The organism is Paenibacillus sp. J22P277 (genome assembly GCF_059383675.1).
In genome coordinates, this window is the sequence record NZ_JBXENS010000008.1 from 114,445 (window position 1) to 172,115 (window position 57,671).

A 57,671-nucleotide genomic window follows, 5' to 3' on the forward strand; every position below is an offset into this window, starting at 1 on the left:
CCGGGCCAGCCGCAAGAAACGTCTCGCGATATTCGTCTCGAAGGAAGATCACTGTCTGCTGGAGCTGCTCTGGCAATGGCAGGCCGGGGACTTGGACGCGGATATCGCCATGGTCGTGAGCAACCATCCCGACATGAGGGGGCTCGTGGAGTCGTTCGGCATTCCGTTCCATCACATTCCGGTGACTCCGGATACGAAAGCGGAAGCCGAGAAACAGCAGTTGGAGGCCGTGACCGGCAAAGCGGACATCATCGTGCTCGCGCGTTACATGCAGATCATTTCGCCGAAATTCATCGAGCAGTTCCCGAACCGGATTATTAACATCCATCATTCCTTCCTGCCGGCATTCGTCGGCGGCAAGCCGTATGCCCAAGCATACCAGCGGGGCGTCAAAATCATCGGCGCGACGGCGCACTATGTAACGGAAGAGCTCGACGGCGGTCCGATCATCGAGCAGGACGTGCAGCGCGTCAGCCATCGGGACGATGTCGACAATCTCAAACGGATCGGCCGTACCATCGAACGCGTCGTGCTCGCGCGCGCCGTGAAGTGGCATGTGGAAGACCGGATTCTGGTTCATCAGAACAAAACGGTCGTGTTCAATTAATCATCAACCTTAATCAAAAAAGCGGCGGCATTATCCGCTGAGCAACATAGGCGCGTCAGCCGGAATTTTCCGGAACTGGCGCGTCTTTTTCAGTATCCGCGCTTTCGTCCCGGGCAATGCGGTTAATAAGCGATAAGAATGCGTTTCGTGGGCTATAATTTTAGTGTCGATTTTTTCGCAGTGCCGCATTAAAGATGGAAATGGCAATGAGGTAATGGTACAATATTTCAAAGCCAGTGCGGGATTCCGCCACGATTAACACAGAGAAAATCATGCATGTACCACCCATTGCGATTTAGGAGGAGTTTACGTAATGACAGTTACTCAGAAATCCATCGATCAGCTTTCCATCGACACCATTCGCACGCTTGCGATTGATTCGATCGAGAAAGCGAATTCCGGCCACCCGGGCATGCCAATGGGATCCGCTCCGATGGGCTACCAATTATTCGCCAAAACGATGAACCACAATCCGTCGAATCCGACATGGATCAACCGCGACCGTTTCGTGCTCTCCGCCGGACACGGTTCCATGCTGCTGTACAGCCTGCTTCATCTGTCGGGCTACGGCCTGCCGATCGAAGAGCTGCAAAACTTCCGCCAATGGGGCTCCAAAACGCCCGGCCATCCGGAGTACGGTCACACGGCCGGCGTCGACGCGACGACGGGTCCGCTTGGACAAGGCGTGGCGATGGCGGTAGGCATGGCGATGGCCGAGGCGCATCTCGGCGCGACGTACAATAAACAAGACCTGAACATTGTCGACCACTTCACGTTCGCGATTTGCGGCGACGGCGATCTGATGGAAGGCGTTTCGAGCGAAGCGGCTTCGCTCGCGGCTCATTTGAAACTCGGCAAGCTCGTCGTGCTGTACGATTCCAACGACATCTCGCTCGACGGCGAGCTGAATCTCTCGTTCTCCGAGAACGTGCATGCCCGTTTCGAAGCGTACGGCTGGCAGGTGCTGCGCGTCGAAGACGGCAACGACCTGAACGCGCTAGCCAAAGCGGTTGCGGCGGCGCAAGCCGACATGAGCAAACCGACATTGATCGAAGTGAAAACGACGATCGGCTACGGCAGCCCGAACAAAGGAGGCAAAGGCGGCCACCTCGGTACGCACGGCAGCCCGCTCGGCGCCGAAGAAACCGTGCTGACGAAGCAATTTTACGGCTGGGAAAACGAAGCGTTCTTCGTGCCGGCTGAAGTGCGCGCGCACTTCGCGGACGTAAAGGCGAAAGGCGAGAAAGCGAACGCGGCATGGGATGCGCTTTTCGCTACCTACAAATCCGCTCATCCCGAGCTGGCGGCGCAATTCGAGACGGCGATCAGCGGCAAGCTGCCCGAGGGCTGGGACAGGGATCTGCCGGTGTACACGCCTGCGGACAAGGCTTTGTCGACGCGCGTGGCTTCGGGCAATGCCTTGAACGGCCTCGCGAAAAACGTTCCCAACCTCATCGGGGGCTCCGCCGACCTTGAGAGCTCGACGATGACGCATCTGAAGGGCCTGCCTGTGTTCAAGCCGGGCAGCTATGAAGGACGCAATGTGTACTTCGGCGTTCGCGAGTTCGCGATGGCGGCTGCCGTCAACGGCATGAGCCTGCACGGCGGCGTGAAGCCTTACGGCGCAACGTTCTTCGTCTTCACGGATTACCTGCGTCCGGCGGTTCGTCTGGCGGCGCTGATGAAACAACCGGTCGTTTATGTCTTGACCCACGACAGCATCGCGGTCGGCGAAGACGGTCCTACGCATGAGCCGATCGAGCAATTGGCTTCCCTGCGCATCATCCCGCAAGTCACGGTCATTCGTCCTGCGGACGCGAACGAAACGTCGGCGGCATGGGCATATGCATTGTCGAAGGCGGATCAGCCCGTAGCGCTCGTGCTGACGCGTCAAAACCTCCCTGTTCTGGAAGGCACGAACGTCAATTCGCGCGAAGGCATCGCTAAAGGCGCGTATGTCATTGCCGATGCCGCAAACGGCAAGCCGCAGGCTCAGCTGATTGCAACGGGCTCCGAGGTGCAGTTGGCGGTTGCGGCGCATAAAGCGCTCGCTGCCGAAGGCATCGACGTTCGCGTCATCAGCATGCCAAGCTTTGACCTGTTCGAGCGTCAACCGAAAGCCTACAAGGATTCCGTGCTGCTGCCGGACATCAAAGCGCGCCTTGCGATCGAAATGGCTTCGCCGTTCGGTTGGGAGCGTTACGTCGGCGATCAAGGCGCCGTGCTCGGCATCAACACGTTCGGCGCGTCCGCGAAGGGCGACCGCGTCATCGCGGAATACGGCTTCACGGTCGAGAACGTGGTCAGCAAAGTCAAAGCCTTGCTGTAACCGAACGTAGAAATTGAGAAGGTTTAGATCGCGGGGCTTACACCGCTTGCCGCACAAGCGGGCGTAAGCCCTGCTTTTCTATAGCAATTATCAGCAATCATTCCATAACGCAGAGGAGTCATCCCCTTATGTCCCAGTACGAAAACGTAACCGTCATCAAGAAAGCCAATCTGTATTTCGACGGCAAAGTATCCAGCCGCACCGTGTTGTTCGCGGACGGCACGAAGAAAACGCTCGGCATCATGCTCCCGGGCGAGTATGAATTCGGCACCGACGCCAAAGAAATCATGGAAATCCTCGCAGGCGACCTCAAAGTGCTGCTGCCGGGCGACTCCGAATGGATCAGCATCTCCGGCGAAGGCGAATTCACGGTTCCCGCCAACTCCAAATTCAAGCTGCAGGTCGCGTCCATCACGGATTACGCTTGCTCGTACATTCAAGAGTAGAAAGGCGATTGGTTTGCGTTTCCGTCGCAAGACGGAAATGCAGCATTCGCCAGCTTCTTCGAATCGATTGGTTTGCGTAAGGCGATTGGTTTGCGTTTCCGTCGCAAGACGGAAATGCAGCATTCGCCAGCTTCCTCGGAATAGGATTGGTTTCCGTCGCCCGACGAAATCGGGAAACGCAGCATTCGCGAGCTATCAAAAAGGCTGCTCCGCTCCCCGCGCATCAACGCGGAAAGCGGAGCAGCCTTTGCTGCTTCAAGCCGATTCGTTATGATTTGTCATGCTGCATGCCAGCTTAGTCGGCTTTAACGATCTGCTTGCTGATATACGCTTCCAGCCGCAGGCGCTGGTATGGCGCAAGGCCCGCAAGCATGCAGCCGTAACGGAACGAGCCGCCGTTGGCCTCGATCCGGATGATGCGTCCCGTCACCGGAGGGAGCGCGGCTTCCTGCGGGAAGTGAATGACGACGAACATATCGCGCTCCAGCGGAGCGCCGGACGTAATCTGAAGGCCATTGTCCGAGATATCGTGCAGCATGCCGTCGATCGTTTGGCCGGTGAACGACCCTTCCTGCTCCCATTGGTAGACGGACATCTTGAGCGGAATATTGAGCTGGAGGCGTTCGCTCCGCCTGCGTTCTTCGCTTGCGGCGGAAGAAGCCTGCGCACCGACTTCCGATGCCGGCGCTTCCGCGGCTGCCGCCGTGAAATCCGCCGCGTCGCTGTAATTGGTAATGCGTTTATTGATCCACTGCTCGTAGCTGTGCGCAAGCGCCGAAAGATCCGAGTCTCCGAAGCCCATGGCATCGCCCATTTGGTACAGGCTCTTGACCGTTTCCAGAATCGGCGTCGGCGTCTTCAGCTCGTCCGACAATACCGAAGCAAGGCGCAGATCCTTCAGCATCAGCCCGAGCGAGAATTGGACGCTGAAGTCGCGTTCCAAGAATTTGGGCGTTTTCAGCTCGGCCATCTTGCTCGCGGCCCCGCCGGACTGGACGAGCTCCAGGAACGATTTGGCGTCGATGCCGCCGCTTGCGGCGATCGCCATGCCTTCCACGAGACCGGCAACGTTGATGCCGACGATCGTGTTATGCGCCAGCTTGGCGGTGGAGCCGCTGCCGGCGGGTCCCATCGGGATTACTTTGCGTCCCATGGCGGTCAGCACGTCGTGGACTTTATGAAGGACTTGGACGTCTCCGCCGACCATGAACGTCAGCGTGCCGCTCTCTGCCGCGGGCTTGCTGCCGGTTACGGGCGCATCCAGGAAATCGACGGATTTGCCGGCCGCGTCTTGGTGGATTTGACGGGAGAGGGCAGGCGAGATCGTGCTGTTGTCGATGACGATGCTTCCGGGCAACAGCGAGCCGAGCAGCCCGTTCTCGCCGTAGTATACCTCGCGGATGGAATCGTCGTTGCTGATCATCGTGATGACGAGATCCGAGGATCGCGCGATATCCGCAGGCGTCCGCGCCTCGTCCGCGCCGAGCTCGATCAGATTGACCGCTTTGCCCGGGGTGCGGTTATAGACCGTGACCGGATAACCTTTTCGCAATAGATTGGCCGCCATAGGTTCTCCCATGACGCCCAGACCGATAAAACCGATTTTGAACATAACTGTCATCTCCTTGATTTCCGTGTGAATCTGCAACCATTTTACCATAATTGCCGGGCAAGCTGCATTCGGCCGCGGTTCCCTTGTATTTGGCTGGCAAATCCATTATCCTTATCGTGATATTGAATGGGACAGGCAAAATCCGGTTTCCAAGGCCGATTATTGCTCGCGTCGACGTATATCCCGCGCCGTTACGCAAACACTTACCCTGTGCGCGCAAAGCGGGGATTTTCCGGCAATGAACGTTATCCGAATCGTACCCAAAAAACTTTCTTTCAGGAGGTCTTCAACCAATGGATAAAGCAGTATCGTTTGATTACAGCAAAGCGCTCGGTTTCATCGGCCAGCACGAGATCGACAATTTGGCGCAGCAGGTGCGCACGGCGCATGACCAGCTTCGCGGCGGAACCGGCGCGGGCTCCGACTACCTGGGCTGGATCGATCTGCCGGTGAATTACGATAAAGAAGAGTTCGCCCGCATTCGCAAATCCGCGGAGAAAATCAAATCCGACTCCGAAGTGCTCGTCGTCATCGGCATCGGCGGTTCGTACCTCGGGGCGCGCGCCGCGATCGAGATGCTGTCGAATTCCTTCTACAACCTGCTCCCGCGCGAGCAGCGCAAGACGCCGCAAATCCTGTTCGCGGGCAACAACATCAGCTCTACATACGTGACGCATCTGCTGCAGCTGCTGGAAGGGCGCGACTGGTCGATCAACGTCATCTCCAAATCCGGCACGACGACAGAGCCGGCGATCGCGTTCCGCATCTTCCGCGAAGCGCTGGAAGCCAAGTACGGCAAAGCCGAAGCGCGCAAGCGGATCTACGCGACGACGGACCGCGAGAAAGGCGCCCTCAAGAAGCTGGCCAACGAGGAAGGCTACGAGTCCTTCGTCATTCCGGACGACGTGGGCGGACGCTATTCCGTGCTGACGGCCGTCGGGTTGCTGCCGATCGCGGCGGCGGGCATCAGCATCGACGACATGATGAAAGGCGCGGCGGATGCTTCCGCGGCGTACAACAACCCGGACTTGGCCGAGAACGAAGCATACCAATACGCCGCGGCCCGCAACGCGCTGTACCGCAAAGGCAAGGTGACCGAAATCCTCGTCAACTACGAACCGGCCCTGCATTTCGTGTCGGAGTGGTGGAAACAGCTGTACGGCGAGAGCGAAGGCAAGGACTACAAAGGCATCTTCCCGGCTGCCGTCGACTTCTCGACCGACTTGCACTCCATGGGGCAATTCATCCAAGAGGGCAACCGCAATATTTTCGAAACGGTGATCCAAGTCCGGAACGTGGCCGAACAAATCACGATCGCGCACGACGAAAACGATCTTGACGGATTGAACTTCCTCACCGGCAAGACGATGGATTTCGTCAATAAGAAGGCGTTCGAAGGCACGCTGCTGGCGCATACGGACGGCCAGGTGCCGAATTTCGTGGTCAACATCAAGGACATGACGCCGTACACGTTCGGCTACCTGGTGTACTTCTTCGAGATCGCCTGCGGCATCAGCGGCTACCTGTCGGGCGTGAATCCGTTCGACCAACCCGGCGTCGAGGCGTACAAGAAGAACATGTTCGCGCTGCTCGGCAAGCCGGGCTACGAGAAGGAAAAGGCCGAGCTCGAAGCTCGCCTGTAGGCGGAGACCATGCTGGACAGCTACCGAACGCTGCGGCAGCCGGGCAGCAAAGAAATCGTCATCAAGAAATCGCGGTTCATCGGCTATGGCAAGCCCGTCGCTTCGGAAGAGGAAGCGGTCGCGTACATCGAGGAGCTCAAGAAGCTCCATTGGAACGCGTCGCATAACTGCTCCGCTTACGTCATCGGCGAACGGGACGAATGCCAGAAGCAGTCGGATGACGGGGAGCCGAGCGGGACTGCCGGCAAACCGATCCTCGAAGTGATCAAGCATCAAGGCCTGAAGAACGTCGTCATCGTCGTGACCCGTTATTTCGGCGGCATCATGCTCGGCGCGGGCGGACTAATCCGGGCATACGCCGACGGCGCCGTCGCGGCGATCGAAGCGGCGGAAGCCATCACGCGCGTGCTGCACCGCGAAGTCATCGTCGACGTCGATTACACGTGGTACGGCAAGCTGGAGAACGAGTTTCACGCGCGCGGGGTCCGCATCGGCGGAACCGACTTCACGGATCGCGTCGTCATCACCTGCCTGCCCGCGGCACCCGAGGCGGAGAAGTTCGCGGCTTGGATCACCGATGTGACCCAAGGCCAAGCGGTGCTTGCGACCGGCGGGGAGAAATATTATATCGACGGAGAGTGATACGCCGCCGAACGCATAGGAAGCTCTTCGGAGGCTCGGCCCTCCGGAGAGCTTTTTTCGCTAGGGAGTCGCGGAATTGCACTGGATAAAGGATTGACTAGACATCCTGTCGTCTGCTACATTGTTAATACCAAGTATTTTAATGGGAATTATAAAATTCCAACCGCGATTCCTCAAGGAAAGCGTCAGGGGGTTATTCAGCTTGAATTTCATAATGCGCGGCCGCATGTGGAGCTTCGGGTTCAGAAGCACGATCATGCTTTATTTTATCGTGCTGATCGTACTGCCGATCATCGGCATTTATTCCCAGTCCTTCAAGCTGGGCTGGCTGCCTTTTTGGGAAAGCGTAACGGATCAGCTCGCATGGGAAGCCGTGCTGCTGACGATCAAATTATCGGTCATTTCTACGATCATCAACGTGCTGCTCGGAACGATGATCGGCTGGGTGCTTATACGCTACCGTTTTCCGGGGCGCAGAATTTTGAACAGTCTCGTGGATTTGCCTTTTGCGCTGCCGACCGCGGTCGGCGGCTTGATGATATTGCTGCTGCTCGGCCCGAACAGTCTCGCAGGCGGGTTAGCGAACAAACTCGGATTTGAAATCGTTTTCCACGAACCGGCGATCATCATCGCGATGGTGTTCGTGACGTTTCCGTTCGTCATTCGCGGCGTACAGCCCCTGCTGGAGGAGCTGGACAAATCCGAAGAGGAAGCCTCCTACACGCTCGGGGCATCCAGGACGAGGACGTTTCTGCAGGTGATCTTTCCCTCCATGCTGCCCGGGATTATCAGCGGCGCGATGCTGGCGTTCTCCCGCGCGTTGGCGGAATTCGGCGCCGTCGTCCTCGTGGCGGGCAACATTCCCGGCAAAACGCTGATCGCGTCGGTGTACATTTTCGGCGAAATCGAGAGCGATAACGCGCAGGGAGCCGCCGCGGTATCCGTACTGCTGCTGACGCTGTCCTTTCTGATCCTGGGTGCCGTCAACCTCGTTCAAGCGAGGAGGCAGGGCAAATGAAGAAGCTATGGATCTCGCTGACCTATCTGGTATTTCTGATCTTGATCGTCGCGCCGCTGGCGAAGATATTCGTCGGGTCATGGGGCGACGGCTGGAGCGGCTTCACGGAGTCGCTGACGCGGGAGCAATCGGTGCACGCGCTCATGATGACGGGAATTCTCGTCGTGATCGTAACGCTGCTGAATACGATATTCGGGGTCATGCTCGCGCTTTATCTCGTGCGGGCAACGTGGATGTCCCGCCGGATCAAGGGGCTGCTCAACAGCATCGTCGATCTTCCGTTCGCGGTCTCGCCGGTCATCGGCGGCTTGATGATCGTGCTCGTGCTCGGCCCGAACTCGGCGCTAGGCGCTTTCTTCGAAGATATCGGCTTTAAAGTCGTGTACGCGCTGCCGGGCATGATTCTCGCGACCTTGTTCGTGACGTTCCCGCTGATGGTGAGGGAGGTCATGCCGGTGCTGCAGGAAATCGGCGCGCAGCAGGAAGAAGCGGCCTCGACGCTCGGCGCGTATTCGTGGTACACCTTTTGGAAAGTCACTTGGCCGTCGATTCGCTGGGGCGTGATCTACGGCGTCGTGCTGACGGTCGCGAGGGCGCTCGGCGAATTCGGGGCCGTGCTCGTCGTTTCCGGCAACATTATGAACAAGACGCAGACGGCGACGACGCTCGTCTATCAGGATGTCGAGAATTTCAGCGTGACGGAGGCCAGCAGCGTGGCACTGGTGCTCGCCGCGTTCTCCGTCGGACTGCTGCTGCTCATGGAATGGGCGAAGAAGAGAAAGGAAGTGCATTGAACGATGCATATCGAGGTGCGCGGGTTAAATAAGCAATTCGGCGATTTCCATGCCGTTCAGGATGTCAGCTTCGACATTGCCAAAGGGCAGCTGATCGGTCTTCTCGGGCCTAGCGGCGGCGGCAAAACGTCGATTCTCCGCATGCTGGCGGGACTGGAGTCCCCGACGTCGGGCGACATCGTCTTCCACGGCAAACGGGTGAACGACCTGCCCCCGCAGGAACGCGGCATCGGGTTCGTGTTTCAAAACTATGCGTTGTTCAAGCATATGACCGTCTATGACAACGTGGCGTTCGGGCTGAAGGTGAAGAAAGAGAAGAAGGACGCCATCCGCGAGCGCGTCATGTCGCTGATCGAGCTGACCGGCCTGAAGGGCTTCGAGCACCGCTATCCGCATCAGCTCTCCGGCGGCCAGCGGCAACGCGTGGCATTCGCCCGCGCGCTCGCGCCGCAGCCGCAGCTGCTGCTGCTCGACGAACCGTTCGCGGCCATCGACGCGAAGATCCGTACCGAGCTCCGAACATGGCTGAAGGACATGATCGAACGCCTCGGCATCACGTCGATCTTCGTCACGCACGACCAGGACGAAGCGATCGAGGTCGCCGACGAGATCATGATCATCAACAAAGGGCGCCTGGAGCAGAAGGGCACGCCTTGGGATATCTACAAAAGCCCGCAGACGCAGTTCGTGGCGAGCTTCATCGGCGAATCGACGATCGTCGAGAACGTCGAGCGGCTGAGGGGCTTCGAGGAAGCGGCCGACTGGCCCGCGACGAAGGCGCTCATACGCCCGGAATACATCGAGATCGGCAAAAGAAGCGATTTCCGGATTCCGTCCGCGACCGTGGAAGGCATCGTGAAGCATTTGCATTTCCGCGGCAGCGAGTGGATGGTGGAGGTCCAGATCGGCGACATCAAGCTGATCACGTACCGTTCTTTGGAGAAAGAGGTGTTGACGCCGGGCGAACCGATCAGCGTGCTGATCCACCGCGCGTACCTGTTCAACGACAACGACACCTGGATCATGGAGAACAAGTTGAAGGAAGATCCGATGCCGATTTACATTTAGCGGCTCGCATCGCCATTTACAGACGGCTCCGGCCGTTTCATCCTGATTTACAGGAAATCATAAGGGGCGAGTCTTCTCTGTAAATCGAAGGAGTGAAACTCGCATCGCCATTTACAGACGGCTCCGGCCGTTTCATCCTGCCTTAGAAAGTGTTGTGTGCACAATGAAACCTACCCTACTAAAAGGATGGCGGATTGCAGGCGCGGCGCTCCTCTCGCTCGCGCTGCTGGCGACGGCGGCATGCGGGAAGGACGGCGCCGAAGGGACCGCGGACGGCACGCAGCCGGCGCCGCCGCCCAAGGGCAGCGTGACGCTCGTCATCGGCGCGTATTCGGTCGTGAAGGACGCGTTCGGCAAGCTGCTCCCCGAGTTCGCGAAGCAGTGGAAGGCGAAGACGGGGCAGACCGTGACGTTTCAGGAATCGTACGAAGCTTCCGGAACGCAGGCGAGGGCCATTGCCGGCGGCTTCGAGGCGGACATCGCCGTGCTCGCGATGGAGAGCGACATCGACAAGATTCAGAAAGCCGGCTTTATCAACGCCGATTGGCGCAAGCAGTTCGGGGATAACGGCATGATCACGCGCTCCATCGCCGTGATGGGCACCCGCGCGGGCAATCCCAAGGGCATCAAGGACTGGGAAGACCTGACCCGCAAAGGCGTCAAGGTGCTCTACCCCAATCCGAAAACGTCCGGCGGCGCGCAATGGGACATCAACGCGATGTACGGCGCGGGCTTGAAGGAATCCGAAGCGAAAACCGGCAAGAAAAACCCCGCTTATGCGAAGGCGTTCCTCGAGCGCATTCACAAGAACGTGGAATCGCTCGACAAGAGCGGTCGGGCTTCCATGGCGGCGTTCGAATACGGCTTCGGCGACGTGATCGTCACGTACGAGAATGAGTTAAAGGGGCGCATCATGCAGGGCGTCCCTTACGAGGAAGTCATCCCGGCATCGACGATCCTCATCGAGAATCCCGCGGCGGTCGTCGACAAGAACGTCGACAAGCACGGCACGCGCAAGGTGGCGGAAGCGTTTCTGGCCTACCTGCACGGCGAGGAGGCCCAGCATATCCTCGCGGATTACGGCTTCCGTCCCGTGAATGCTTCCGTGATGGAAGCGGTCAAAGGCGATTTCGTGACGCCGCCGAATCTGTTCGATATCGGTTACTTGGGCGGATGGGACGAAGTGCGCAGCACGCTTTACTCGCCCAAAGGCGTCTGGTACCAGGTGCTGGCGGGCATTTAAGCAACAGGCAAGACCGATAAGGATGCAGATAACAAACGGCCCTGACCGCGGGAAGCGGGCAGGGCCGTTTGTCATTTTAGCGAGCTGGCGACGATCGCGATGATCGGCATGAGCAGCAGGACGATGCGAAGTCCGTATCCGATCGCCCGGAGCGGCCGCGGCATGTCGTGCAGCGCGATGGGCTTCGGCGGACCGCCGCCTTCGATTCTTTGCATGGGAGCGAGCTGATCATCGGCAAATGCCTGTACGGGGAGACTCTCGCGATCCGGTTTTGTTTCGTGAAGAAGACATTTAGTCTTCCAAAGACATCCCCTTTCAGCGTGATCATGCGGCCTGCGTTCATGACCGCCATGCTCTTTTCGCTGTCAACTGTCACGCGAGAAGCCGCCTTCGATTATTTCGTCGCGGCCGAGGTCAGCACGATAGCCTGATTCGTGAAAGCCAAGTCGGCGTGCAGCACCTTGGCAAAGTAGGCGAGCGGGACGTACAGGGCACCGCCTTTGGTAGCCGGGGCCGCGCCAAGCGTGAAGGAAGCCATATCGGTAAACGCATAACGGTCCTTGCCGACCGTTACTTTGGCCCAGTCGTTGCCTTTGGTCGCCTTGGTCTGGTGCGTACGCGCATCGTAGCTGATCGTATAGCCGAGCGCCTGGGCGATCGGGCGAAGCGGAGCCATGACGATTCCGCCCGGACCCGCGTACAAGCTGATCGCGCTGACGTTCTCGCGATCCGCGACGACGGGCAATTTCACCGCGCCGGCGGGCACGGCCGCGCCGCTACCGGGAATAACGAGCGCGATCTCGGGCATGCCCGCGGCATAAGGCGCGATATCGTATTGTTGGAAGACGATGTACGCGATGCCGTCTTGGATATAGAACGCCTGGTTGTCGGAGATCGATTGGAATTGATCCGCGAAGAAATCGTCCGGGCGAGTGGCGATCTCGGTCTTGACCGCGCGATTGACGATGCTTTTGTAATTCGAACCGAACAGGTCTTTCAGCTTGACGGGAGACGCCTTCGCCGCATTGCGGACATTGTAGGTATCGGCGACCGTGCCGCCGTGCGCGCCGCCCGTGAAGGTATAGGTGAGCACCTTGAAGGACAGGATGCCGTCCTCGGCCGCGCTGCCGTCCGAGATTAATTCGAACTTGATGGTCACGCCGTACGGCCGGAACTCAGCGGAGGCGTCTCTGGATGCGTAAGCGTCCGCAGCCTGCTTCGCGATCGCGTCGACGGCCGCTTTGGCGCGCGCCGCGATGTTGGCGTTGAGCGCATTCTGATAGGCGGTGTCCTTCATGCCGCCGATGACCGGCACGTTCAGATCGGTCTCCAGTTGAGCGGTCGATTTGGCGGTGTTCTTGCTCGTCAATTGAACGCGATCGGATGCTTGCTTGACGACAATCGGGGCCATGCTTGGGTCTTGAGCCGATGCGGCCGTATCCGCGGCAAAAGCGAATTGCGCCGAAGCCGTCAGGATGAGCGCGGTGCTCAGAACGGCGGCGGAGATGGTTTTGACGGGACGTTTGCTTGTGCGGTTGTTCATTGGAATCCCTCCAGCATTGGTATACGTATACTATAAACGCTAAAGCCCCAAGTGATTGTAACAAAACGGTAACGAGATTAAGGAGAGCCTCGCTCGCATAACGAATCATGATCGGATTCATCATAAGGATTGATTTCTCTTATCGGAAGGGCGGCGGTATAATGGGAACCAACTTGACGATGAACCGGAGGCTCCGAGAATGACGATTCCTTACACTGTGAAGCCGCTTGGCTTTCCCATATGGCTGTTTCGCGCCTGCAAGCTGCGAATCGGCGGCATAGCGTTTACGTTCCTAATCGCCGCGGCCGGCTGCGGACTGTCGTATCTGCCCGGCTTTCATTACGCCGGGCAGATGGCCTGCGCGATCCTGCTCGCCGTCGCTTATCGGCAGCTGTGGGGTTATCCGCTTCCGCTGCAGGCCGGCATACGGTTCGTCAGCAAAAACCTGCTGCGGCTGGCGATTATTCTATACGGGCTGAAGCTGAACGTATTGGCGATCTATCAGGAAGGGCTCGGGCTTCTGGCCCGTGACGCGGCCGTCGTGCTGTTCGCCGTCGGCGGCACGATGCTGATCGCCAGATGGCTGCGGGCGGATCTCAAACTGTCGCTGCTGCTCGGCATCGGCACCGGCATATGCGGGGCGGCGGCGATCGCGGCGGTATCCCCGATTTTGCGGTCGAAGGAAGAAGACACGGCGGTCGGCGCGGGCTTGATTGCGCTGACGGGCACCTTGTTCGCGGTCGCGTACACGCTGCTTCGTCCGCTGCTTCCCCTGTCGGATGCGCAGTACGGGATCTGGTCCGGCACCAGCCTGCATGAAATCGCGCATGCCGCCTTGGCCGCCTCGCCGGCAGGCCAGGATGCGCTGGCGTTGGCGCTGCTTGCCAAGCTGGGGCGGGTGTTCCTGCTCGTGCCGGTTTGCCTGGCGATCGTGTTCATTCAGCGCCGCGTCGGCCGCAAGACAGCCGGACGCGCAAGCCTGCCGAAGACGTCCCTGCCGTTCCCGTGGTTTCTGCTCGGCTTCGCGGCGATGAGCCTGCTGGGGAGCAGCGCGATCGGACAGCAGGTTATGCATTCCGCGCCGGAGGCGATGAACGGCTTAACCGTATTGACCACTTTCCTGCTCACGATGGCGATGGTGGGGCTCGGGCTCAACGTCGACCTTCGGAATCTCGGAGGCGGCGTGCTGAAATCGCTGGCCGCGATGCTGGCGACGTCGGCGCTCTTGTCGCTCTGGACGTACTTCGCGATCTAAGCGCGCCGACTCGACAAAAAGAGCTGCGGTTCCGTCCATGAGGACGGAGCCGCAGCTCTTCGCGGTTTACACCGTTTGGAGAATGAATTTGTCGATGACGTGCTTGACGCCTTCTTCGTTGTTCGATTTCGTGACGTACTGCGCGATTTCCTTCAGCCTTGGCAGGGCATTGCCCATGGCGACGCCGAGTCCGGCGGCTTCGATCATCTCGTGATCGTTCCAGGAATCGCCGATGGCGATGACTTCGTCCAGCGTGCAGCCGATATGCTCCGCCATGAAGGCGATCGCATGGCCTTTCGTGCCTTCCTTGTGCGTCACTTCCAAGTAATGCGGCTTGGATTTCGTGATATGCACGCGGTCGCCGATGAGCGGCGCGAGCTCCAGCGCCACTTCGTCGAGACGGGCGGGATCGTCGATCATGAGCATTTTGGTCGAAGGCTGCGCGATGAGCTTCTCGAAGTCGGGCTCAACGACGTACGGAATATTGGAGAGGGCCGCATAATCGCGCGCTTTCTGGCTGTCTTCCCGCACGTACAGGTTATCGTTGACGTACAGCTGCAGATGAAGCCCGTTCGCTTGGCAGTACGCCATCAGTTCTCTGGCCGCGTCCTGCGGCACGCTGCGCTCGTAAAGCACCTGCTCGTCGAGCAGCGTCTTCACCAGCGAGCCTTGGTAAGTGATGATCGGCACGTTCAGTTCGATTTGCTTCGCGATCTTCTTGGCCGAAGGAAACATGCGCCCCGTGGCCAGCGTAACGAATACGCCTTGCTCGATCGCGGCCGCGAGCGCCGCTTTGGTGCCCGGCGTGACGATGATATCGTCCGTCAGCAGCGTGTCGTCGATGTCGATGGCAATCAATTTGTAAGTCATTCTCTTCCGCTCCTTCTCTCTATAGCTTGCATTTCCATTGATTGTAGCGGAAAACGAAATCGGGAACAAGCGTTATATTCGTAAAGCGCGCATCCCCGCGAACTGCTGCCTGTAGGCGGTCGGCGTCATGTTTTCGCTTTCCTGGAACCGTTTATTGAAATAACTGGCGGTTTCGTAGCCGGACATGCGGGCGATCTCGCCGACGCTCAGCTCCTGCCGCTCCACGAGCAGCGCCTTCGCCCGCTGAATGCGGCACATGGTCAGAAATTCCAGCGGCGTCTGGCCGACGGCGCGCCGGAACCACCGGCAGAACGAATAGCGGTTCGTCGACGCGCGGTAGGCCCAGGCGTTCAAATCGAACGGCTCGGCGGCGGAGGCTTGCAGCTCGGGCAGCAGCGCCAGCACGCGCTCGACCGCCGTCGCGCCGGAACCGGCTTCCGTTCCGATCAATGGTTCGGCCTGCTCGATGAATTCCGCGAGAATGCCGTACATGAGCATGGCAATCCGGCTGGGGTGAAGCAGTTTGTGGCGTTCGATCTCGGCGATCAGCTCGTCGAAGCGCGCTTCGAGCTCCGCCGACGTTCGCAGCCGCCAGGGAACGGTGCGGTGGAAGCCGCGTTCCGTCAAGTCCGCCGCGATTCCGCTGCCGTAGAAATGCGTCCATTTGATCTCCCATGGATGCTCCGGATGAGCCCGGTAGGCCTGCGCGTCGCCGGGGAAATAAAGAAAGCCGTCCCCGGCCTTCAGCTCGTGAAGCTGGCCGTCGATTTCGACGAATCCGCTTCCCGCGGTGACGAGATGCAGGTTGAATTCCTGCATGGCGCCGGGCGAGCGGCGGGCTTCGTGCTCGCGGTCCGGATGATAATGGCCGGCGGATTCCGGGAAGCAGTAGAAGCGGTCCCGGCTCAGCAGCGGGAGCGTGAGATGATTTCGGAACATGGCGTTGTCTCCTATACGGGGAATGATCGTCAATATCGTTCTAAGCTTATCAATATATTTCGATATGGGCACGCACAAACCTTGTATATAATGATCAATATAGATCAATGTTTGCCTAAAGGAGAGCTGAACAATGAAACGGATCGAGGTTGCGGGAATCGCGCAGGGCATTACGCAGTTGATTCAAGGCTCCATGATGTTGAAAGCGGAAGACATGGATTATTCCGGGCAGCTCCTGGATGCCTATGCCGCGGCAGGAGGCAACACCATCGACAGCGGTCATATTTACGGCGTCAGCTCGGCGCAGGCCATCGGCAAATGGATGGCGTCGCGCGGCAACCGCGGCGATATCGTCATCATCGGCAAAGGCGCGCATCCGTACGAACAGTCGCGCATGACGAAGACGTGCATCCAGAGCGACCTGACGGAATCCCTCGAACGGCTGGACACGGACTACGTCGACCTGTACATGCTGCATCGCGATGATCCCAACGTCCATGTGGGCTATATTCTCGAAGGCTTGAACGATCAGCTCGCCGCCGGACGCTGCCGGGCGGTCGGCGCTTCCAACTGGAGCGTGGCGCGCATCCGCGAAGCCAATGCTTACGCCGCCAAACATGGCATGACCGGCTTCGGCTGCAGCAGCCCGAACCTGGGCCTGGCGAGACCGAACGAGCCGCGCTGGGCGGGCTGCGTGTCGACGACGGCGGAGGACGAGGCTTGGCACGAGGAGTCCCGGCTGCCGATTCTGTCGTGGTCGTCGCAATCCGGCGGCTTCTTCACGGACCGGTGCGCGCCGGAGAAGCGGGACGACGCCGAGATGGTGCGCGTGTACTACGGCGATGAGAACTGGGAGCGCAAGCGCAGAGCCGGCGTGCTCGGGGAGAAATACGGCGTGACCGCGAACCAGATCGCGCTTGCGTACGTGCTGAACCAGCCGTTCCCGGTGGCGGCCATCATCGGACCGCAGACGCCTGCGGAGCTGCGGGACAGCGTCGAAGCGCTGCCGGTCTCGCTCAGCGCGGAAGAACGCGCGTGGTTGAATTTATCGACGGCATCCGTACCGTTATAAACGGATGGCCGGAAGCAGCGATCGACTATCGCTAATCCGGCCGCGAACGATCGCGAAGACCCCTGCCCGGCACGCGCGGAACGACGGTTGAACCGTCCTCCGCCGCGCGGCCGCAAGGGGTCTTTTTCGTCCTCGTCCGCGCGAACTTGCGACGGCACTCCGAATGCGATAGAGTGAGGAAACAGGTTCATTGTGGAAGAGGTGTCGAAATGAATAGATTCGGTGAAAAAGCGGGGAAACAGCGGCGGCAGGCGACGCTCGTCGCGATCGTGGCTATTTTGGTCGTGGCCGGATTTGCCGGGGGCCGGCTCAGCATGCTGCTGCAGTATCCCATCATTAAAGATAAGGCGTTCGGCAATTTGGCGTACGCGTACAACGAAATCATGCATGACTATCTGGACGGCGCCAAGTCCAAGGCGCTGGTCGACGGCGCCGCCGAGGGGATGGTCGGTTCGCTCCAGGATCCGTATTCGGTCTATTTGTCGGAGGATAAAGGCGAGGCCTACATGCAGTCCTACGAGGACCATTTCGTCGGGATCGGCGTGGAGATCCGCCAGGAGGACGGCGCCTTCATCATCGACAGCATCATTAAAGGCGCGCCTTCCGAGAAGTCGGGGCTCAAGAAGGAAGACGTCATCGAGAACATCGACGGCGCTGCCGTGAAGGGACTGACCTTCGACGAGCTGAAGAGCAAGCTGCAGGGGAAAGCCGGCTCGACGGTCAAGCTGCAGGTGCAAAGACAAGGGCAAGCGGGGCTGCAGACGGTGTCCGTCGTCCGAGGCGACGTGCCGGTGCTGACCGTATCCTCGGAAATGAAAGCGAACGGAATCGGCGAGATCACGATCAGCCGGTTCGCCGAGAAGACGGCGCAGGAATTCGACGCGGCGATCGCAAGCTTGCAGAAGCAAGGCATGAAGGCGCTGCTGCTCGATTTGCGCGGCAATCCCGGAGGCTTGCTCGATCCGACGATCCAGATCGCGAACCGTTTCGTGCCGAAAGGCAAGACGATCGTGCAGGTCGTGTACAAAGACGAGAAGCGGGTGCTGACGCATAAGTCCAGCCAGAAGGAGCCGTGGACGCTGCCGATCGCCATCCTGGTGGACGCCCATACGGCAAGCTCCTCCGAGGTGCTGACCGCGGCGCTCAAGGATACCGCCGGCGCGCAGGTCGTGGGCGAGAAGACGTTCGGGAAGGGCATCGTGCAGAACTTCAACCAATTGAAGGACGGCTCCGTGCTGAAGCTGACCGAGGCGCAGTGGCGGTCGCCGGACGGCCAATGGATTCATAAGAAAGGCATCGAGCCGAACGTGTCCGTCGCGGCGCCGGATTACGCGCTGCTGCCGAGGCTCGATGCGGGACTCAAGCTGACGATCGGGAATTACGGGGATACCGTCGTGACGGTGCAGAAGATGCTGCAGGCGATCGGCTACGACACCGGAACGGGATCGGGCGTCTACGACGAGGCGACGGCGGCGGCCGTGCGCGCGTTCCAGCAGCATGAATCGCTGCCCGTCAGCGGCGATATGAACGATAAGACGGCTTACCGGATTTTGGCGCGGCTGTCGGACAAATTCCAGACGGAGGATCCGCAGCGCAACAAGGCGATGGATCTGCTGCGGACGGCGGAATCCGTCGCTTCCTCCGGCAAATAACCAAAATCCGAGCTTCCATTGCTTGTTTTTGGGCTCTGTGATATGCTTGTAAAAATTTATCCGGAATCCATCCTGCAGGAGGCGACATTTTTTGGCTCATTTTTACATGGAACCGTCCCGCACCTTCAGCGAATTTCTGCTGGTGCCGAATCTGACGACCAAGAACTGCAATCCGTCCAACGTATCGCTCAAGACCCCGATCGTGAAGTTCAAGAAAGGCGAGACCCCGGCGTATTCGCTCAATATTCCGTTCGCCTCCGCCGTCATGCAGGCCGTATCGGACGACCGCATGGCCGTGGCGCTCGCGCGCAGCGGCGGCATTTCGTTCATCTTCGGCTCGCAAACCGTGGAGGGGCAGGCGGAAATGGTTCGCAAGGCGAAGAGCTACAAGGCGGGCTTTGTCGTCAGCCGCTCGAACCTGATGCCAAGCCATACGCTGAAGGACGTGCTGGAGCTGAAGGAACGGACGGGTCACTCCACCGTCGCCATCACGAGCGACGGCTCGCCGAAAGGCAAGCTGCTCGGGATCGTAACGGGCCGCGATTATCGGATCAGCCGGGATTCGCTGTCCAAATCCGTCGGCGATTTCATGACGCCGTTCGCGAAGCTGATCTACGGCAAATCCGGCATTACGCTGTCGGAAGCGAACGATCTCATCTGGGATCATAAGCTGAATTGCCTGCCGGTCGTGAGCGACGAAGGCAACCTGGAATACCTGGTCTTCCGCAAAGACTACGACGAACATAAAGAAAACCCGACCGAGCTGCTCGACGCGAACAAAAGCTATATCGTCGGCGCGGGCATCAACACGAAGGATTACACGGAACGCGTGCCGGCGCTCGTCGCGGCAGGCGTGGACGTACTGGTCATCGATTCCTCCGACGGGTACTCGGAATGGCAGAAGGACACGATCGAATACGTCAAGTCGAACTTCGACGACGTCAAGATCGGCGCGGGCAACGTGGTCGACCGCGAAGGCTTCCTGTACCTCGTCGAAGCGGGCGCCGACTTCATCAAGATCGGCATCGGCGGCGGCTCCATCTGCATCACGCGCGAACAGAAAGGCATCGGCCGCGGGCAAGCTTCCGCGCTGATCGAAGTGGCCGCGGCGCGCGACGAGTACTACGAGCAAACCGGCATCTACGTGCCGATCTGCTCCGACGGCGGCATCGTGCACGACTACCACATCACGCTGGCGCTGGCCATGGGCGCGGACTTCGTCATGATGGGCCGCTACTTCGCCCGTTTCGACGAAAGCCCGACGCGCAAGCTGAAGGTCGGCAACAATTTCGTGAAGGAATTCTGGGGCGAAGGCTCCAACCGCGCCCGCAACTGGGAGCGGTACGACACCGGCGGCAAGGCGGGCCTCATGTTCGAGGAGGGCGTCGATTCCTACGTGCCGTACGCGGGCAGCCTGCATGAAAATCTCGGCAAGACGATTCACAAAATCAAATCGACCATGTGCAACTGCGGATCCGTCTCCATTCCGGAGCTGCAGCGCAACGCGCGCATTACGCTCGTCTCCGCGACCAGCATCGTCGAAGGCGGCGCGCATGACGTCATCCTCAAGGAAAATAACATTACCGGCGAATAGCGCCGGTCGATCGAGAAGGCTGCACGGAACCCAGTTGGGGTTTCGGCAGCTTTTTTTCGTGCGCGTTGGCGTTTTGCGCGAGGCTTTACCGGCGACTCCTCTTTTTTCCTGCCCGGCGGCGGCGGGGGCGAAAATAGCAAAGCGCGCCAGGAAGGAAAAAGGTGAACGGATTGAAAAAATCCCGTTGAGCGTCTCCGATGCTGCGTTTATCCTAATTCCAAGTCCGCACGGGACGATGGAAGACGATGGCGGCTTTGCATTTTTCTAAGCGCGGCGACCGGTTGTCCGTGACTGAATCATGCATATCGCGGCCATGCGCGCGCAGAAACATTTGGCTCGATGCCGGATGGGTGAGAGCGGGGGGCCGGGTCAGCCAGGATATTCGCCTCGGCGAAGTCATCGCCCGCGCGCGCAAGCTGCAGCCATGGCTGCTCGTGGCCGACCGGACCGTGGGCAGACCCGACGAGAACTACGTCACGCCGGAGCAGACGATTCCGGAACGGCCGCTGCATGTGCCTTGGGAGAGCTGCATCACGATCGGAACGTCGTTCTCGTCGGGTACGAGGACCGGTATAAATCGGGGCGTCAATTGGTGCATATCCTGATGGAGGTCGTCGCCAAGGGCGGGAATCTGGCCTTGAACGTCGGACCGCAGCCCGACGGCAGACTGCCCAAAGGGGCGGTCCGAAGCATGAAGGAGCTTGGCGCGTGGCTGAAGGTATACGGAGAAGCGGTATACGGTACGCGGATCTGCGCGCCTTACTTCGCGGACGCCTATGCGTTCACGCGCAAAGCGGAGACGATTTACTGCACCTATTTGTACATTGCGGCCGCCGGCGGGGAAGTCGAACGGGAAAGCGCCGATCGCGCACGTCTTCCGCATCACGTCCTAAGCGGGAATCAGCCCAAAGAGCATCCTGTTGCGCCATAGAATTGCTGGAGGAGATCATGTAAAATAATACAATATCTTTACAAATATCCATTGCCGGACACCTAAACGAACGAGATAGGGGGGATAGCATGAATAGCAGCTGGTTTCGAAAATTGCTACTTTCTTATCTTCCCGTGTTCGTCGTGGTGGTTACGATCTTGTTCGTGGTCTTCTTCTTGTCGCTGAGCGAGCAAAATCGCAAGGAAGCGCTGAAAGCAAACGGATTCCTCGACGAGCAAGCCGTCCGTATCGCGGACAATTCCTTGAAGACGCTCGATTACCAAGTGCTGCGCGATACGCTTTCATCGGCAGAGCTGAAACGGTTCTTTAATACGGACAGCAACGACGTCTACGGCAATATTCAAGCCAACAAGCTGATTGATGACTGGAAGCTCAACTACGCGATCGTCGACTCGGTTTATTTCATCCGGATGAAGGATCGGTTCGTCTTGGGAGACGGTTCGGGGCTGCAGTCGGACTTTCTGGACAATCCCTTCATACGGCCTTATATGGAGCAGCGCACGGCAGCCGGCAAATGGTCGGGCAAGCGAAGCTATCAACCGTATCGGGCATCCGCGCAGACGGACGTCATTTCCTTGGTGCAGGGCTACCCGCATTTTACCTCGCAGAAAAAAGGCTTCGTGGTCATTAACGTCAGCTTGTCGAAGCTGAAGCAGACCATTGCGCCGCTGTACAATCCATCGCTTACGTTTATTCGCATCAGCGACGGACAAGGCAATGGCCTGATGGACGATGAAGCCGTGGCTCCGGGGGAACGAAGCATCCAGTCCCGGTACGTCTCTCCCTATACCGGATGGGTGTTCGAAAGCGGTCCGGCGAACGGAAGCCTGTCTAGGTTTGCGCTCGATTTCTACAGCATTTGGGTCGTCATGGCCGTTGCGGCGGTGGTGCTGGGCATCTTCTGGGTCGTTCACGTGTCGCGCCGCAATTATAAGCCGATCAACCAGCTGGTGTCGTTGATCCGGACAAGCGCTTTGATCAAACCGGATATCGGGCGCTCCGAGGGCAATGAATTCGGGTTTATTCGCGGGGCGCTGGAGCAGATGATGGAGGAAACCACGCGAACGAGGGAGAAGGACAAGGAAACGATCATCCTGCGGAGGAAGCATCGGTTCCAAGAAGCGATCGAAGGCACGGTCCCGATTCGCGAGACGGAATGGCAAACGGATTTGCTTGCGTTCCACGTGAATCCGGCCGGAGCCCGGGCTTTCCTGCTCGAGCTGGAAATCGACCGCTTCGCCCGGTTTACCGCCGAATACCACCATCAAGACCAATCGATGCTGAAATTCGTTCTCGCGCGCGTGACCCAAGAGACGGCCGGTCTCAGCCGCGCTTCCGCCTGGGCGGAATGGGTGTCGGACCGGAGGCTGTCCGCGATCGTGTGGGTGCCCGACGAAGCGGACGGCGCGGAGCTGAGCAAGGCGATCGGCGAGCAGATCGCGGAATGGGTAAACGGCAATTTGAAATTCACCGTCACGCTTGCCGTTCACGGGATGGCCGACAATCTCGAGGAAATCCGGCGCGCGCACGAAATCGCCCGCAATCTGCTGCAATATAAAGCCGTGCTCGGCACGGGAAGGATGCTCGATTCGGCGGAGCTGGACGGAGCCGCCTATCGCGTCCATGATTTTTTCGGGACGATCCATGCCCTGTCGCAGGCGATCCGGCTGGCCGAGAGCGGATGGAAGAGGCATTTGGACGAGCTGTTCGGGCAAATCGCGAATGCCGTCTCGTCCCGGATGGAGATCGAGAGCTTCCTGCAGTTTCTGCAACAACAGCTGAACCGCGCGTTCCTTGAGCTTTCCAAGGATTATCGCAACGTGTGGAAGGAGACGGGCTCCGAGCTGCTGGCGTTGTGGGGGGATTGGGAAACGCTGCCCGAATTGAAGCAGGGCTGCGAGCGCATCTTCGAGGCGGCGACGGGCAAATTGCAGGTTTTGAAAGATTCGCAGCGAACGCGAGCCGTTATTAGCGATATTCGCGCTTACATCGAAACCAATTATCCGAATCCGGAATTGTCGCTCGATCATCTTAGCGAAAAATTCACGATCCATGCCAAGAGCATCAGCAAGCTGTTCAAGGAGGAATGCGGCTGTAATTTCGTCGATTTCCTGATCGGACTTCGGATGGACAAGGCGAAGCAGCTGCTGCTCGCGACGGGCCAATCGCTTCAGGAGATCAGCACGCAGGTCGGGTATTTCAACTATAATTCCTTCAACCGGGCATTCAAGAACGTGGCGGGATTCTCGCCGAGCGATTACCGCAAGCAACAGGCTGCTCGATGATCCTTTTTCCATCAAGCCTTGGATCTGCCGATATACGGCGGACCAAGGTTTTTTTAGGTTTCGGCAAACGCAGCCTTCCTCCTTGCGGATTCACCGCCGCATGAGCTCTTCCGACGGGCGGCGAAAAGCGCGCAACGCGGAAAAACGGGAACTCCGCGAAATTCCCGCCGGCCCGGCGAAGGAAAACGCATCGGAGAAAAATGCGTGATCAAGGAATCTTACGCATTGATACCCGGATTCCATTCGGGCTAGAATCGTTTTATCGAACCAAGCATGGCAAGAAAGCTGACATGGCGGTTTGTCCCTTGGGCGGTCGACGATTCCGAAACGAAGGAGAGATGCGGATGGTACAAACTTGGATCAAACTGAGGCGAAGCTGGGAACTGTATCTCCTTGTGCTTCTTCCGGTGCTTTATCTGCTTGTCTTTCAATACATCCCCATGTTCGGCGTGATCATCGCATTCAAGGATTTCAATGTCATTAAAGGAATTTTGGGCAGCCCGTGGGTAGGCTTCAAGCATTTCGAGGAATTGTTCCGCTCGCCGAACTTCTCGCTGCTCATCCGCAACACCCTCCTGATCAGCTTGTATTCGCTGCTCGCGGGCTTCCCGGTTCCGATCCTGCTGGCGCTGGCGCTGAACGAAATTCGAACCGGCTTCTTCAAACGTTCCGTGCAAATGATCACGTACGCGCCTCATTTTATTTCGACCGTCGTCATGGTGTCCATTATCATCCTGATGCTTTCGCCGCATGTCGGCGTCGTCGATCGGCTGTTCGCGTTCTTCGGATGGTCGGGGACGAACTTCATGGGCGAGCCGAAATTATTCAAGTCCATTTACGTGTGGTCCGGGGTCTGGCAGGAAATGGGGTACGCCTCCATCATCTACATCGCCGCTTTGGCCGGCGTCGATCCTTCCCTCTATGAAGCGGCGCGCATGGACGGCGCGTCCCGCCTGAAGAAAATCATTCATATCGATCTCCCGTCCCTGATTCCGATCGCGGTGACGATGCTGATTCTTAGTTTGGGCAGCGCCATGGCGGTCGGCTTCGAGAAAATCTACCTGATGCAAAATTCGCTTAACCTCAGTACCTCCGAGGTCATCTCGACCTACGTATACAAAGTCGGTCTTCTTGGGGCCAACTTCAGCTTCTCTTCCGCCGTCGGGTTGTTCAATTCCGTCATTAATCTGATGCTGCTCGTCATCGTGAATGCCATCGCGAGAAGAGTTTCGGAAAACAGCTTATGGTAGAAAGGCGGCCGTCCATGCAGACCAACCAAAAAATCAGGGAACCGTTCAGCGACCGCATGCTGCTCCTCGTCATTTATGTCCTGCTCGGCGCGCTCACGCTGACCGTCCTTTATCCGCTGCTTTACATCCTAAGCTCGTCCTTCAGCTCGCCGAACGCCGTCGTGTCCGGCCGCGTGTGGCTGCTTCCCGTCGAGTTCTCGCTTCGAGCCTACAGGTCGATATTTCAAAGCTCCCAGCTGATGCTCGGCTACTATAACAGCATCGTTTATACCGTCGTCGGCACCTTCATTAACGTGGCCTTTACCGTGCTGATGGCGTTTCCGCTGTCGCAGCGGACGATGGCCGGCCGCAAGTACATCATGATTCTCATGATGATCACGCTGTTTTTCAACGGCGGCCTGATTCCCACGTACCTGCTGGTCAAAAACCTGCACATGCTGGACACGCGGTGGGCGCTGTGGCTCCCGGGCGCATTCTCGGTTTTTCAGGTGATCATCGCCAGGACTTTTTTTCAAACCTCGATCCCGATGGAGCTGCAGGAAGCTTCCCAGATTGACGGGTGCCGGGATACGCGTTATCTATGGAGCATCGTATTGCCGCTGTCCAAACCGATTCTCGCCGTCATGACGCTGATGTACGCGGTAGGGCATTGGAACGCTTATTTCGATGCGCTGATTTATCTGAGATCCGAGCATCTGTTTCCCCTGCAATACGTCCTCCGGAATATGCTGATCCTGAACTCGGCCGACCCGGAGATGCTGGCGAATACGGCGCAGAAGCTGCGCGATCAAGGCTTGGAGCAGGTGCTGAAGTACGCGCTCATCGTGGTGGCCTGCGTGCCGGTGCTCGTGATGTATCCGTTCGTGCAGAAGCATTTCGTCAAAGGGGTCATGATCGGTTCCCTGAAGGGCTAGTCGAGAAGCTTGCGGATCGCATGCTGGCTGCGACATTAGCGGTGGAGGTGAGGGGAAGCCGGTTCGAAGCGTATGTCAGGCCAATCAAGCCGGGGGCCGCCCGGGTCTTCATCGAAGCACGGGCAGGCGCCAACCTATCCGATTCAAGGAGGAGTCAGTGCATTGAAAAAATCCGTTTGGGTTTTACTCATGATGGCAGTGATCGGCAGCATGGTCCTTTCCGGTTGCGGCAGCAGCGACGATCAGGAAAATGCCGGCAGCGGGAATCCGCCGGATAAAGCGGCGGAATCGCCGTCCAAGCCGGTCGAGATCGGATTCTTCGCTCCGCAAGGGAAGGCACCGCTCGAAGACAACGACTACACCAAGTACGTGGAACAGAAATTCGGGATCAAGATCAAATGGGACTTGGCGCCGACCGACGCGCTCGTGGACCGCAGGCAGCTGCTGCTCGCGAGCGGCGACTACCCGGAGGTATTCCTGGAAGGCAAATTCACGAATTCGGACCTGATGACCTACGGCAAACAAGGCGTGCTCATCCCGTTGAACGGTCTGATCGACCAATACGCCCCCAATCTGAAAGCGATGATGGACAAGAAGCCGTACTTGAAAGAAGCCATGACGGCTCCGGACGGGAATATCTACGGCATTCCGCGCTTCAACGAATGCTACCACTGCACGTTTTCCCAGAAGTATTGGATCAACGAGGAATGGCTCGACAAGCTTGGCCTCGCCGTCCCGACGACGACGGACGAGCTGTATGACGCGTTGAAGGCGTTCAAAACAAAAGACCCGAACGGCAACGGAAAAGCGGACGAGATCCCGCTCACCGGCGCGCCGAACAAATACGTCTGGAACGGCAACATGGACGCGTTCCTGATGAATGCCTTTATTTACAACGATAACGACAAGTACCTGACCGTCGCGGACGGCAAGGTCGATTTTGCCGCGGACAAGCCGCAGTGGAAGGAAGGCCTGGCTTACATGCACAAGCTGTACAGCGAAGGCTTGATCGACAAAGCGTCCTTCACGCAGAACGACCAGGCCGTCGGGCAACTCGGCAATCGCGAAGGCGACGAGATCGTAGGCTCCGTTACCACGGCGCTCCTGAGCTACTTGGTCAACACGTACGACGACGCGGTCACGCGCCACAAGCATTGGGTCATCGTGCCGCCGCTGAAGGGGCCGGAGGGCGTGCAGCTGGCGGGCATGTCGCAGGGCTTCGGCGAATTCGCCATGGCCGTCACGAATAAAGCGAGCGAGGCACAGCAGATCGCGGCCGTCGAAATCGCCGACTACGCCTATAGCGAAGAAGGCGCGCTGTATAGCGAATACGGCGTCGAAGAGGGCATCGGCTGGAAGAAAGCGGAGGCGGACGAGAAGAACATCGACGGGAAGCCGGCCAAATACAGCTTTGCGAACCTGCAGCCGATCGATCCCAACGTCGTTCGCAACGACAGCTGGTCGCTGCTCGGACCGAAGGATCTGTCGAAGGACTTCCGCGACTTGTTCGCGACGGCGCAGGATCCGCTGACCGGCGCGGGGTACGAGAAACGCCTCGCGGACGCCACGAGCGCGTACGCTCCGTATGCGCCGAAGGAATTTTACCCGTCCAGCGCGTTCGTTCATCCCGAAGACACGGACACGATGGCCCAGCTCGCCACCTCCATTAAAGACTACGTGCAATCCAACATGTCGCAGTTCATAATCGGGGACAAGAGCATCGACAAGGATTGGGATGCCTACGTGAAAGGGTTTGACGGGTTGAATCTGCAGCAGTACGTCCAGATCTATCAGCTCGCGCTCGAGAAAAAATAAATCGGACGAACCGGCCGGCTTGCGCATGAATGGGGGAAGAGGGCTTGCTGCGGGTGAACGAGGCGTCGTATCATGATCTTGATCCCCATTAATTGGGGGAGGGACAACCGGGCCGACATTCAACGTCGAAGGATTCGATCCGGTTGCGAAGCCGGTTAACGGCACATGCGCGGGCAATACCCAATTCAGGTTAGCGGAAAGGCGGATGCCGCAATGAAAGTCGGATTAAGCACGTATAGTTTATTGAATGCGCTCAAGTCGGGGGAAATGACGGTGCTCGACGCCATTGCATGGATTGCCGAGAACGGCGGGGAGCATATGGAGATCGTGCCGTACGGTTTCACGCTCGTCGATAACCCGGAACTGGCCGAGGCCGTGAAGCAAAAGGCGAAGGAAGCCGGCATCCAGCTATCCAACTACTCCATGCCGGCGAATTTCGTGCAGCCGGACGAAGCCGCCTTCGAAGCGGAGATCGTCCGCGTCAAATCGCATGTCGATCTCGTTCGCAGGCTTGGCATGACGCATATGCGCCATGACGTCACGGCGTTTACGATCGAGAAGGAGCAGATGACGATCGCGTGGTTCGAGGAAAGCTTGCCGCTTATCGTCAAGGGAAGCCGCATCATAGCCGATTATGCGGCGGAATACGGCATCACGACGACGATCGAGAATCACGGCTTCAGCGTCCAGGCAAGCGATCGCGTGCAGCGGGTCCTGCAGGCGGTGGACCGCCCGAATTTCCGGACGACGCTCGACATCGGCAATTTCATGTGCGTGGACGAGAATCCAGTCATCGGCGTCATGAAGAACCTGCCTTATGCCTCGTTGGTGCATGTCAAGGATTTCTACTTCCGGCCGTTCGACGAGCCGCCGGGCGGAGGCGACTGGTTCCGCACCAGCAACGGCAACTACCTGCGCGGAGCGATCTTCGGGCACGGCGACATTCCGATTCGCCGCATCGTCAAGCTGATCAAGGATTCGGGGTATGACGGCAACATGACCGTCGAATTCGAAGGGATGGAAGAATGCAAGGCTGCTTCAAGGATCGCCATGGATAATCTCCGTCGCTTGTGGCAGGAGGCCTAATCCCATCGTGTGCCGGGCTGCGGGTCTCCGCACCCGGCACTTCTCGCATTCCATGGAGAAGCGCGCGCCGAGGCGCTGCAGCGCAAGACGATTGCAGGACCTCTGCGACAAATCATCCGGTCATGCGCTTAAGCGCTGCCAGCGGTGCGTCCCGGAGCGGGGACCGCTCGCGGAGACGTCGATCGGCTGTTACGCCAGCGTCTCCCAGCGCTCCCACATTTCGCGCGGGTTGCGTTCGTACACTTCCTGCTCCCGGTATAGGTACGCATGCATGATGAATTCCCGCCGGATCGTCGCGAAGTCGGGATGATACTGCTTGATGAATGCGTTCAATTCCTTCTCCGAATAGCTGCGGCCTTCCTGCAGCTGCTCCGCAAGCGACTCCAGCACGATGCGTTTCTTTTTCAATTGGGCGGGGATATGCTTCAGCTTGCCTTCCGCGGTAAAGAAATTGCGCAGCACGGACGCTCTCAGCCGTTCGTTCTTCTCGTCCATCGGTTCCACCTCCTTTGCAACGGCGTTCGCGGGCTTGGCAAGGAGCGCCTGCAGGGAGCCCTCGTATTGCTTCAGAAAGTACGGGTCCAGCGAAAAATAAATGGCGTTCTTGTCGCGCCGCTCATGAATAAGGCTCACGGCGCGGAGCTTGCCGGCATGGTGCGTGATCGTGGCGGGGGAGAGGTACAGCTTCTCGGCCAGCTCCTGACCGGTCATCTCGCGTTCCGACAGCAGGATCAGCATGCGGATGCGGGTGGGGTCGGCCAGCGCTTTGTGATAATTGACGATCTTGTCGAGCTGCATCATGCGACATTCGTCTCCTTCAACTGATTTAATGAATATCTAATTAGATGATATTCTAATTAGATGCGTAGGTCAAGGGGCATTACCCCAGCAGATGAAAGAGACGCCGATTGCAGCATTCGCGCCGAAACGTTAATAGGGATCCCGCTTGTCTGATGACAACCGGAATCCCTATTCGTTCGACATGCGCCTATTCAATTATTTACCGCTCTCCATTCTAAATGCATCAAACCACATTTTCAGATTTTCGTTTTCGATTGATCGCTTGCGCCTTACGGTCCCCGCGTGTTCCTTGTTTCACGAATCCGCTTGGCTCCTTTCACGGATTAGATTGGAACAGGCTTCGCTGACATTCTCCAATGGACTATCCCCTCTCCGCTAGAAAGTGGACTGCCGATCAACAGTGTCGAAGGCGTCTCCCGAAGGCGAAGCGTTCGTCTTGGAAGCGTTCGTCTTGTTTGATCTGACTTCAGTGTACAGGCGTATTTAAATTTTGTAAATATTCAGAATATTATAAAATCGACCGAATATCCCCGAAATCTTGCCATATCCGCCTGGATGCTCGCCCATATTTACAATTCCTCAATTTGGCGAATGCCGTCGTCTGCTTGCCCTGACCGACAGCCGCGCCGCAACGCGCGGGACGGTACCGGTCACGGCTGCCGCGGCAAGAGGAAGACTTGTGCAGCATGCTCGCGGTGCTCATTTCCAAATTGGTTATTGACAGCGCCATAGTTATAAATTATATTATAACCAACGGTTAGTAACCAGTGGTTATATCAAAAAGGAGCGGATGAATAATGAAGATCGAACGGATTTCCGAGCATGTATGGAGCCTGAGCACCTGGATGATCATTCCGATTCATATCTGGGCGGTCGAGGAAGAGGACGGCATTACGTTGGTGGACGCGGGGATATCGATGATGACGAAGGGAATCGCGGCATTCGTCGAGAAGCAGCTCGGCCGTCCGCTGCGCCGCATCGTGCTGACGCACGGCCATTCCGACCATGTCGGCGCCGTGAAGGGCTTGCTCGAGAAATACCCGGACGTGACCGTGTATGCCCATGCCATTGAAATTCCTTATATGGAAGGCCGCACGGCCTACCCGCGCCGCAAGAAAGCCGCGCAATCCGTGCAGCCCGGATTGGCCAGACCGCTCCCGTTCGCGAACGACGGCAAGCTTGCCCCTATCGGAGGATTGACCGCCCATCTGACGCCTGGTCATTCGCCGGGCCACGTCGTGTATTATCATGAGCAGGACGGCGTCCTGCTGGCAGGAGATTTGTTCACTTCGAAGAAGGGCCGGCTCCGCAAGCCGATGCCGATGTTTACGGCCGACATGGCGGAAGCGCTCAGAAGCAGCGAGATCGTGCGCAAGCTGCGTCCGAAGCGGCTGGAGGTCTGCCACGGGAATGCCGTCTTGAATCCGGCGGATCAGCTCGACGCTTATCAGAAGAGCCAAGGCGGCATCGGCGCGGGCAGCGGCATTTCGTTACAGCGGTAATTGATAGTGACGGTGAAGCTCCAAGGCGAGGTCGGCCATGCGCGTCCGTAATTCAGGGGGAGAGAGAACGTCGAGCTTCGTTCCGAAGCCGATCAGGTAGTAGGGCACGTAGGTGAGGAGCATATCCTCCTCCAGCAGAAAATGCGCCTGCTCCTTCGTCCGTTCGACGAGCGCGTCGCCGAACGGACCCGTCTCGCACAGGGCATTCAGCGTCCCCGGCTGGCCCCGGACGATTACCGTAACGGGCTTATCGCCGTCCGAACCGGTCCACGGCTTCAGGAATCGAAGCAAATAGGCGCGCGCGGAGAAATCCGCCGGCCGGCTGAAGACGCCTTCCGTCGGAGCGGCGGAGAGGATGCGGTCCACGCGAAAGCTGCGGATCTCCAGGCGAAGATGGCAGTGGGCGACGATATACCATTTGCCCTTCCAATGCACGAGACCGTACGGATCGATCTGCCGCCGCTGCGGTTCAAGCCCGACGCCCTTCAGATGCTCGATCAGCATCGTCGCGTTCGCGGCCACGGCATGCTCGAGCTGCTGCAGCAGCGGTTCCATGCCGGCATCGGCGCCGGAGCTGATGACGTCGAAGCCGACCAGATGCCTGTCGATCGCGCTGCGCTGATCCTCGTTCGTATACAGCTTCAGCTTCGCGAGCGCCTGCCGGAGCACGTCGCCGTAGGGATAGCCCGCTTCCCGGGCGAAGACGGCCGCTTGGATAAGCGCCTTTTGTTCCTCCATGTCGAAGAACAGCGGCGATTCTTTGAATTGCGGAAGCAGGCTGTAGCCGCCGTTATGCCCGGAATCCGCCACGATCGGCACGCCGCTGGCGCACAGCGCGTCGATGTAGCGGTATACCGTGCGAATATGCATCTCCAGCGCATCGGCCAGCTGTCTGGCCGTCATGCGCTTGTTTGCTTTGAGCAGCCAGAGGATGGCGAGCATGTTGTCTGCTTTGGACATGGGGCGTACCTCTTTCTTAGGGCGTCGGCATCCTTATTTGGCCGTGAACCCTTCTTTGAACGGATTCAGGAACGATTTCGGAATATCGGTATCGAATCGCGCTAGCTTGCCCGTTGCGGGATGCTTGAACGCCAATACGCGGGCGTGCAGGCCTAACCGGCCGATGGCTCTGGATCTCGAGCCGTATTTCTTGTCGCCGACGATGGGATGGCCGATGTCTTCCATGTGGACGCGGATCTGGTTCTTGCGTCCGGTCTCGAGCGACACTTCCAGCAAGGAGAAATTCGCGTTGCTTTGCAGCACCTTGTAGTGGGTAACGGCATGCTGCGCGTCGGTCGGGTTGTTCGTGGAGTACATTTTCAGCGTCTTGCTCTCCTTGAGGTACGACGAAATCGTGCCCTCCGTTTTCTTTACTTTGCCCTCGACGAGCGCGATGTAGGTGCGTTCCTCGACGCTGTCCTGCCAGGTCGTCTGCAGCTCCTGCTGGGCTTGCTCGTTCTTCGCGAACATCATGACTCCCGAGGTGTCGCGGTCGAGCCGGTGCAGGACGAAGATCCGGCTGCGCGGGTCGGATGCGCGCACATGCGCCGTCAATTGCCGGTAAGCGGTCAGCTCGCTCTCTTGCTCGGAGGCGATGGAGAGGAGACCCGCGTCTTTCACCACGACGATAATGTCGTCGTCCTCGTGAAGAATGGTCAGGCCGATCAGCGGCGGCTTCTCCGCGATGCGTTCCTTGGAGACGGCGACCGTCTGGCCGGGCCGCAGCGCGTAATTGTAGAGCTTGACCGGCTTGCCGTCGACGGCGATCTGCCCGCGGCTCAGCATGGACTTGATGGCATTGCGGCCTTCTCCCGAGACATGCTGAAGCAGGAAGGCAAGCAGCTCGGCCGGTTCTTTCACTTCGTAGGTGCGGGCGGCCGTCTTGGCGGGCACGCGCGATGCGGCAGCGGGTTTGCCGGCGGTCGCTCGGCCGGCGGAGTTGAGCTGCGCGCGGGGACCGCCTTGCGCCGCGGATTTGCCGCGGGCCGCCGGTTTGCCGTTCGGGCCGCCGTTCGCGGGGGCGGGTTTATACGGACGTTTCTTTTCCATGACTCTTATACGCTCCTAAACAATCAATCTGACTCCTACTATACCGAAAGTAGCGATGCCTTACAAACGTTGGCCGCAGCGCGGCCGGTGCCCGTTGCGGGGCTTGGCGCGATTCTCGAGTCCAGCGGCTACGGTTATCGCTATTATGCTTCCAAGCGCCTCATTTTGCTTCATTTCAGTCGTATAACGGCCTTCGTGTCCTCGTACTTCCACGAAAAAAGAAAAACCCCCATCCCGCCGAAAAAGCGGAGATGAAGGTTCTGCAGCCGACGGCCGATTAGATTTGCACGCCTTGCTTCTTGTACACCTCGGGGAAATGGTCGCCGACGAGCAGTTCGCCCGGCTGCACGTTCACGTACGAGAGCATGGCATGCTCGCCGATCGGCTCGTAGCGCGTATGACCCGGCATGTAATGAACGGCGATGGCGCGGCGCTTCATGTCGGAACGGTTATGCGGGCTGCCGTGCCAGGTAAGGCAGTGATGGTAGCCGACCTGCCCTTTCTTGATTTCGAACGGCACCGCCTCGACGTTGGCGTTGTTCGGCAGCATTTCCGGCTGCTTGTGGAACGGCTTGAAGTCTTTCGTGCTCGATAGGTAGCGCTGGTGGTTGCCCCACTTGTGGCTGCCCGGCACCATCCACATGCAGCCGTTCTCGATGACGGCATCGTCGAGCGCGACCCATGCGCTGACGAGATCGGCCGGCTGGATGATCGGCCAGAGCGGATGGTCCTGATGCCAGGCCGTCGGTCCGCCCGTCACCGGCGGTTTGTATTGGATCTGGTCATGCCAGATGCGCAGCGAATTCGTATGCGAGAGCTGCGCGACTTCCTCGCAGATCCGCGCGTTGCCCGCATGCTGCAGGTAGAGGTCGCTCGCCATCCAAATATTGACGATTTGCACGACCCGCTCGCTCGCGATCATTTTCATGTTGTCGTACGGGGAATCCGACTCCAGCATATTGCGGTTCAGCACCGGCTTATTTACCGTTTCGCCGTTCATGACCTTGTCGAGCTCCTCGCGCAGCGCCTCCACTTCCGCGTCGTTCAGAACGACGTCGCCTTTCAAAAAACCGTTGTTTTCAAATTCGGCCAATTGTGCTTGACTTAACATAGCAGCATTCCTCCCTGAGCGTTCGTTATCGCTGATTTCGCTTTGCCATGAACTAAGCATAACGCAGGATGAAAGCGGTGTATTTACACAGACGAAACAGGGCTTTGCACTTTTCTAATATCCTCGAAGCGGCGGCGGGCAGCCGGCGCATAAGCGAAAGGAGCCGTGCCGCCATGTCGCAGCGCGAAGGCGAAATCCTCATCGGGGCGCTCGAAGAGCTGCAGCCGACGGTTAATTTTGCGAGTCATGCCCTGACCGGGACCGGGTCCGTGTTCGGTCCGCGGATCATTCCGGACTACCAGCTCTTCTATTTATTGTCCGGTCGGGCGAAGATCGCCATCGGCGGGGATGTCCGTCTGCTCGCGCCCGGCGAATTCGCGCTGTACGGGCCGGATTGTCCGCACTGCATCACGATTCTGGAGGAGGCCGTTTTCATCGGCATCCATTTTCATTTTCGCCATGCTTCTCCGGCCCCGGTGCATCCCGCGTTCTCGATCGCGGTCTCCGACGAGGAAACGATGGGCGGGAGCCGCCGTCTGCGCCACCTGCTGGCACTTGACGGCGGGGAGGAGCTGGAGCTCCCTCCGTTCTTGGCGGTCCCGGGGCTGGAACCGACCTTGATGCGGATCGTCAAGGAATACATGAACGAGCAACCCGGGTATTCGATGCTGCTCCGCTCGCTGATGACGGAGCTGCTGCTGCTTGTCGTCCGCAACCGCCTGGCCGACCGGCCGCAATCGGCGGAGCAGAGCAAGATCGAGCCCGCGCTGCAGGCGATTCACCGGGAGCCGGAGAAGAATTGGACCGTGGCCGAGCTTGCCGCGCTCTGCGGTTACCATGCCATCTACTTCTCGTCGCTGTTCCGGAAGTGCACGGGCGACAACCCGAAGCAGTACCTGATCTCGCAGCGGATCCGCAAGGCGAAATTCCACCTGCTGAGCGGCGAGAAGATGGAAGCGATCGCGGAGCGGCTCGGGTATGCCAGCGTGCACTATTTCTCGCGGAATTTCAAAGAAGAGACCGGCTTGACGCCGACGGAATTCAAGCAGCAGTAAGCGGCAAGGGAGCCCCGTATCGATCGCGTCGGTTTTTTCCAGGATTCACTAATTCTTCTATTTTCCTTCACGCCGATTTCATAGACAAACTAGACTCGCAATGATACCATAATATGACGCAGGATTTAGGAGATTATGGAGGAAACAACCGTGAATTTGAAAGTGACCATGAAGCGCAAAATGCTCTCATCCGTGCTTGCCGCCGGACTCGTTCTTACCCCGCTGTCCTTTCTGGGAACACCGGATTCCGTCTCTGCGGCAACGGCGCAGACCGCTGCGATCTCCGTGACCGTCGACGGCGCGAAGCTTGCGCTCAGCCCGTCCCCGGTGACGCGGAAAGGCAACGTGCTCGTCCCGATGCGCGCGATCTTCAAGGCGCTGCATTCCAGCGTGACCTGGGAAGGCGGCACGAAGACGATATTGGCCGTCAAAGGCGGCACGACGATCTCGCTGCAGATCGGCTCCAAGCGGGCCGTCAGGAACGGCAAAACGTTGACGCTCGCGGAAGCGCCGCAGCAAGTGAACGGCGCGACGATGGTGCCGCTTCGTTTCGTGGCCGAAGCGCTGGGCGCCGACGTGCAGTACGATACGGCGAAGCATGCGATCCGGATTACCTCCGCCGAAGCGCTTCTGCTCAAGGAGCAGGAAGCTTGGGAGAAGGAACAGGAAGCGAATAAGCCCAAATCGCTGACGACCAAGCAAATCGTGGATCAGAACGACGGCAAGATCGTGATGATCACGACGGAGATCGGGCAAGGCAGCGGCGTCGTCGTCGGCAAGGACGAGATTTTGACCAATTACCACGTCATCGTCGATACGTCCAAAGGCAGCGCGACGCTGCTGAACGGCAAGGAAGTGGAGCTCGAAGGCATCGTCGGCTATGACGAGGAGAGCGATTTGGCGGTCGTGAAGACCAAGACGCCGCTCAATATCGAGCCGGTCGCGATCGGCCTCGAGGCGTCCAAAGGCGATCACGTCGTCGCTATCGGCAGCCCGCTCGGCATCCAAAACACCGTATCGGACGGCGTTATCAGCAACATCACGTACGAGGGCAGCACGGAGTATTACCAGACGAGCGCCCCGATCGACCACGGCAGCTCCGGCGGCGGCTTGTTCAACGACTTCGGCCAGCTGATCGGCATCACGGCCGCGGGCATCGACGATACGCAGGCGGATTTGAATTTCGCCGTCGCTTCGGACAACATCCTGATGCTGCTGTACGACATCGAAGAGAACCCGCCGGCCAAAATCGCCTTCTTGCCGAAGCAGCTCCCGGATTCGCTCAAAGACGCGACGACGGATCAGATCCGCGAGGTAGTGGAGGATAATTTTTCCGAGATTCAGTCGTCGCAGGGCACGACCGAGCTGAAGAAATTCGAAGTGACGCGCGACGCGGACGGCTGGCTCGTCATTACGGCGGTCATCGATCCGACGTTCTACATGGTCTACGGGCATGCGGCCAGCGAAGACATGCGGTTCTGGGCGATCGACGCCGGCTCGCAGCTTCGCGACATGCTGCCGGACGAGAATATCCAGCTGACGGTCTACTATGATCAGACGTTCAGCTTCGAACCGAGAGGTTTCGAGGACGGCCAAGTAACGGCGATCGGCGACGGCACGTGGCGCGTGCGCTTCCCGGTCATCGACTATCAAGGCAAAGAAAAAGCGATCGTTCGGGTGAACGCGTAAGCGCGCAACCGTCCGAACGCGCGAAGAGCGGTACCTTTCGGAATTCCGGCCGGCGGCATGCGGCAGGGGCTTCGAGGGAGCCGCTCTTCTTTTTTGCGGTCGAGTTCGGTACAATAGAGACTAGTCCAATTCGCGAAAAAGGCAGGAATCACGAACATGAAAGTCGTACTGGCGACCTTGAACGCCAAATATATACACACCTCGCTGGCGCTTCGCTGCTTGAAGGCCTACAGCGAGAAGGATTTCGATATCGATATCGCGGAATACACCATCAAGGATCCGGCCATGAACATCGTGGCGGATCTGTTCGCGCACGATCCCGACGTCGTGGGCTTCTCCTGCTATATTTGGAACATCGAAGAGACGATCACGGTCATTGATATGCTGCGCAAAATCAAGCCGGAGCTGCATATCGTGCTCGGCGGTCCCGAGGTGAGTTACGATTCGGCCCAGTGGCTGGACCGGCTTGGACAGGTCGACTATATCGTCGTCGGCGAAGGCGAGGAGACGTTTCACCATCTGCTTACGGAGCTGTCGGGCACCCGCAAGTTTCATATGGTATTCGGGCTTGCCTACCGCAAGGAGCACGAGGACGGGCGGATCGAGGTCATCGTCAACCCGCCGCGTCCGAAGCTGGACCTGGCGACGCTGCCCTCTCCGCACCGGTTTCCGGAGGACGTCTCGCGTCTCGCGAGCCGCGTCGTTTATTTCGAGACGAGCCGCGGCTGCCCGTTCAGCTGCCAGTTCTGCCTGTCGAGCATCGAGGTCGGCGTCCGCTACTTCGACATGGAACGGACGAAGTCCGATATCCTGTATCTGATCGATTCCGGCGCGAAGCTGATCAAGTTCGTGGACCGGACGTTCAACATCAAGCGGGATTACGCGCTCGAAATCTTCAAGTTTCTGATCGAGAACCACCGCGGCTGCGTATTTCAATTCGAGATCACGGCGGACATCATGCGACCGGAGGTGCTCGATTATTTGTCGGAGCACGCGCCGCCGGGCATCTTCCGCTTCGAGATCGGCGTGCAGTCGACGAACGACCTGACGAACGAGGCGGTGCAGCGGCGCCAGAACTTCATGAAGCTGTCGCGCACGGTCATGAAGGTGAAGGAGAGCGGCAAGATCGACCAGCATCTCGACTTGATCGCCGGCCTGCCGCACGAGAATTACGACTCTTTCCGCAAAACGTTCAACGACGTCTTCGAGCTTCGACCGGAGGAGCTGCAGCTCGGCTTCCTCAAGATGCTGCGCGGGACGGGCATGCGCATCGACGCGAAGAAGCACGGCTACATCTATATGGACCGGGCGCCGTACGAGATTCTCGGCAACGATATTTTGCCGTTCTCGGACATCGTGCGGATCAAGCGCGTCGAGGACGTGCTCGAGAAGTATTGGAACGCGCATCGGATGGACCATGCGCTCCTCTACCTGATCGAGCGGGCGTTCCCGTCGGCATTCGATTTCTTCCAGCTGTTCGGCGATTTCTGGGAAGGCCGGGGCTGGCAGAAGATCGGCCATCAGCTGGAGGATCTGTTCTCGCGCCTGTGGACGTTCCTGTCGGAGGACTATGTCGGGCGCGCGGAGCAGGCGGACCGGCAATGGTCGCTTGAGGTCGCGCTAGGCCTGATGAAGCTGGATTATTTCCTCGGGCACAACTACAAGCCGCGCAAGGTCTGGTGGGACTTCAGCATGGAGAAGGGAGATTGGAGCGGCTGGATGAAACGGCTGGCGGAGCGTCCGTCGGACGTCTCGGAGGCGTTCGCTGCGCTCGGCCTGAGCGAGAAGGAGCTGCAGAAGCATGCCGTCATCGAGCGGCTGCCGTTCGATCTGCGGCGCTATCTGGCGGAGGGCACGGTCTCGGCGGACGAGGAGACGCTGCTGATCGTCGTGTACGGAGGCGGCGGCAAAGGCGAACAACGGAGCGCCGGATTCTTCACGCTGCCGGTTGCAGCAGCTGCGGTCCAAGCTTGAGCCGACACCTCGGCTGAGGTAAGATGAGAGAGGCTTTATAATACGGCTCGCAGAAGGAGAGATATTCGTGGTATACGCAGCACATCCAGAACGGTACGCATCCATGATCTACAACCGCGTCGGGAAGTCGGGACTGAAGCTCCCCGCGATCTCGCTCGGACTTTGGCATAATTTCGGAGGCGTGGACACGTACGAGAACGGTCGCGCCATGCTTCGCCGGGCGTTCGACCTCGGCATTACGCATCTCGACCTGGCGAATAATTACGGACCGCCGGCTGGCTCCGCGGAAGAGATGTTCGGGCGGATGATGACGACGGACTTCGCGCCGTACCGCGACGAGATGATCATCTCGTCCAAGGCCGGGTATTACATGTGGCCGGGCCCGTACGGCGAATGGGGTTCGCGCAAATATTTGACGGCGAGCCTGGATCAAAGCTTGAAGCGGATGAACGTGGATTACGTCGATATTTTCTACTCTCACCGCTTCGATCCGGAGACGCCGCTCGAAGAAACGATGGGCGCGCTCGACCAGATCGTCCGTTCCGGCAAGGCGCTCTACGTCGGCATCTCCAGCTACAGCGCGGAGCAATCGGCGGAAGCGATCGGCATCATGAAGAAGCTCGGCACGCCGCTGCTCATTCACCAGCCGAGCTACAACATGTTCGACCGCTGGATCGAGAACGGCCTGCAGGACGTGCTGGACGAGCATGGCGTCGGCAGCATCGCCTTCGTCCCGCTCGCGCAAGGGCTGCTGACGAACAAGTACTTGGGCGGCATCCCGGCCGATTCCCGCGCGGCAAGCAAGACCGGCGCGCTGCAGGAAGGCGCGGTCACGCCGGAAGTCGTGGCGAAGCTGCAGAAGCTGAACGCGCTCGCGCAGGAGCGCGGCCAATCGCTGGCGCAAATGTCGCTCGCTTGGGTATTGCGCGGCGGACGCGTCACCTCGGCGCTGATCGGCGCAAGCCGCGTCAGCCAGATCGAAGACAACGTCGCGGCGCTGAACAACTTGTCGTTCACGGACGGCGAGCTGGCGAGCATCGAATCGATCCTGCGCGGCTAGCCGGATCCTCCGGTGCGGGCCGCGGCCCGCACCCCTGCCTGCCATTCATTGCCGACACGGCTTGATCCAAGACCGCTTACCCGTTCGCCGAACGGGTAAGCGGTCTTTTGCGTGCCGCGCGTAAAATAGCTTGAAAATAAAACGCTTTCACTATATTTTAATTATGACGCGAAGAGCGGGACTTGTTCAGAGGTCAAAGGGGGCTGTCAGGGCAATGTACAGAATGTTCATCGTCGATGATAACAAATACGAGCGGAACGGGTTGCAGGCGTCGATCGACTGGGCGTCGCTCGGCATCGAAGTCGCGGGGACGTTCCCGAACGGCGCGGAGGCGCTGGCGCGAATCGACGAGCTTCGGCCGCATATCGTCATTACGGACATTGCGATGCCGGTGATGAACGGCGTCGAACTGTCGGAGCGGATCAATAAGCAATATCCCGACATCAAGGTGATCTTCATCAGCTGCCACAGCGATTTCGAATTCGCGAAGTCGGCCGTCGATCTGGGCATCTACGGATACGTCCTCAAGCCCGTGATAGCGGAAGAGTTGACGGCGACCGTGACGAAGCTCGTCCATGACATCGATGCGAAGCAATCGCAGGTCGTGGAGAAGGAGCGCATGATGCGGCAGCTGGAAACGATGCTCCCGCTCGTGCAGGAGCAGTTTTTCAAGGAGCTGCTGCTTGGCAATTTCCGCCGCGAAGCGGATATCGCGGGCCAAATGGCGTTCCTGCGCATCCACGCCGCGCCGCATCGCCGCATCCACGTGCTGTCCGTTCAGCTGCATGACGTGGACGAACGGCCGAATGACGATCAAGGCATCGCGGATGCCTATTTCATCTCCTATTGCGTCAAGAACATCATCGCTTCCTTGAGCGGCGGCGGCCGCCGGATCTATCCCGTGCAGTTCTCGCTGCGGGAATACGCCGCCCTTGTTATCGATGAAGCCGATTCCGGAAACGGCGTCATGGATACGGCCGTCGAGCTGAGCACGGACATCGGCGGCAAGCTGTCGCTGACGGCCACGATCGGGATCAGCAAGCCGTCCGACGCGCTCGCGGACATCGGGATGCTCAACAAGCAGTCTCAGAAGGCGGTGCACACGCGGTTCTACAGCGGCAGCAATCCGATCATCGCGTTCGAAGAAATCGAAGAGCGCTCGGACGTGCCTTTCGAGGAGCTGCCGGACCTTGAAGCGGTCTACCAGGATTTGAAAGGGCTGCTGCTGCTCGGCGGCCCGGCGGAGGTCAGGGACTTCGTCGGCAAATATTTGAACGACCGGACGTCGAGGCAGGACGGCGGCTACGTGAAGGGCTTTGCCTTCATGGTCGTGAACATGACGCGCGTGATTTTGCAGGAGGCGAACCATGCGCTGCGCGATCTGAACGAGGATGAGCTGTCGGTCTGGAAGCGAATCAGCATGCCGGAGACGCCGACGGACGTCAGCGAGAAGATCTGCCAATGGCTGATGACCGTCATCGAACGGCTGGCCGAACGGAACGCGAACAAGAACACGAAGGTCGTGGAGACGATCAAGGACATCATCAAACGCGCGTACCATCGGCCGATCACGATCGAGGACATTTCCAAATCGGTCTACTTGAGCGGCCGATACGCGAACGCCCTGTTCAAGAAGGAGACGGGCAAGACGATCTTCGACTATGTCATCGAGGTCCGCATCGACGCGGCCAAGAAGCTGCTGAAGGACAAGGACAGCCGGGTGGCGGCCGTCGCGGAAGAGGTCGGGTACATGAACGCGTCGTATTTCTGCCTCGCCTTCAAGAAGAACGTGGGCATGACGCCGGCCGAGTACAAGAGCAAGGCCGCCTTATGATCGGCAGGCTGCGCTACCGGCACAAGATCGCCGCCATCATCTTCGTATTCGCCCTGCTGCCCATGCTCGTGCTCGGGCCGATCATGATCGGCAAGGTATGGTCCGGCAAAGCGGACGACATCGTCACGAACAACAACATCCGGCTGACCAGCAGCGTGAACGGCATCAACAATCTGCTCTCCTCGAACATGGATAAGGTGCTTGCGCTGAACAACAACTTTTATATCTACAACTACCTGGAAACCAATTCGGACCAAAACCTCGTCGGCGTCATGAATTTCAGCGACTATCTGCAAAGCGTCGTGAACGCCATGAAGTCGGACAATCCGCAGATCGACTTTCTCATCTATGCCCTCAAGGACACGAATTACGACGGCGATTATTTGCGCAGCATCTCGAACCTGGAGCGGGTCGTCGAACCGGGCGGCATAAGCCTGCAGAAGGAGATCCTGCAAGCCGACAGCGCCAAGATTCTGTGGAAGTACCGAACGGTGAAGGATCGCGCGGGGAAAGACGCGGATTATCTGTTCGGCTACAAGAAACTCATGTCGCTGAACCTGCCGCTCGCGATCATCGAGGTGCGGATTCCCGTCGAACAAATCCTGCGTTTCTTTGCCTACGAGATTCCGAAAGGCGGCTACATCGTGTATGATGCGGGCGGCAAAGAGACCTTGATCAAAGGCGGAGACGCGGACCGGTCGGCAGGCGAACGCGACGCGTCCGGCTATTACGCCATTCGTCACGAGCTGAAGCCCGGCGTCGGGCAAATCTCCATGTTCCTTCCGAAGCGCCTGGTGTTTCAGGAGCTGAAGGGCTACCTGGCGACCGTGCTCGTCGGCTTCGTCCTGATCATCGGCGTGCTCTTCGTCGTCGTGGAGATGGTTTCCCACTTCCTCACCAAGAAATTCGAGACGCTGTTCCGGCGGATGAACACGAACGTCGAGAGCTTGATCAACAGCGACAGCTTCCTGCGCTTCGAGGAGACGGACGACGAGTTCGGGAAAATGGGACAGGTGTTCTACGAGCTGACGCTGCGCATCAAGGCGTACTACCGGCAGATCGCGGATTACGAGCTGGAGAAAACCGTGCTCGAGACGCAACTGCTGCAGGAACGCTTCAATCCGCATTTTCTGTACAACACCCTCTCGACGTTCCGCTGGATCTACAACGACCCGAAGGTGCACGAGGTGGTGGATTCCATGGTCAAGTATTACCGGATCGCGCTCAACAAAGGCAGCAGCATCATCACGATCGAGCAGGAGACGGAGATGATCCGGGAGTATTTGCGCCTGCAGAAATTCGCTTACGGCAGCGAATTCGAGTTTGCGATCGAGCTCGAGGACGATGCCGGCCGGCAGCCGATGCTGAAGAATCTTCTGCAGCCGATCGTCGAGAACGCGTTCCTGCACGGCGTGCATGGACGGGAAGCGGGCGGCATGATCCGGATTCGGGTCGCCAGGCAAGCGCAGCCGGAGTCGATACGTTTCGAGATCAGCGATAACGGGCGGGGCATGGGGCCGGAGAAGATCGCGCAGATTCTAGGCGGAACCTCGGAAGCGAAGTATACCGGCTACGGCATGAAGAACGTCCTGAAGCGGATGGAAACGTATTACGGCGAAGAGAGCCGCCTTACGATCGAGAGCGAGCCCGGCTTCGGGACGAAGGTCATTCTCGAAATACCCGATCATCTGGATGCGGCGCTCCGGGACATGAAGTCCGCCGCTTCGTTATAGCCGACCGACCGATCGCCGCATACGAATCTTATCCGAAGCCCGTTCGCAGCCCGCCATACTGGCGGGCTTATTTCGTTGCGCAATCCGGAACGGCCGAATAGCCGCATTGCGTCATTTGTAAGCCGGATATTTACTATTTCGGGTTTTGAAAGCGTTCTATACTTTGATTAAGCCATGAATACAACGATGAAGAGAAAGGAGGAACTCCGTTGAAAACGATTGCAAGCCAAGTGTCTCCGAAGTCCCCCAAGCTCGCAGGCTCGCGGATTCGGAGAAATATCCAGAAAAACATGTTCGGCTACCTGTTGATGCTCCCCTCGATCGTGCTGACCTTCGTTTTCTCCTATCTGCCGATGCCTGGGCTGCTGTCCGCGTTCCAGGATTACAACATGTTCGCCGGCCTGTGGAAGAGCGATTGGGTCGGTCTCGCGCACTTCAAGGAAATCTTCGACATTCCCCTGCTGTGGGGCTCCATCATCAATACGCTGAAGCTGAGCGTGCTCACGATACTCGTCGGATTCCCGGCGCCGATCATCCTGGCGCTCATGATAAACGAAGTGAAGAACGGCTTGTTCAAGCGCGGCGTCCAAACGTTGACCTACCTGCCGCACTTCCTGTCCTGGATTGCCGTCGTCGGTCTCTGCTACTCGTTCTTCGATTCCTACGGGCCGGTGAACGATCTGCGGGTCGCGCTGCTTGGGCAGGACACGGAACGCGTCATGTACCTGTCGCAGCAGAAGCTCTTTCTCCCCCTGCTGCTGCTGCTGAGCGTCTGGAAGGAAGTCGGCTGGGGCACCATCGTCTATCTGGCGGCGATCACGTCGATCGATCCGCATCTGTACGAAGCGGCCAAAATGGACGGCGCCAACCGGTTCAAACAGCATTGGCATATCACGCTGCCGGGGATGAAGCAGACGACGATCCTGCTGCTCCTGTTCACGCTCGGCACGCTGTTCGCCAGCAACTTCGAGCTTGTCTACGGGATGCAGAACGCCTTCATCAACTTCGACGTCATCGCCACCGTCATCTTCTCTTCGGGCATCCAGCAAGGGAGCTATTCCTTGGCGACGGCCGTCGGGTTCGCGCAGGGGCTGGTCGCCCTGCTGCTGATCGTCGTCGCGAACAAGATAGCCAAAAAATTATCCGGCGTCTCGATATGGTAGGAGGAAGCGATGAATTACGAATCCCGTGCTTACAAGCTCTTTAAATACGGCAATGCCGGCCTCCTGTTCCTGCTCGTCGTCGCGATGATCTTCCCGTACGTGAACGTGCTCGCGGTAGCCTTGAACGACGCGATGGATTCCCAGTTCGGCGGCATCACGTTCTGGCCGCGGGTGTTCACGCTCGACAATTTCAGGGTGCTGCTGCAAAACAAAGACGTCATCCAAGCGGCGGGCGTCTCGGTACTGCGAGTCGTGATCGGCACGATCATCGCGCTGGTCGTGCAGTACATGTGCGCGTATGCGTTCACGATCAAGGATTTCAAGGGCAAGGCGCTCGTCCTGCTCTTCCTGATGATTCCCATGTATTTTAACGGCGGGCTCATCCCGCAGTATCTGCTCTTCTCGAAAATGCATATGCTCAACAGCTTCCTGGTGTACGTGCTGCCGGTGTCGTTCAGTTTGTACAACATGGTCATCATCCGTTCTTATCTGTACAGCATCCCGGGAAGCCTCGGCGAATCGGCCCGCATCGACGGCGCCAACGAATTCGCGATCATGCTGCGAATCTACGTGCCGCTGTCGATGCCGATTATCGCCGTGCTTGCGCTGTGGAGCGCGGTGGGGCATTGGAACGACTGGACGACGACGCTGTATTTCATCACCGACAAGCATTTGTATACGCTCCAATACATTCTCATGCAGATTTTGAGGGAAGGCGAGCGCGTCACCAAACTGATGGAGGAAGCGATCCGAATGGGCACCGCGGGCTCGACCGGCACCGCGCAGCAGATGACGCCGGCGGCCATCCGCGCCGCCAACATCATCATCACGACGATTCCCATCGTCGTCGTGTATCCGTTCCTGCAGAAGTATTTCGTAAAAGGAATTACGATGGGGGCGGTGAAAGAATAGCTTGGCGGATGCGACCGCGGCATCCGGCCGATTGGGGGAGGTGAGGCTTATCGTTCTAAGCCGCGCAAGCGGGGGCATGAATTTGAAACGGCGGTTCGAGGGGTTGTCAAGGGAAAGCATGAAAAAAGAACATAGTTGAGAGTGCCAACCGGCTAATCTGTCGCCAAACCTACTAGCCCGCCGAACTCCCTCATATGTTCTCTTGGGTTGAAACACATTCATTATCGCATAGTCCTGCAAGCGTATTCTAGATTTATTTCGCATGCGAGAGAGAATTCAGGGAGGAATTTCCGTGAAAAAGCGATTATCCATAGGCGTGCGCCTTTCGCTGACGGCGGCCTTGTCCGTCGCCGTGCTGGCAGGCTGCTCGAACAATAACAATGCCCCGGCGAACGACGCCGGCGCGAATACCCCCAAGAACGACGGCGCGGCCGCGGCCGACAATGCTGCGGCACAAGATAACGCAGCAGCGACGGAGCAATTTTATTACGACATGTACGACAAGGTGACGGACAGCTCGGACTTCCCGGATTGGAAAGGGAAGCAGCTGAAATTGAAAATGTGGTATGCGCACGGCACGGGCGATCCGGAGCACCATGCGGCGGAGCAGGACGTCGTGAACCCGGAAGCCAAGCGGGTAACCGGCGTCGTGATCGACCAGGAGAATTCCTTCGACAACGGCGGCCAGGATCTGAACGTGAAGATGGGCATGCTGAACGCGGCGAACGATTGGCCGGACATCGTCATGAACTCCTCCGTCACGCAGCTGGGCGAATTGATCAAAGCCGGCAAGGTCTACGATCTGACCGACGTGATTCAGAAATACGCGCCGAATCTGGCGAAGCGCATGCCGCTCGATAAGCTGTCGAAAGTCGAGGATACGATCACCTCCGAGCATCTGGACGGCAAAACCTATGCATTCCCGCTGCAGCTCGGCGATCCGGATAACACCTTGAAGGTGCTCGATCCTTCGTTCGTCAGCCCGAATCCCCTGGGCAGCCAGGACGGCTTTATCTGGATACGGGACGATCTGCTGAAGAAGCTGTACCCGGCAGCCAAGACGCAGGACGAGATCGACGCGCTCTACATGCAGAACGGCAAATTCACCCGGGAAGACCTCTACGACGTGCCGGTCAAAACCAAAGAGGATTTCTACAAATTCCTCTATGACATGCAGGCGATGATCAAGAAGGACGATATCAAGGAGAACGGCAAGCCGGTCGAAACCACGTACGCCTTCGGCGGCGGGGACAACTGGAGCGCGCTCACGATGCTGCTGACGAACATCAACCGCCTGCCGGCCAACAACAACTACTTCACGTATTACGACAAAACGACGAAAAAAGTGGCATTCATGTTCCAGCAGCCGTTCTTCAAGCAGTCCTTGCAGGAATTCAACAAGCTCGTCCGCGACAAGGTCATGGATCCCAAATCGCTGCTCGAGAATCAAGCGACGCACACGGAGAAGCTGAACAACGGGCAATACGCGGTCGCGTACCTGTTCGATACGCCGGACGAAAGCGTACTGAAGGCGGCCGGCAAAAATTTCCGCTACCGCAAGCTGTGGCTGGATTCGCCGGTTCAAACCGATAAGTTCATCTCGCCTACCGGATCGGCCGGCAACAACCTGAACATCCTCATCTTCAAGGACAAAGTGAAAGAAGAGGATCTGCCGCAAATCGTTCGTTACCTGGATTACATGGTCTCCGAAGTCGGCGAGAAAATGTACACATGGGGTCCAAAAAGCGCAGGCCTCTTCGAAGAGAAGGACGGCAAGCGCGTATTCAAGGACAAGGAACTCGAAGATGCCATGGTCTACAACAAGGACAACGGAGCGAACAACAAATACAACCTGAACAACACCAGGCTCGCGTCCTCGTCGAAGCAATGGCCGCCGTACCCGACGTTTATGTGGGGCGGTTCTAACGTAACGCCAGGCTATGATTACGTGCGGGTCAGATCCGCCGCGGACGCGCTGAGCTTCTTCACTCCGGCTAACCTGCCGGGCAATTCGGTGGCGGATATCGCCACGACGCTCGCCGTCGATCCGGCGATTTGGAACTTCTTCGGCCCGGTGCCGAGCATGGATAAGTTCTGGAAGGGCAGGGACGCCTTCGAGAAGGCGCTCACGAAGACGATGGCCGCCAAGGACGACGCGCAGTTCGAAGAGCTGTGGAAAAACTTCAGCGACATCGCGGTGAAGAACGGCGCGACGCCGGAATCGCTCCAAGAAGTGAACGACTACTTCCTGAAGGGCAACGAAGCCTTCTTGAAATAACCGTCAAGCTGCCAAGAATCCGCATTCCCTGGTTTTAGATGAAGTCACTTTCATGTAAAGCCAGGGAAAAATTTTGCCTTTTTTCGATCTGCGGGAGTGCCGAGTCGCGCTTGCGGGCTGCTTCGGCTGCGTGAGGGCGAGAGATGAGGGCGAGAGCGCCCGTGGTTTATTTTAATTTCGATTATCTTCGGGAGGTACGAGAATGTTCACAATGCTGAAGTCCAGGAACAAAATGCCGAGGATCGCAAGCGCGCTGCTGCTGGCATCGACGCTCGTCATGCCGCATATCGCTCCCGCCCAGCGCGCGCTGGCGGCCGAACCCGGCTACTACGTCGGCGGGGACAATGCCTCGGACAACAATCCGGGCACGGCCGAGGCGCCGTTCGCGACGATTCAGAAAGCCGCCGAGGCGGCGGTCGCCGGCGATACCGTCCATATCCGCGGCGGCACGTATCGCGAGACCGTCAAGCCGGCCAACTCCGGCAGCGCCGATCATCCGATCGTCTACGAGCCGGACGGAGACGCCGTCGTGACGATCAGCGGCGCGGATGCCGCGGACGGCGGCTGGTCCGTCTATCAAGGAAACATTTACGAGAAGACGATTTCGCTTCCCGTCACCGGCTACAACGACCATATGACGGACAACGGCACGCTGATGGCGAATCAAGTGTTCGTGGACGGCAGCATGATGATCGAAGCCCGCTGGCCCAACGTCTCGAACGCCGACGACCTGCTGAACCGCGCGGACTGGCGGGAAGCATCGGCGGGCACCTGGCAGTCCGGGGGCCAGAGCATGAACCTGACGGATGCCGGCATCCCCGCGATCGACGGGGGATGGGGCGGCGGCCAGATCTGGATCACCGGCTGGTTCATCGCGCAAACCTCGGCCATCACGGCGAGCTCCGGATCGCAGATTACGCTCGTCAAGGCGGTCACGGATCCCAAGTTCCGGCAGTATTACTACCTCACCGGGAAGCTCGGGGCGCTCGATAGTCCGAAGGAATGGTTCTACGACGGCGCCAAGCTGTACCTGTGGGCGCCGGACGGGAACAGCCCGGCGAACGTCGAGGTGAAGAAGCGCAACTACGCGTTCGACTTGAACGACAAGTCCAACATCGCGATCCACGATATCCATGTCCAGGCGGCATCGCTGGTCACGAACGCGAACAGCGAGAACATCGCGATCGACGGCCTGCAAGCCAAATACATTAATCAGAGCGTGACCTTGCCTGGCGGCGACTTGAACTACGTGCATACGGACGAGACCGGCATCCGGCTGATCGGACCGGGGAGCAGCATCCGTAACAGTGTCGTCGCGTACGGCTCCGGTTCGGGCATCGTGCTCGGAGCGGGCAACAGCGCGATCAACAATCTGGTCCACGATGTCGGCTACGACGGAACGTACGCGAGCGGCATCGCGCCGGTGCCGAATACGGCCAACCAGTCCATCCTGCACAACTCGATTCATCGCACGGGCCGCTCGAGCATCGACCTCGCGAATACGCGGCATGTCGAGATCGGCTACAACGATCTGTACGATTACGGCTTGTCGAACATCGACATGGGCGGAATCTATTCGGCCCGTTCCTCCGATCTGACCGGCACGCATATCCACCATAACTGGATCCACGACAGCAAGGCGCCGACCGACGGGGAAGGCATCCAAGTCGGGGTTTATCTCGACCAAGGCTCCGGCCCCGCGCAGGTCGACCATAACGTCATGTGGAACAACATGGTCGATTATTACAATCAGCACGAGGCGGTGGATCCGCCGAAGATTTTCACCACGTACAACAATACCTTCGGTTCCATGCAGTATGCATCCTATCTGACCTATCAGAATCCGCCGATCGACATCTCGACGAACAACATCTTCCGCGACACGATTCTGTCCGTCGATAACGCGACGAACGGCATCAAGCAGAAGACGGACCCCAAATTCGTGAACGAGGGTCACGGCGGACTGAAATACCGGCTGCTGCCGGACTCCCCCGGCGTCGATACCGGCAGCGTCATCGAAGGCGTTACGGACGGCTACCAAGGCGAGGCCCCGGATATCGGCGCCTACGAGCTTGGCGGAGACGAGTGGGTCGCGGGCTATACGGCCGACGGCTGGGAGCCGGACTACTATGCCACCGAGCCGCCGCTTGAGCCGACGCCGGACGGTTCTTCCGGCCAATCCGCGCTGGGCACGGCGACGGTCGACGACGACGAGACGGGCACGGGCGAGCTGCAATACGAATTCGCGGGCAGCTGGAACAAAAGCGCCAACCCGGATGCCTACATGGAGACGGACCATTACGACAATGCGGCGAACGATTATTACCAAGTGAAGTTTACCGGCACGCAGGTCAAGGTGTACGGCGAGAAGAACGCGTCCTTCGGGATCGTCGCGATCTCCGTCGATGGCGGAACCGAGACGCTGGTAGACGCCTACAATCCGACGAGGCAGGCCAATACGCTGCTGTATTCGAGTCTCGTCCTGCCCGAGGGCAGCCACACGCTCAAGGTCAGAGTGACGGGCACGCATAACGAGTTGTCGGACAATACGTATACGACGGCGGACCGGGTGGTCGTCACCACCGGCAAAGCGGTCGTCGACGATGCCGTCACCGGCACGGACGACCTGCAATACGCGTTCTCGGGCAGCTGGAACACAAGCGCGAGCCCTACCGCCTATCTGCAGACGGATCATTACAACAACAAGGCCGACGATTATTACGAGGTGAAATTCACGGGAACCGGCATCGGCGTTTACGGCGAGCGGAACGCCTCCTTCGGGATCGTGGCGATCTCCGTGGACGGCTGCGACGAAACGTTGGCGGACTTGTACAGCGCGGAGAAGGTTCCGGATACGCTGATCTACCAGAGTCCGGAATTGCCGCACGGCAGCCATACGGTGAAGGTCCGGATCACGGGGGACAAGAACGCCAGCGCGGACAACAACTACACCACGGCCGATAAAGCGGTCGTTACGCTCGGCAGCACGCTCCGGGACGAGGCGACGGTCGACGACGAGGACACCGGCACGGACGAGAACCAGTACGAGTTCGTCGGGGCATGGAACCGAAGCGCGAATCCGCTGGCATACCAGCAGACGGACCACTACAGCGGCACTGCGGGCGATTACTATCAGGTCCGGTTCACGGGCACGCAGGTTCAACTGTACGGCGAGAAAAATAACGGCTTCGGCTATATCGCGGCGTCCGTCGACGGCGGGCCGGAGGTGCTGATCGACGCCTATAGCGCCGAACGGAAAGCGGATACGCTGCTTTATACGAGCCACGCGCTCGCGCTCGGCGGCCATACGCTGAAGGTACGGGTGACCGGGCTGAAGAACGCCGCGTCCGGCGGCTTCTACGCGACGGCCGACCGGGTCGTCGTCACCGCGGCCGAGCTGCCGCCTGCGGCAACGACGACGGTCGACGACGCGGCGACCGGCACGGAAGAGCTGCAATACGCGTTTGCCGGCGAGGGCTGGGGAGCGGGCGCGAACGAGCTGGCCTATGACGGCACCGACCATTACGACAATGTGCCCGGCGACTATTACGAGGTCAATTTCTCGGGCACGCAGGTGAAGGCGTACGGCGAGAAGAACGCTTCGTTCGGCATCGTCGCCGTCTCGATCGACGGCGGACCGGAGAACATGATCGACGGCTACAGCGCGGACCGCATGGTCAATACGCTGCTGTATGCGAGTCCGGGCCTGCCGGACGGAAGCCACACGTTGAAGGTGCGATTGACGGACCGGAAGAACGAGCTTTCGACCGGAACGTTCGCGACGGCCGACCGGGTCGTCGTGACGACGAGCGGCGCCTTGGATGAGCCGACCCCGTCGACGCAGCCGGATCCTTCGACGCCTCCGCCGACGGTGGAGCCGGACCCCGAGTCCGCGCCGGATCCGGGCACCGTTTATGAAGCCGAGGATGCCGAGCTGGCGAACGGCGCCGCAATCAATGACGACCATGCCGGCTATACCGGTACCGGCTTCTTGGGCGGCATGGGAACCGAGGGAGCCGCGGCGACGTTCACGGTGAATACGAACGACGGAGGCACCAAGGAAGTCGCGCTGCGGTATGCCAACGGGAACGCGGCGTCGGCCACGATCAGCGTTTACGTGAACGGGACGAAGGCGAAGCAGACGCGCTTGATCGGCACGGGCGGCTGGGACGGCTGGGGCTACCGCACCGAGAAGCTGACGCTGAACGCGGGCGAGAACACGATCGCGTACAAAGTGGACGCAGGCGACACGGGCGCCGTCAATCTCGACCACATCAGCGTCCCGTTCGACGCGGATCGGGAGCCGGAGGCCGGAACGAAGCTGGAAGCGGAAGCGGCCGTGCTGGAGGGCGGAGCCAAAGCGAACAACGACCATCTCGACTATACCGGCGACGGCTTCGTCGACGGACTCGGCGCAGCGGGCGACGGCATCGCCTTCATGGTGAACGCGGCGAACGCGGGCGCCAAGGATATCTCGCTGCGCTATGCCAACGGGGACGCGGACGAGAGAACCGTCAGCGTCTACGTGAACGGAACGAAAGCGAAGCAGATCTACCTGCCGGGCACGGGCAGCTGGGATGAATGGGGCTACAGGACCAGCAAGCTGACGTTGTCCGCCGGGGAGAATACGATACTGTACAAGGTGGACGCGGGCGATACCGGACGGGTCAACATCGACAACATCCGATTCGCGCAGGACCCGACGGATCCGGTTGATCCTCCGACATCGCCGCCGTCATCGCCATATACGCCGGTTCAAAGCGGCAAGCTGGTGACGACGGACGGCAGCGGGGCAACCACCTTGATCGTGCAGACGATTGAATCTTACTTGCTGCAGCAATTGGAAGGCGCGAACGGAAGCTTGACCATCGATGCCTCGTCGGCCGAACCGACCGACCGGGTCGAGGTCGTGCTGAGCGGTGAAGTCGTCGCCCGGGCGGCGAAGCTCGGCAAGCCGATTATCGTGCAAAGCAACGGTATCGCGCTGCAGTTCTCCCCTGATGCGCTGGAAGCGAAGAGCGCCGATGCCGTGAAGCTGAGCTGGACGGTATCTGGTAATCCGCCGTCTGCAGGCGGCCTGCGGCAAGTATCGGCCTCGTACGATTTCAAGCTCACGATCGGCACGGAAGAGGTCCATGCGTTCGGCGGACCGGTCGAGCTTCGCTTCGCGATCGACGCCGCCAAGGTGACGGACAGCGGGAAAGCCGGCGTTTATGTCTATAACGAAACCTTGAAGCAGTGGGAATATATCGGCGGCAAATTCGCGGACGATCATACGGTAACCGCGGAGCTGGCGCACTTCTCCCGGTACGCGGTGCTGGAGTCCGGCATCACGTTCGGCGACGTTCAGGGCCACTGGGCGCAGGCGGCCATCGAGTCGCTGGCGGCAAAACAGATTCTCCTGGGCGTGTCGGAGCAGGCCTTCGAGCCGAATGCGGCGGTGACGCGCGCGCAGTTCGTCTCGATGCTCGCGCGGGCGCTGAAGCTTCCTGCGGCGGCAGCGAACACGGGCACGTTCGCGGACGTGCCGGCTTCGGCCTGGTACGCGGGCAGCGTGCAAGCCGCCTATGAAGCCGGCATCGTCGCCGGGACGTCGACCGAAACGTTCGGGCCGGATGCCATGATCACCCGCGAGCAAATGGCGAAGATGCTGATGGCCGCGTACCTGTACGCGCTCGGAGATGGGGTGCCGGAGCCAGCTTCCTCAGCGCAAGGCAAGGCGTTCCGCGATGAAACGGGCATCAGCGGATGGGCGGCCGAATCGGTTCGCGCCGCCGCGGAACTGGGCCTCATCCACGGATTCGGGGACGGTTCGTTCGGCCCTCGGCTCACCGCGACAAGGGCGCAAGCGGCCGTCGCGCTGGCCGCGTTATTGGCCGCAATCGACCGCTAGCACCGGAATATCGCGCTTTATCAGGCAGTCCGCAGCCCGCAGCGCTCGGCTGCGGACCAGAGTCGTGATCACGACGTAAATCATGCAGCGCATACAGCCAGCCGGCATGTCCGGCCGGCTGTGTTTTCATTTCCGGATTGCCGTATAAGACAGCCGGATATTCACTATTTCGAGGCAGGGGATTGCACTAGAATGGGAGGGGCGGCAGGCGATGCGGTTCATTTCACGATGAGGACGGTGAAGCGATTGAACGAACGAATGGAGACGCATGTATGGGAGGTTGCCGAATTGACTTTCCATGCGGCGGCGAATTACGCCAATCCGTTTCTGGACGTCGAGCTGCACGCGGAGTTTATCGGCGAGCGCGGCGAACGGCTGCGCGTTCCGGGTTTCTGGGACGGGGGCCAAGAATGGAAGGTGCGCTTCGCGCCGGTCGGCGCGGGCGAATGGCGGTATAGATCGGTTTGCTCCCGGCCGTCGGATGGCGGACTGCATGGCCGGGAAGGCAGCGTAACGGCTTCCGAATGGCGGGAGAAGGAGCTGCGGGAGAACCCGAACCGGAGAGGCTTCGTCCGCGTTCACGGCTCCGGGCGGTATTTCGAGTACGCGGACGGCAAGCCGTTCTATTGGCTGGGGGATACGCTTTGGGCCGCGAACACGCTTCGCTGCGACGTGGAGAAAGCGCTTCCCGTTTATTTGGACGACCGGAAGGGGAAGGGCTTCACCGTCATCCAACTGGTTGCCGGGCATCCGGCGGCCGATTCGTCCGGCGAAGCGAGCAGCGGCTACGTGAATTACGACCCGGCCTTCTTCCTCAACGAAGGCGGCGCTCCGTACGCGGAGCGGTACGGCCTCATCAATCCGGCTTACTTCGTCCATCTGGACTCGCGTATCCGCCTCATGACGGACAAGGGCTTCGTGCCGTGCCTGATGGGGATGTGGGGCCAAGAGCTTCAGGCGCTCCGGGTGGAAGGCGCCAAGCGCTACCTCCGTTACTTGGTGGCGCGTTACGCGGCGTTCAACGTCCTGTGGTCGCCGGCGGGCGAATACCTCTTCACCGGCGACGTGCAAGGATGGCGCGAGCTCGGGCAGGAGATTCACCGCTGCGACCCGTACGGTCATCCGACGTCCGTGCATTCCATCGCGCCCCACAGCGCCAGCCGGCATTATCATGGCGAGGACTGGTACGATTTCAACCTCATTCAAATCGGGCATGTGCTGGGGTTCAAGAACTTCATGGAGATGCTGCCCTATCTCGATTACGGGCTGAAGCCCGCGAAGCCGGCGATCATGAGCGAATCCTGGTACGAAAACCATCCGAACCGCGTGCTGGACGACGGCATCCGGATCGGCGACCGGCATATCCGCTTCGCGACCTACGTTCCGCTCCTGCAAGGATGCGTCGGGCAGACGTACGGCGCCCACGGCATCTGGTCGTTCTTCGACGGGGAGCAGCACGACAAGTGGACGGACGACGATCGGCCGGACCGCTGGACGGACGATTTGCGTTTGCCGGGATCCGAGCAAATGAAGCATGTTCGGACGCTGATGGAATCGCTTGGCTGGCAGGAGCTTGAGCCGCATCCGGAGTGGGCGAGCACGACGATGGAGAGCAACGTCTACTGCGCGGCGATCCTCCGGCGGGAGTACGTCGTCTATTGCACCGGGGGAACGGCGCCCGTGCCCGTCATGGTGATGATCATAGGCGCGCAGGCCAAGGGCGAAGCATACGCGGGGCAGTGGTTTAATCCGAGAACGGGGGAATGGCTGGCGGCGGCCGGCGAATACCATGGCTACGGCGGCGGGCGCATGTGGCGGGCGTTCACCCCGGACGCGGAAGATTGGATCTTGCGCTTGACGCGCGTACCGGAGGAGAGCGAAGCATGACGCATACCGTCGACAGGGGAGTTATACGCAGCGACAACGGAATACCGGAATCGCCGCGGTGGTTCGCGGACAGCCGGTTGGCCTTCCAATTGAACGAGAACGCGATCACGCAGGTGGACTATCACAGCCCGGCGGCGGCGCGGGGGAGCAATACGATGTTTCTGCAGCGGCTGTGGGACGGCTTCCGGCATTACGTGCAGCGAGAAGGCGTGACGCATAAGCTGGCTTACGGGCCATCGGAGCTGTGGCCGTTCGGCATCGAATCGGAATGCCGGGTGGAAGGCGCGACGCTGCGGCACCGCATTCTCGCGGTCGAGGAGACGATCGTGCTGCAGTTGACGACGCCGGCGGACCTGGCGGATTCGTATCGCTACAAATTGGAGTTTTACGAGGATTTCGGCCTGATTCCGGCGGATGCGCAGGATTTCCGCTACGGTGCCGGCGGCATGGCGCGCAGCTGGCGGGATTGGGCGTTCCGGGAATCGGACAACGCGCTGCTCGGCTCCTTCGTCGAGACGCCGTCCATGCGGCAGGGCGGACATCCGGAGGACGTCAATATCAACAATCCGGATGTCGGCGCGGCGCTCGACGATTCGCCCGTTCAGACGCATGTCGGCATCGGGGCTACTTTCCCGCTTCAGGCCGTCAAACGGGCGTTGAACGCGAAGTTCATCCTGCTTAGCGCGGCGGACTTGGAACCGGATCGCACCTACAGCTTCATCATCGCGATTCGTCCGGCCGAAGCGGGCGTGAAGCGCGCGATCGAACGATTGGCGGCCGGGATGGAGCAAGCCGTGGCCAAGCAGTTCGCGCGCTACGAGCGCGTGCGCGAGGCAAGCCCCGTGCTGAACAGCCCTTACCGGGCGCTCAACGACTTCGTCGGCCTGATCCCGCTGTATCACGAATCCTGCAAGGTGACGGACGTTCCGGGCGCGGTCAAAGCGAAAAACAAGCAATATTGGGTGTGGGGCTGGGACGGGTTGACGAGCAATTACGCGTCCTTCTATTGGGGCGATCGCGGGTTCATGCAGGAGATGCTCCGATTCTACGAGGAGACGGCCGACCCGGCATGGGGCGTCGCCCACAGCTTTCGGCACGACATGTCCTTGAACAGCGTGAGCGCTCTCCCCGCGCAGAGCATGTACATTTCCCTGCTGCATCAGTACTATGCCGCGACCGGAGACAAAGCGGAGATCGGCGCGCGGTACGCGTTCGCCAAGCGGATCTTCGAGCTTATCCTGACGCGGGAGGTGCAGGGAACGGGGTTTTGCGAGGCGGCGTCGCTGTTTCCGGATTTCCCGGCCTTCATGCACGAGACGGGCACGAGCGATATCAGCAGCTTGAACAATACGATCTTCTACTGCGCGGCGCGTTCGATGGAGTATTTGGCGGAGCTCGTCGGCGACGGACCGATGAGGGACAAGGCGAAGGCCGTATTCGCGGGCATCGAGAAGCACTTTCTGCCGCTCTTCTACGACGAGGAGAAAGGATTCGTCGTCAGCTCCGTCGATTCCAAGACGCTGCGGAAGCGGAATTCGTTCAACGCCAACGCGGTCAAATGGGAAAACCACTACTTGAGCGAGCTCATGGATCCGATCAAAGCGGACAGCCTCGCTTTCTTCGAGCGGCATATCGTGTGCAAGGCGGGCTTGCGGGAAATTCCGGTCTGGTCGGACGCGTTCGACATGGATGCCAACCAGCTGCACTGCTGGTGGCCGGTGACCGGCGAGTATTACATGCAGCTCATCAACGGCGGAAACAGGCCGGAGCTGATCGAGCAGTGGATCGGCTGGGTGAGCTATTGGACGAACATGCTGACCTGCCCGGAAGGCATCTCTTGTTACATCGACACGGACGAACCGGATGTCGACCGGTGGAACAGCGAGCGGGGCACGTGGCATGCCTATTCCATGCGCGGCTGGTACCAGGCGCTCGTGCATGGCGTGGTCGGCGTCGGTCTGGAAGCGGGAGGACTGACCTTCTATCCCTACGACGGAGAAGAAATGACGCTGAGCGGCTTGCATCACCGCAATAAACGGTTCGATATCGAGATGCGCGGCTCCGGTCCCTACGTGGAGCGGATCGAGATCGACGGTCAGAC

General features: G+C 59.2%; 41 protein-coding genes and 1 pseudogene (2 of these 42 only partly in view). 33 read left to right on the forward strand and 9 right to left on the reverse strand.

The annotated features are described in order from the left end of the window. The 3 genes from purU to ppnP all read left to right on the forward strand — a co-directional run. Window positions 1-607 carry the 3' portion of a formyltetrahydrofolate deformylase gene (gene purU / locus AC50YL_RS27360; protein ID WP_494836166.1) on the forward strand. It extends 293 nt beyond the left edge of the window, so 607 of the gene's 900 nt are visible here — the last part of the coding sequence; the start codon falls outside the window, past its left edge; it ends in the stop codon at window positions 605-607. A gap of 313 nt (window positions 608-920) precedes the next feature. Then, window positions 921-2,936, forward strand: coding sequence for a transketolase (gene tkt / locus AC50YL_RS27365; protein WP_494836167.1), 2,016 nt, complete (start codon window positions 921-923; stop codon window positions 2,934-2,936). Between the two features lie 128 nt (window positions 2,937-3,064). Further along, window positions 3,065-3,382 carry a pyrimidine/purine nucleoside phosphorylase gene (gene ppnP / locus AC50YL_RS27370; protein ID WP_162643224.1) on the forward strand — a complete coding sequence of 106 codons (318 nt, stop codon included), beginning with the start codon at window positions 3,065-3,067 and terminating at the stop codon, window positions 3,380-3,382. Window positions 3,383-3,677: 295 nt separating this feature from the next. Here the strand turns inward: ppnP and AC50YL_RS27375 are convergent, their stop codons facing one another. Further along, the gene (locus AC50YL_RS27375; RefSeq protein WP_494836168.1) at window positions 3,678-4,994 is read right to left on the reverse strand and encodes an NAD(P)-binding domain-containing protein; all 1,317 of its coding nucleotides are present in this window, start codon (window positions 4,992-4,994) and stop codon (window positions 3,678-3,680) included. A gap of 293 nt (window positions 4,995-5,287) precedes the next feature. Here AC50YL_RS27375 and AC50YL_RS27380 point away from each other — a divergent pair, with 293 nt between their 5' ends. The 6 genes from AC50YL_RS27380 (at window position 5,288) to AC50YL_RS27405 (ending at window position 11,402) form a co-directional block, all read left to right on the forward strand. Beyond that, a complete protein-coding gene (locus AC50YL_RS27380; protein ID WP_494836169.1) occupies window positions 5,288-6,637 on the forward strand; it encodes a glucose-6-phosphate isomerase in 1,350 nt (449 codons plus the stop codon). 9 nt (window positions 6,638-6,646) lie between these two features. Continuing rightward, a complete protein-coding gene (locus AC50YL_RS27385) occupies window positions 6,647-7,279 on the forward strand; it encodes a YigZ family protein (protein ID WP_494836170.1) in 633 nt (210 codons plus the stop codon). Between the two features lie 214 nt (window positions 7,280-7,493). Continuing rightward, window positions 7,494-8,297 (forward strand): sulfate ABC transporter permease subunit CysT, encoded by an 804-nt coding sequence (cysT, locus tag AC50YL_RS27390; protein ID WP_494836721.1) that lies wholly within the window; start codon window positions 7,494-7,496, stop codon window positions 8,295-8,297. Beyond that, window positions 8,294-9,091 (forward strand): sulfate ABC transporter permease subunit, encoded by a 798-nt coding sequence (locus AC50YL_RS27395; RefSeq protein ID WP_494836171.1) that lies wholly within the window; start codon window positions 8,294-8,296, stop codon window positions 9,089-9,091. The genes cysT and AC50YL_RS27395 overlap by 4 nt, the downstream gene beginning before the upstream one ends. Before the next feature lie 3 nt (window positions 9,092-9,094). Further along, window positions 9,095-10,159, forward strand: coding sequence for a sulfate/molybdate ABC transporter ATP-binding protein (locus tag AC50YL_RS27400; RefSeq protein ID WP_494836172.1), 1,065 nt, complete (start codon window positions 9,095-9,097; stop codon window positions 10,157-10,159). Window positions 10,160-10,322: 163 nt separating this feature from the next. After that, on the forward strand, window positions 10,323-11,402 hold the full coding sequence (locus tag AC50YL_RS27405; protein ID WP_494836173.1) for a sulfate ABC transporter substrate-binding protein: 1,080 nt from the start codon (window positions 10,323-10,325) through the stop codon (window positions 11,400-11,402). A 71-nt stretch (window positions 11,403-11,473) separates the two neighbouring features. Here the strand turns inward: AC50YL_RS27405 and AC50YL_RS27410 are convergent, their stop codons facing one another. Beyond that, entirely contained in the window at window positions 11,474-11,617 is a 144-nt protein-coding gene (locus AC50YL_RS27410) for a hypothetical protein (protein ID WP_494836175.1), read from the reverse strand. Window positions 11,618-11,796: 179 nt separating this feature from the next. Then, window positions 11,797-12,945: a PdaC/SigV domain-containing protein gene (locus AC50YL_RS27415; protein WP_494836176.1), complete on the reverse strand. Its 1,149-nt coding sequence runs from the start codon at window positions 12,943-12,945 to the stop codon at window positions 11,797-11,799. Window positions 12,946-13,144: 199 nt separating this feature from the next. On the opposite strand from AC50YL_RS27415, the gene AC50YL_RS27420 reads away from it, so the two are divergent. Beyond that, the gene (locus AC50YL_RS27420; RefSeq protein ID WP_494836177.1) at window positions 13,145-14,200 is read left to right on the forward strand and encodes a YeiH family protein; all 1,056 of its coding nucleotides are present in this window, start codon (window positions 13,145-13,147) and stop codon (window positions 14,198-14,200) included. Window positions 14,201-14,266: 66 nt separating this feature from the next. Here the strand turns inward: AC50YL_RS27420 and AC50YL_RS27425 are convergent, their stop codons facing one another. Together AC50YL_RS27425 and AC50YL_RS27430 are read right to left on the reverse strand one after the other, a co-directional pair. Continuing rightward, window positions 14,267-15,070, reverse strand: coding sequence for a Cof-type HAD-IIB family hydrolase (locus tag AC50YL_RS27425; RefSeq protein ID WP_494836179.1), 804 nt, complete (start codon window positions 15,068-15,070; stop codon window positions 14,267-14,269). A 72-nt stretch (window positions 15,071-15,142) separates the two neighbouring features. Then, complete coding sequence (locus AC50YL_RS27430) at window positions 15,143-16,009, reverse strand: helix-turn-helix transcriptional regulator (RefSeq protein ID WP_494836181.1); 867 nt, start codon at window positions 16,007-16,009, stop codon at window positions 15,143-15,145. A gap of 133 nt (window positions 16,010-16,142) precedes the next feature. Between AC50YL_RS27430 and AC50YL_RS27435 the strand changes: the two genes are divergently transcribed. The 10 genes and pseudogenes from AC50YL_RS27435 to AC50YL_RS27480 all read left to right on the forward strand — a co-directional run bounded on the left by AC50YL_RS27435 (window position 16,143) and on the right by AC50YL_RS27480 (window position 28,629). Next, window positions 16,143-17,081 carry an aldo/keto reductase gene (locus AC50YL_RS27435; RefSeq protein WP_494836182.1) on the forward strand — a complete coding sequence of 313 codons (939 nt, stop codon included), beginning with the start codon at window positions 16,143-16,145 and terminating at the stop codon, window positions 17,079-17,081. A gap of 209 nt (window positions 17,082-17,290) precedes the next feature. Next, window positions 17,291-18,733 carry a S41 family peptidase gene (locus AC50YL_RS27440; protein WP_494836183.1) on the forward strand — a complete coding sequence of 481 codons (1,443 nt, stop codon included), beginning with the start codon at window positions 17,291-17,293 and terminating at the stop codon, window positions 18,731-18,733. Window positions 18,734-18,824: 91 nt separating this feature from the next. Continuing rightward, window positions 18,825-20,327, forward strand: coding sequence for an IMP dehydrogenase (locus AC50YL_RS27445; protein WP_494836185.1), 1,503 nt, complete (start codon window positions 18,825-18,827; stop codon window positions 20,325-20,327). A 34-nt stretch (window positions 20,328-20,361) separates the two neighbouring features. Further along, window positions 20,362-20,595: a hypothetical protein gene (locus AC50YL_RS27450; RefSeq protein WP_494836187.1), complete on the forward strand. Its 234-nt coding sequence runs from the start codon at window positions 20,362-20,364 to the stop codon at window positions 20,593-20,595. Window positions 20,596-20,656: 61 nt separating this feature from the next. Further along, window positions 20,657-21,150 (forward strand): annotated as a pseudogene (locus tag AC50YL_RS27455) (alpha-L-fucosidase); the annotation flags it as partial. 197 nt (window positions 21,151-21,347) lie between these two features. Then, entirely contained in the window at window positions 21,348-23,564 is a 2,217-nt protein-coding gene (locus tag AC50YL_RS27460; RefSeq protein WP_494836188.1) for a helix-turn-helix domain-containing protein, read from the forward strand. Between the two features lie 344 nt (window positions 23,565-23,908). Beyond that, window positions 23,909-24,814, forward strand: coding sequence for an ABC transporter permease (locus tag AC50YL_RS27465; protein ID WP_494836189.1), 906 nt, complete (start codon window positions 23,909-23,911; stop codon window positions 24,812-24,814). 14 nt (window positions 24,815-24,828) lie between these two features. Further along, complete coding sequence (locus AC50YL_RS27470; RefSeq protein WP_494836190.1) at window positions 24,829-25,728, forward strand: carbohydrate ABC transporter permease; 900 nt, start codon at window positions 24,829-24,831, stop codon at window positions 25,726-25,728. 162 nt (window positions 25,729-25,890) lie between these two features. Then, window positions 25,891-27,543 (forward strand): type 2 periplasmic-binding domain-containing protein, encoded by a 1,653-nt coding sequence (locus AC50YL_RS27475; protein WP_494836191.1) that lies wholly within the window; start codon window positions 25,891-25,893, stop codon window positions 27,541-27,543. Window positions 27,544-27,756: 213 nt separating this feature from the next. Next, entirely contained in the window at window positions 27,757-28,629 is an 873-nt protein-coding gene (locus tag AC50YL_RS27480; protein ID WP_494836192.1) for a sugar phosphate isomerase/epimerase family protein, read from the forward strand. 189 nt (window positions 28,630-28,818) lie between these two features. Here AC50YL_RS27480 and AC50YL_RS27485 read toward each other — a convergent pair whose 3' ends face one another. Further along, entirely contained in the window at window positions 28,819-29,427 is a 609-nt protein-coding gene (locus AC50YL_RS27485; RefSeq protein WP_494836722.1) for a DUF2087 domain-containing protein, read from the reverse strand. An 800-nt stretch (window positions 29,428-30,227) separates the two neighbouring features. On the opposite strand from AC50YL_RS27485, the gene AC50YL_RS27490 reads away from it, so the two are divergent. Next, complete coding sequence (locus AC50YL_RS27490) at window positions 30,228-30,932, forward strand: MBL fold metallo-hydrolase (protein WP_494836193.1); 705 nt, start codon at window positions 30,228-30,230, stop codon at window positions 30,930-30,932. Here AC50YL_RS27490 and AC50YL_RS27495 read toward each other — a convergent pair. The 3 genes from AC50YL_RS27495 to AC50YL_RS27505 form a co-directional block, all read right to left on the reverse strand. Beyond that, complete coding sequence (locus AC50YL_RS27495; RefSeq protein ID WP_494836194.1) at window positions 30,921-31,892, reverse strand: helix-turn-helix transcriptional regulator; 972 nt, start codon at window positions 31,890-31,892, stop codon at window positions 30,921-30,923. The genes AC50YL_RS27490 and AC50YL_RS27495 overlap by 12 nt on opposite strands. Window positions 31,893-31,925: 33 nt before the next feature. After that, window positions 31,926-32,981, reverse strand: a complete 1,056-nt coding sequence (locus AC50YL_RS27500) for an RluA family pseudouridine synthase (protein WP_494836195.1) — start codon at window positions 32,979-32,981, stop codon at window positions 31,926-31,928. Between the two features lie 277 nt (window positions 32,982-33,258). Next, window positions 33,259-34,092, reverse strand: coding sequence for a phytanoyl-CoA dioxygenase family protein (locus tag AC50YL_RS27505; RefSeq protein ID WP_494836196.1), 834 nt, complete (start codon window positions 34,090-34,092; stop codon window positions 33,259-33,261). 173 nt (window positions 34,093-34,265) lie between these two features. On the opposite strand from AC50YL_RS27505, the gene AC50YL_RS27510 reads away from it, so the two are divergent. From AC50YL_RS27510 to AC50YL_RS27565, 12 genes are all read left to right on the forward strand, one after another. After that, on the forward strand, window positions 34,266-35,147 hold the full coding sequence (locus tag AC50YL_RS27510; protein WP_494836197.1) for a helix-turn-helix domain-containing protein: 882 nt from the start codon (window positions 34,266-34,268) through the stop codon (window positions 35,145-35,147). A gap of 150 nt (window positions 35,148-35,297) precedes the next feature. After that, complete coding sequence (locus AC50YL_RS27515; RefSeq protein ID WP_494836199.1) at window positions 35,298-36,836, forward strand: stalk domain-containing protein; 1,539 nt, start codon at window positions 35,298-35,300, stop codon at window positions 36,834-36,836. Between the two features lie 156 nt (window positions 36,837-36,992). Beyond that, the gene (locus tag AC50YL_RS27520; RefSeq protein WP_494836201.1) at window positions 36,993-38,810 is read left to right on the forward strand and encodes a B12-binding domain-containing radical SAM protein; all 1,818 of its coding nucleotides are present in this window, start codon (window positions 36,993-36,995) and stop codon (window positions 38,808-38,810) included. A gap of 67 nt (window positions 38,811-38,877) precedes the next feature. Continuing rightward, on the forward strand, window positions 38,878-39,870 hold the full coding sequence (mgrA, locus tag AC50YL_RS27525) for an L-glyceraldehyde 3-phosphate reductase (protein WP_494836203.1): 993 nt from the start codon (window positions 38,878-38,880) through the stop codon (window positions 39,868-39,870). Between the two features lie 214 nt (window positions 39,871-40,084). Beyond that, window positions 40,085-41,704, forward strand: a complete 1,620-nt coding sequence (locus tag AC50YL_RS27530; RefSeq protein ID WP_494836205.1) for a response regulator transcription factor — start codon at window positions 40,085-40,087, stop codon at window positions 41,702-41,704. Next, window positions 41,701-43,437: a sensor histidine kinase gene (locus AC50YL_RS27535; protein WP_494836207.1), complete on the forward strand. Its 1,737-nt coding sequence runs from the start codon at window positions 41,701-41,703 to the stop codon at window positions 43,435-43,437. Before AC50YL_RS27530 ends, AC50YL_RS27535 begins: the two co-directional genes overlap by 4 nt. Window positions 43,438-43,646: 209 nt before the next feature. After that, complete coding sequence (locus AC50YL_RS27540; protein ID WP_494836209.1) at window positions 43,647-44,600, forward strand: ABC transporter permease; 954 nt, start codon at window positions 43,647-43,649, stop codon at window positions 44,598-44,600. A 9-nt stretch (window positions 44,601-44,609) separates the two neighbouring features. Further along, on the forward strand, window positions 44,610-45,512 hold the full coding sequence (locus AC50YL_RS27545; protein WP_494836210.1) for a carbohydrate ABC transporter permease: 903 nt from the start codon (window positions 44,610-44,612) through the stop codon (window positions 45,510-45,512). A gap of 292 nt (window positions 45,513-45,804) precedes the next feature. Continuing rightward, window positions 45,805-47,790 (forward strand): type 2 periplasmic-binding domain-containing protein, encoded by a 1,986-nt coding sequence (locus tag AC50YL_RS27550; RefSeq protein ID WP_494836211.1) that lies wholly within the window; start codon window positions 45,805-45,807, stop codon window positions 47,788-47,790. A 202-nt stretch (window positions 47,791-47,992) separates the two neighbouring features. Further along, window positions 47,993-53,683: an S-layer homology domain-containing protein gene (locus tag AC50YL_RS27555; RefSeq protein ID WP_494836212.1), complete on the forward strand. Its 5,691-nt coding sequence runs from the start codon at window positions 47,993-47,995 to the stop codon at window positions 53,681-53,683. A gap of 192 nt (window positions 53,684-53,875) precedes the next feature. Beyond that, on the forward strand, window positions 53,876-55,570 hold the full coding sequence (locus AC50YL_RS27560) for a glycoside hydrolase family 140 protein (protein ID WP_494836213.1): 1,695 nt from the start codon (window positions 53,876-53,878) through the stop codon (window positions 55,568-55,570). After that, window positions 55,567-57,671, forward strand: the 5' portion of a protein-coding gene (locus AC50YL_RS27565) for a glucosidase family protein (RefSeq protein ID WP_494836214.1). It continues 331 nt past the right edge of the window; 2,105 of the gene's 2,436 nt are visible here — the first part of the coding sequence; its start codon is at window positions 55,567-55,569; its stop codon lies off the right edge, out of view. The genes AC50YL_RS27560 and AC50YL_RS27565 overlap by 4 nt, the downstream gene beginning before the upstream one ends.

Excerpts from the sequence above, each read along its gene's own strand:
- AC50YL_RS27395 (WP_494836171.1), top strand. The coding sequence starts at position 8,294 with ATGAAGAAGCTATGGATCTCGCTGACCTATCTGGTATTTCTGATCTTG.
- AC50YL_RS27510 (WP_494836197.1), top strand. The coding sequence starts at position 34,266 with ATGTCGCAGCGCGAAGGCGAAATCCTCATCGGGGCGCTCGAAGAGCTG.
- AC50YL_RS27545 (WP_494836210.1), top strand. The coding sequence starts at position 44,610 with ATGAATTACGAATCCCGTGCTTACAAGCTCTTTAAATACGGCAATGCC.
- AC50YL_RS27435 (WP_494836182.1), top strand. The coding sequence starts at position 16,143 with ATGAAACGGATCGAGGTTGCGGGAATCGCGCAGGGCATTACGCAGTTG.
- AC50YL_RS27380 (WP_494836169.1), top strand. The coding sequence starts at position 5,288 with ATGGATAAAGCAGTATCGTTTGATTACAGCAAAGCGCTCGGTTTCATC.
- AC50YL_RS27495 (WP_494836194.1), bottom strand. The coding sequence starts at position 31,892 with ATGTCCAAAGCAGACAACATGCTCGCCATCCTCTGGCTGCTCAAAGCA.
- AC50YL_RS27460 (WP_494836188.1), top strand. The coding sequence starts at position 21,348 with ATGAATAGCAGCTGGTTTCGAAAATTGCTACTTTCTTATCTTCCCGTG.
- AC50YL_RS27440 (WP_494836183.1), top strand. The coding sequence starts at position 17,291 with ATGAATAGATTCGGTGAAAAAGCGGGGAAACAGCGGCGGCAGGCGACG.
- AC50YL_RS27560 (WP_494836213.1), top strand. The coding sequence starts at position 53,876 with ATGGGAGGGGCGGCAGGCGATGCGGTTCATTTCACGATGAGGACGGTG.
- AC50YL_RS27375 (WP_494836168.1), bottom strand. The coding sequence starts at position 4,994 with ATGTTCAAAATCGGTTTTATCGGTCTGGGCGTCATGGGAGAACCTATG.
- AC50YL_RS27485 (WP_494836722.1), bottom strand. The coding sequence starts at position 29,427 with ATGCAGCTCGACAAGATCGTCAATTATCACAAAGCGCTGGCCGACCCC.
- ppnP (WP_162643224.1), top strand. The coding sequence starts at position 3,065 with ATGTCCCAGTACGAAAACGTAACCGTCATCAAGAAAGCCAATCTGTAT.
- AC50YL_RS27505 (WP_494836196.1), bottom strand. The coding sequence starts at position 34,092 with ATGTTAAGTCAAGCACAATTGGCCGAATTTGAAAACAACGGTTTTTTG.
- AC50YL_RS27415 (WP_494836176.1), bottom strand. The coding sequence starts at position 12,945 with ATGAACAACCGCACAAGCAAACGTCCCGTCAAAACCATCTCCGCCGCC.
- AC50YL_RS27470 (WP_494836190.1), top strand. The coding sequence starts at position 24,829 with ATGCAGACCAACCAAAAAATCAGGGAACCGTTCAGCGACCGCATGCTG.
- AC50YL_RS27410 (WP_494836175.1), bottom strand. The coding sequence starts at position 11,617 with ATGCAAAGAATCGAAGGCGGCGGTCCGCCGAAGCCCATCGCGCTGCAC.
- AC50YL_RS27555 (WP_494836212.1), top strand. The coding sequence starts at position 47,993 with ATGTTCACAATGCTGAAGTCCAGGAACAAAATGCCGAGGATCGCAAGC.
- AC50YL_RS27385 (WP_494836170.1), top strand. The coding sequence starts at position 6,647 with ATGCTGGACAGCTACCGAACGCTGCGGCAGCCGGGCAGCAAAGAAATC.
- AC50YL_RS27430 (WP_494836181.1), bottom strand. The coding sequence starts at position 16,009 with ATGTTCCGAAATCATCTCACGCTCCCGCTGCTGAGCCGGGACCGCTTC.
- tkt (WP_494836167.1), top strand. The coding sequence starts at position 921 with ATGACAGTTACTCAGAAATCCATCGATCAGCTTTCCATCGACACCATT.
- AC50YL_RS27500 (WP_494836195.1), bottom strand. The coding sequence starts at position 32,981 with ATGGAAAAGAAACGTCCGTATAAACCCGCCCCCGCGAACGGCGGCCCG.
- AC50YL_RS27535 (WP_494836207.1), top strand. The coding sequence starts at position 41,701 with ATGATCGGCAGGCTGCGCTACCGGCACAAGATCGCCGCCATCATCTTC.
- AC50YL_RS27425 (WP_494836179.1), bottom strand. The coding sequence starts at position 15,070 with ATGACTTACAAATTGATTGCCATCGACATCGACGACACGCTGCTGACG.
- AC50YL_RS27520 (WP_494836201.1), top strand. The coding sequence starts at position 36,993 with ATGAAAGTCGTACTGGCGACCTTGAACGCCAAATATATACACACCTCG.
- AC50YL_RS27400 (WP_494836172.1), top strand. The coding sequence starts at position 9,095 with ATGCATATCGAGGTGCGCGGGTTAAATAAGCAATTCGGCGATTTCCAT.
- AC50YL_RS27490 (WP_494836193.1), top strand. The coding sequence starts at position 30,228 with ATGAAGATCGAACGGATTTCCGAGCATGTATGGAGCCTGAGCACCTGG.
- AC50YL_RS27480 (WP_494836192.1), top strand. The coding sequence starts at position 27,757 with ATGAAAGTCGGATTAAGCACGTATAGTTTATTGAATGCGCTCAAGTCG.
- AC50YL_RS27465 (WP_494836189.1), top strand. The coding sequence starts at position 23,909 with ATGGTACAAACTTGGATCAAACTGAGGCGAAGCTGGGAACTGTATCTC.
- cysT (WP_494836721.1), top strand. The coding sequence starts at position 7,494 with ATGCGCGGCCGCATGTGGAGCTTCGGGTTCAGAAGCACGATCATGCTT.
- AC50YL_RS27530 (WP_494836205.1), top strand. The coding sequence starts at position 40,085 with ATGTACAGAATGTTCATCGTCGATGATAACAAATACGAGCGGAACGGG.
- AC50YL_RS27420 (WP_494836177.1), top strand. The coding sequence starts at position 13,145 with ATGACGATTCCTTACACTGTGAAGCCGCTTGGCTTTCCCATATGGCTG.
- AC50YL_RS27405 (WP_494836173.1), top strand. The coding sequence starts at position 10,323 with ATGAAACCTACCCTACTAAAAGGATGGCGGATTGCAGGCGCGGCGCTC.